The 57,671-nt window shown below is 39.5% G+C and carries 44 protein-coding genes (1 of these 44 cut by a window edge); 20 read left to right on the top strand and 24 right to left on the bottom strand.

Features of this window, described 5'->3' with window-relative positions:
• The first annotated feature begins 813 nt into the window (after positions 1–813).
• From ESY88_RS08820 to ESY88_RS08810, 3 genes are all read left to right on the top strand, one after another.
• Positions 814–1,950 (top strand): glycosyltransferase family 4 protein, encoded by a 1,137-nt coding sequence (locus ESY88_RS08820; protein ID WP_147086431.1) that lies wholly within the window; start codon positions 814–816, stop codon positions 1,948–1,950.
• 66 nt (positions 1,951–2,016) lie between these two features.
• Positions 2,017–2,784: a polysaccharide biosynthesis/export family protein gene (locus ESY88_RS08815; protein WP_147086432.1), complete on the top strand. Its 768-nt coding sequence runs from the start codon at positions 2,017–2,019 to the stop codon at positions 2,782–2,784.
• A 2-nt stretch (positions 2,785–2,786) separates the two neighbouring features.
• Entirely contained in the window at positions 2,787–5,123 is a 2,337-nt protein-coding gene (locus ESY88_RS08810) for a GumC family protein (RefSeq protein ID WP_147086433.1), read from the top strand.
• Between the two features lie 277 nt (positions 5,124–5,400).
• On the opposite strand, the gene ESY88_RS08805 is transcribed toward ESY88_RS08810, so the two are convergent.
• Both ESY88_RS08805 and rpe read right to left on the bottom strand, forming a co-directional pair.
• The gene (locus tag ESY88_RS08805) at positions 5,401–5,775 is read right to left on the bottom strand and encodes an endonuclease domain-containing protein (RefSeq protein ID WP_147086434.1); all 375 of its coding nucleotides are present in this window, start codon (positions 5,773–5,775) and stop codon (positions 5,401–5,403) included.
• A gap of 4,514 nt (positions 5,776–10,289) precedes the next feature.
• A complete protein-coding gene (gene rpe, locus ESY88_RS08800) occupies positions 10,290–10,952 on the bottom strand; it encodes a ribulose-phosphate 3-epimerase (RefSeq protein WP_147086435.1) in 663 nt (220 codons plus the stop codon).
• Between the two features lie 257 nt (positions 10,953–11,209).
• Between rpe and ESY88_RS20960 the strand changes: the two genes are divergently transcribed.
• Positions 11,210–11,401 carry a hypothetical protein gene (locus ESY88_RS20960; RefSeq protein ID WP_189702561.1) on the top strand — a complete coding sequence of 64 codons (192 nt, stop codon included), beginning with the start codon at positions 11,210–11,212 and terminating at the stop codon, positions 11,399–11,401.
• Between the two features lie 1,413 nt (positions 11,402–12,814).
• Positions 12,815–13,792 carry a Fic family protein gene (locus tag ESY88_RS08780; protein ID WP_147086512.1) on the top strand — a complete coding sequence of 326 codons (978 nt, stop codon included), beginning with the start codon at positions 12,815–12,817 and terminating at the stop codon, positions 13,790–13,792.
• 365 nt (positions 13,793–14,157) lie between these two features.
• Here the strand turns inward: ESY88_RS08780 and ESY88_RS08775 are convergent, their stop codons facing one another.
• The 8 genes from ESY88_RS08775 to rpsO all read right to left on the bottom strand — a co-directional run bounded on the left by ESY88_RS08775 (position 14,158) and on the right by rpsO (position 25,616).
• The gene (locus ESY88_RS08775; RefSeq protein ID WP_147086438.1) at positions 14,158–15,021 is read right to left on the bottom strand and encodes a sigma-70 family RNA polymerase sigma factor; all 864 of its coding nucleotides are present in this window, start codon (positions 15,019–15,021) and stop codon (positions 14,158–14,160) included.
• Positions 15,022–15,106: 85 nt separating this feature from the next.
• Positions 15,107–15,481 carry a hypothetical protein gene (locus ESY88_RS08770; RefSeq protein ID WP_147086439.1) on the bottom strand — a complete coding sequence of 125 codons (375 nt, stop codon included), beginning with the start codon at positions 15,479–15,481 and terminating at the stop codon, positions 15,107–15,109.
• A 1,256-nt stretch (positions 15,482–16,737) separates the two neighbouring features.
• Complete coding sequence (locus tag ESY88_RS08765; protein WP_147086440.1) at positions 16,738–17,937, bottom strand: glutamate-5-semialdehyde dehydrogenase; 1,200 nt, start codon at positions 17,935–17,937, stop codon at positions 16,738–16,740.
• A 224-nt stretch (positions 17,938–18,161) separates the two neighbouring features.
• Positions 18,162–18,932, bottom strand: a complete 771-nt coding sequence (gene proB / locus ESY88_RS08760) for a glutamate 5-kinase (protein WP_147086441.1) — start codon at positions 18,930–18,932, stop codon at positions 18,162–18,164.
• A gap of 1 nt (position 18,933) precedes the next feature.
• Entirely contained in the window at positions 18,934–19,737 is an 804-nt protein-coding gene (proC, locus tag ESY88_RS08755) for a pyrroline-5-carboxylate reductase (RefSeq protein ID WP_147086442.1), read from the bottom strand.
• 972 nt (positions 19,738–20,709) lie between these two features.
• Complete coding sequence (locus tag ESY88_RS08750; protein WP_147086443.1) at positions 20,710–22,155, bottom strand: glycosyltransferase; 1,446 nt, start codon at positions 22,153–22,155, stop codon at positions 20,710–20,712.
• Positions 22,156–22,791: 636 nt separating this feature from the next.
• Positions 22,792–25,065, bottom strand: coding sequence for a polyribonucleotide nucleotidyltransferase (locus tag ESY88_RS08745; RefSeq protein WP_147086444.1), 2,274 nt, complete (start codon positions 25,063–25,065; stop codon positions 22,792–22,794).
• Positions 25,066–25,346: 281 nt separating this feature from the next.
• On the bottom strand, positions 25,347–25,616 hold the full coding sequence (gene rpsO, locus ESY88_RS08740) for a 30S ribosomal protein S15 (protein ID WP_147086445.1): 270 nt from the start codon (positions 25,614–25,616) through the stop codon (positions 25,347–25,349).
• Between the two features lie 181 nt (positions 25,617–25,797).
• On the opposite strand from rpsO, the gene ESY88_RS08735 reads away from it, so the two are divergent.
• Positions 25,798–26,928, top strand: a complete 1,131-nt coding sequence (locus ESY88_RS08735) for a sensor histidine kinase (protein ID WP_147129030.1) — start codon at positions 25,798–25,800, stop codon at positions 26,926–26,928.
• A gap of 60 nt (positions 26,929–26,988) precedes the next feature.
• Here the strand turns inward: ESY88_RS08735 and accD are convergent, their stop codons facing one another.
• The 3 genes from accD to tamL form a co-directional block, all read right to left on the bottom strand.
• Positions 26,989–27,846, bottom strand: coding sequence for an acetyl-CoA carboxylase, carboxyltransferase subunit beta (gene accD / locus ESY88_RS08730; protein ID WP_147086447.1), 858 nt, complete (start codon positions 27,844–27,846; stop codon positions 26,989–26,991).
• A gap of 78 nt (positions 27,847–27,924) precedes the next feature.
• The gene (gene fbaA / locus ESY88_RS08725; RefSeq protein ID WP_147086448.1) at positions 27,925–28,992 is read right to left on the bottom strand and encodes a class II fructose-bisphosphate aldolase; all 1,068 of its coding nucleotides are present in this window, start codon (positions 28,990–28,992) and stop codon (positions 27,925–27,927) included.
• A 124-nt stretch (positions 28,993–29,116) separates the two neighbouring features.
• The gene (gene tamL, locus ESY88_RS08720) at positions 29,117–31,627 is read right to left on the bottom strand and encodes a translocation and assembly module lipoprotein TamL (RefSeq protein ID WP_317128678.1); all 2,511 of its coding nucleotides are present in this window, start codon (positions 31,625–31,627) and stop codon (positions 29,117–29,119) included.
• 524 nt (positions 31,628–32,151) lie between these two features.
• Between tamL and ESY88_RS08715 the strand changes: the two genes are divergently transcribed.
• The 3 genes from ESY88_RS08715 (at position 32,152) to ESY88_RS08705 (ending at position 35,814) form a co-directional block, all read left to right on the top strand.
• Positions 32,152–33,465 carry a M16 family metallopeptidase gene (locus ESY88_RS08715; protein ID WP_147086450.1) on the top strand — a complete coding sequence of 438 codons (1,314 nt, stop codon included), beginning with the start codon at positions 32,152–32,154 and terminating at the stop codon, positions 33,463–33,465.
• A 12-nt stretch (positions 33,466–33,477) separates the two neighbouring features.
• Entirely contained in the window at positions 33,478–34,863 is a 1,386-nt protein-coding gene (locus ESY88_RS08710; protein ID WP_189702560.1) for a M16 family metallopeptidase, read from the top strand.
• Between the two features lie 234 nt (positions 34,864–35,097).
• Positions 35,098–35,814, top strand: a complete 717-nt coding sequence (locus ESY88_RS08705; RefSeq protein ID WP_147086451.1) for a TrmH family RNA methyltransferase — start codon at positions 35,098–35,100, stop codon at positions 35,812–35,814.
• A gap of 195 nt (positions 35,815–36,009) precedes the next feature.
• Here ESY88_RS08705 and porT read toward each other — a convergent pair whose 3' ends face one another.
• Positions 36,010–36,723 carry a type IX secretion/gliding motility protein PorT/SprT gene (gene porT, locus ESY88_RS08695; protein WP_147086452.1) on the bottom strand — a complete coding sequence of 238 codons (714 nt, stop codon included), beginning with the start codon at positions 36,721–36,723 and terminating at the stop codon, positions 36,010–36,012.
• 33 nt (positions 36,724–36,756) lie between these two features.
• On the bottom strand, positions 36,757–37,488 hold the full coding sequence (gene ubiE / locus ESY88_RS08690; RefSeq protein WP_147086453.1) for a bifunctional demethylmenaquinone methyltransferase/2-methoxy-6-polyprenyl-1,4-benzoquinol methylase UbiE: 732 nt from the start codon (positions 37,486–37,488) through the stop codon (positions 36,757–36,759).
• 358 nt (positions 37,489–37,846) lie between these two features.
• On the opposite strand from ubiE, the gene trkA reads away from it, so the two are divergent.
• Both trkA and ESY88_RS08680 read left to right on the top strand, forming a co-directional pair.
• Positions 37,847–39,196 (top strand): Trk system potassium transporter TrkA, encoded by a 1,350-nt coding sequence (trkA, locus tag ESY88_RS08685; protein WP_147086454.1) that lies wholly within the window; start codon positions 37,847–37,849, stop codon positions 39,194–39,196.
• An 82-nt stretch (positions 39,197–39,278) separates the two neighbouring features.
• Positions 39,279–40,772: a TrkH family potassium uptake protein gene (locus ESY88_RS08680; protein ID WP_147086455.1), complete on the top strand. Its 1,494-nt coding sequence runs from the start codon at positions 39,279–39,281 to the stop codon at positions 40,770–40,772.
• A gap of 8 nt (positions 40,773–40,780) precedes the next feature.
• Here the strand turns inward: ESY88_RS08680 and ESY88_RS08675 are convergent, their stop codons facing one another.
• Positions 40,781–41,272, bottom strand: coding sequence for a response regulator transcription factor (locus tag ESY88_RS08675; protein WP_189702559.1), 492 nt, complete (start codon positions 41,270–41,272; stop codon positions 40,781–40,783).
• Positions 41,273–42,570: 1,298 nt separating this feature from the next.
• On the opposite strand from ESY88_RS08675, the gene ESY88_RS08670 reads away from it, so the two are divergent.
• The 6 genes from ESY88_RS08670 to ESY88_RS20955 all read left to right on the top strand — a co-directional run bounded on the left by ESY88_RS08670 (position 42,571) and on the right by ESY88_RS20955 (position 46,397).
• Positions 42,571–42,753 (top strand): hypothetical protein, encoded by a 183-nt coding sequence (locus ESY88_RS08670; RefSeq protein ID WP_147086457.1) that lies wholly within the window; start codon positions 42,571–42,573, stop codon positions 42,751–42,753.
• A 94-nt stretch (positions 42,754–42,847) separates the two neighbouring features.
• The gene (locus tag ESY88_RS08665; protein ID WP_147086458.1) at positions 42,848–43,474 is read left to right on the top strand and encodes a hypothetical protein; all 627 of its coding nucleotides are present in this window, start codon (positions 42,848–42,850) and stop codon (positions 43,472–43,474) included.
• Positions 43,475–44,014 carry a peroxiredoxin family protein gene (locus ESY88_RS08660; protein WP_147086459.1) on the top strand — a complete coding sequence of 180 codons (540 nt, stop codon included), beginning with the start codon at positions 43,475–43,477 and terminating at the stop codon, positions 44,012–44,014.
• Positions 44,015–44,018: 4 nt separating this feature from the next.
• Positions 44,019–45,293, top strand: coding sequence for a cysteine peptidase family C39 domain-containing protein (locus tag ESY88_RS21810; RefSeq protein WP_317128677.1), 1,275 nt, complete (start codon positions 44,019–44,021; stop codon positions 45,291–45,293).
• Positions 45,294–45,305: 12 nt separating this feature from the next.
• Positions 45,306–46,199: an ATP-binding cassette domain-containing protein gene (locus ESY88_RS21805; protein WP_317128676.1), complete on the top strand. Its 894-nt coding sequence runs from the start codon at positions 45,306–45,308 to the stop codon at positions 46,197–46,199.
• A 21-nt stretch (positions 46,200–46,220) separates the two neighbouring features.
• On the top strand, positions 46,221–46,397 hold the full coding sequence (locus ESY88_RS20955) for a hypothetical protein (protein WP_189702558.1): 177 nt from the start codon (positions 46,221–46,223) through the stop codon (positions 46,395–46,397).
• Between the two features lie 157 nt (positions 46,398–46,554).
• Here the strand turns inward: ESY88_RS20955 and ESY88_RS08650 are convergent, their stop codons facing one another.
• The 4 genes from ESY88_RS08650 to ESY88_RS08635 are packed head-to-tail and all read right to left on the bottom strand — an operon-like array spanning position 46,555 to position 49,862.
• Entirely contained in the window at positions 46,555–47,058 is a 504-nt protein-coding gene (locus ESY88_RS08650; protein WP_147086460.1) for a hypothetical protein, read from the bottom strand.
• A gap of 45 nt (positions 47,059–47,103) precedes the next feature.
• Positions 47,104–47,616 (bottom strand): hypothetical protein, encoded by a 513-nt coding sequence (locus tag ESY88_RS08645; RefSeq protein WP_147086461.1) that lies wholly within the window; start codon positions 47,614–47,616, stop codon positions 47,104–47,106.
• A 34-nt stretch (positions 47,617–47,650) separates the two neighbouring features.
• On the bottom strand, positions 47,651–48,640 hold the full coding sequence (locus tag ESY88_RS08640; RefSeq protein WP_223270774.1) for a YpdA family putative bacillithiol disulfide reductase: 990 nt from the start codon (positions 48,638–48,640) through the stop codon (positions 47,651–47,653).
• 4 nt (positions 48,641–48,644) lie between these two features.
• Positions 48,645–49,862 carry an MDR family MFS transporter gene (locus ESY88_RS08635; RefSeq protein ID WP_223270773.1) on the bottom strand — a complete coding sequence of 406 codons (1,218 nt, stop codon included), beginning with the start codon at positions 49,860–49,862 and terminating at the stop codon, positions 48,645–48,647.
• Positions 49,863–50,130: 268 nt separating this feature from the next.
• On the opposite strand from ESY88_RS08635, the gene ESY88_RS08630 reads away from it, so the two are divergent.
• A complete protein-coding gene (locus ESY88_RS08630; RefSeq protein ID WP_147086463.1) occupies positions 50,131–50,730 on the top strand; it encodes a DUF1684 domain-containing protein in 600 nt (199 codons plus the stop codon).
• Positions 50,731–50,797: 67 nt separating this feature from the next.
• On the opposite strand, the gene ESY88_RS08625 is transcribed toward ESY88_RS08630, so the two are convergent.
• Both ESY88_RS08625 and kdsA read right to left on the bottom strand, forming a co-directional pair.
• On the bottom strand, positions 50,798–51,265 hold the full coding sequence (locus ESY88_RS08625) for a GNAT family N-acetyltransferase (protein WP_147086464.1): 468 nt from the start codon (positions 51,263–51,265) through the stop codon (positions 50,798–50,800).
• Positions 51,266–51,796: 531 nt separating this feature from the next.
• The gene (gene kdsA, locus ESY88_RS08620; protein ID WP_147086465.1) at positions 51,797–52,615 is read right to left on the bottom strand and encodes a 3-deoxy-8-phosphooctulonate synthase; all 819 of its coding nucleotides are present in this window, start codon (positions 52,613–52,615) and stop codon (positions 51,797–51,799) included.
• A gap of 757 nt (positions 52,616–53,372) precedes the next feature.
• On the opposite strand from kdsA, the gene typA reads away from it, so the two are divergent.
• Positions 53,373–55,172, top strand: coding sequence for a translational GTPase TypA (gene typA, locus ESY88_RS08615; RefSeq protein WP_147086466.1), 1,800 nt, complete (start codon positions 53,373–53,375; stop codon positions 55,170–55,172).
• Positions 55,173–55,447: 275 nt separating this feature from the next.
• Here the strand turns inward: typA and ESY88_RS08610 are convergent, their stop codons facing one another.
• Positions 55,448–56,212: a class I SAM-dependent methyltransferase gene (locus ESY88_RS08610; protein ID WP_147086467.1), complete on the bottom strand. Its 765-nt coding sequence runs from the start codon at positions 56,210–56,212 to the stop codon at positions 55,448–55,450.
• A gap of 2 nt (positions 56,213–56,214) precedes the next feature.
• A complete protein-coding gene (locus ESY88_RS08605) occupies positions 56,215–56,814 on the bottom strand; it encodes a class I SAM-dependent methyltransferase (RefSeq protein WP_147086468.1) in 600 nt (199 codons plus the stop codon).
• Positions 56,815–57,359: 545 nt separating this feature from the next.
• Here ESY88_RS08605 and ESY88_RS08600 point away from each other — a divergent pair.
• Positions 57,360–57,671 carry the 5' end (the start) of a hypothetical protein gene (locus tag ESY88_RS08600; RefSeq protein ID WP_147086469.1) on the top strand. 1,452 nt of this gene lie beyond the right edge of the window, so only the first 312 of its 1,764 coding nucleotides appear in the window; its start codon is at positions 57,360–57,362; the stop codon falls past the right edge of the window.

Here is a 57,671-nt window from a genome sequence, read left to right as displayed (position 1 = left end):
CTAAAATAGAGCAATGAGTATACAGGAATAGATAATTTCAAATTAGTTACAATTTAGTCCTACGTCCTACGTCTTAAATCTTCCGTCTTCATCTTCTCCCGATAGCTATCGGGATCGACTTCATCTTCGCCTTCGTCTTTCTTCCGCGTAAATCCGCGAAATCTGCGGGCTAAACAAACAACCGCAACTAAATATTTCCCGCAGATCACGCAGATCGGCGCAGACCTCTCTTCAAGTTCAAGTTCTCCCGATAGCTATCGGGATCAAGTTCAAGTTCAAGTTCAACTTCAACTTCATCTTCAACCTCGTCAGACCTACAAGGAACCCTCGTGCCTCGGGAATACCTTGCAGGTCAAATTTTATTTTACCACGTATTTTTCAACTTCAACTTCTCCCGATATTTCCCGCAGCTCACGCAGATCGCCGCAGACTTCTCTTCGTCTTCTCTTCATCTTCCGTCTTCCGTCTTCAAGTTCTCCCGATAGCTATCGGGATCAAGTTCAAGTTCAAGTTCAATTTCAAGTTCAAATTCGTCTTCATCTTCATCTTCCGTCTTCAAGTTCAAGTTCAATTTCAAGTTCAACTTCATCTTCCTCTTCATCTTCATCTTCATCTTCATCTTCATCTTCATCTTCATCTTCCGTCTTCAAGTTCAATTTCAAGTTCAAGTTCAAGTTCAAGTTCAACTTCATCTTCCGTTCATGTCAATTATTTGAATTACAACCGATTTTTTCATATTAATCATACTTTCCTACTATATTTGTGCCGGTAATTCGAATCTTATTTATTGATTCCTAGTTCAACATACCTATAATGATACAGGAAATTCTCAATTATTTTAATCCATTGGAGCACTTGGAACTTTGGCTCATTTTGGCTTTCTTTTTAGCGTTTATGGTTTCGATGAGCACCTTTCCTGCCATCTTTAATATTGCCGAGGCCAAACACCTTATGGATGAACCTGGAGATCGCAGCATCCATTCCGTGAAAACACCTACTTTGGGCGGTGTTGGAATCTTCATCAGTTTAGTGGTTGTGATTACCATGCTGGGCGGGCTTTTGGATACCAAGATTTTACTGCTCATTTTGGGCAGTTTGACCATACTCTTCTTTTTAGGTCTAAAAGACGATTTGTTGATCCTCTCGCCAACCAAGAAATTGTTTGGCCAATTTTTGGCAGCAATGCTCTTGATCATTTTTACGGATACGCGCATTCTGGGGCTTTCGGGACTTTTCGGCGTGACCATTATGCCTTATTGGGTTTCAGTTGCTTTTACCTTATTTGTCTATCTTTTGGTCATCAATGCCTATAACCTTATTGACGGGGTGGATGGTTTGGCAGGCTGTTTAGCGCTTTTGGGTTCAGGCGCTTTTGCATTCATCGCCATTAAAATAGATGACGTAACAATGTCTACCGTAGCTGTAGGCACTGTAGGAGCCTTGATTCCCTTTTTGAGACTTAACTTTTCAAAGCATAAGAAGATCTTTATGGGCGATACAGGGTCCATGATTATTGGCTTTCTACTCGCTTTTTTTGCGGTGCGCTTTATTGGGAGCACGCAGTCCACTCCAGCTTCCGAATTTTCTAATTCAGCACCAATCATGGTGCTCGCCATTTTATTCTTTCCGTTGTTGGATACCTTTAGGATTTTTATGATTCGATTGGTGCTATTGAAAAAGAGTCCGTTTTCGGCAGATAACAATCATTTGCACCATCGCTTTCTAGGTTTGGGTTTTAGCCATGTGCAAACCACGATGTATATTGTGATCCTCAATCTCATGCTCGTCGCTTTTGCCTATGCCATGCGGGATTTTGACATTCACTACCAATTTATGGCTTTGGCGCTAGTAGGCATGCTACTCTACTCCGTGCTTTTTATTTACAATTGGCTCATGATCAAAGGTGGGCTGCCACAGTTGCTCAATGCTGTAAAAAACTACAAACTCTAAATTAGACCTTAACTTTTGCGAATCTCTATTTTGCGGTTATATTTGCAAGCATTCAAAACAGCCTTAATGAAATTCAACGTTTTAGTCATCATGCTCCTTGTAGGTACTCTATTGTCTTCCTGTGCCTCAAAAAAAGAAATCCTCTATTTACAGGATGCGAGTAAATTCGATAATTCTGAGCTGTCTTATGGCACGACGAAAATTCAACCCAACGATATTTTAAGGATTACGGTTGGCGCCTTGATAGAAGAAACGGCGATCCCTTTCAACAGATCTGCGGGTGGGCAAGGCGGTGGAGGTGGTATAGAATTGATACAGTTGGAGGGTTATTTGGTTACCAACGAAAACAGCATTAGCTTTCCACAGCTAGGGAGCATATCCACAAAGGATAAAACCGTATTGGAATTAGAGGAATATATAAAACAAATGTTGGAATCTAAAGGCTTGCTGAAGGCTCCTACAGTGAACGTACGCTTACTGAATGCTAAGGTAACCATACTTGGCGAAATTAATTCTCCAGGGGTTTATACCTTTACTGAACAAAATATCACTCTCTTGCAAGCCATAGGCTATGCCGGTGATTTAACCATCAACGGAAAACGGGAAGATATCAAGATCATTAGGGAGTTGGATGGCAACCGCCAAATCGGGACTGTAGATTTAACTTCGGGAGACTTTTTGAATAGCGACTTCTACCATGTGAAACCCAATGATGTCATTGTGGTCAATCCAAATGATCCAAGAGTCAAAAGTGCAGGCTTTATTGGCAATGTGGGAACGCTGCTCTCCGTGGTGTCCATTCTTTTCACAACGATAGTCTTAATCACGAGATAATTATGAATCAAGACCAAAAATCAATGACTGCTCAAAAGAATGATCAGGGTGAAGTCATCAAAAGTGAGATTATCAAATATTTAAGGTATTGGTACTGGTTCGCTATTTGTATAGTATTGGCTTTATTGGGCGCCTATCTCTATTTACGCTACACCCCGAACATTTATTCATCTACTGCCAAAATAAAGATTCTCGATAAAGGCAAGGGACTGGAGTTGCCCTCTTCTGCTTTTGTGTTCAATAGATCTAACATCAATCTCGAGAATGAAATCGAGATCATAAAATCCTACCGAATTATTGAACAAGCGGTCAAGCAATTGGATTTGACCATGGGCTTTTATGAGGTAGGCAATGTGTTGACTACTGAAATTAACCAGTTTCCTTTCAAATTTGTTAAAACAATTCCTAATGATAGTATCAGCAACTACAGGCAATATCGAATTGAAGTAAACAAAAATGGCTTCAATGTGTTTGAAGGTGCTTCTGAAAACGCTACCCTGATTGGGAATTACAATTCCTATAATGTTGCGCATGATTTGCCCTTTGAATTGCAATTTGAGAATGGGGAAGCGGCGAAGCCCTATCTTGGTCACTCATACTTGTTGCGATTGAGTCCGTTAGCCGGGGCTACAAGAAAGCTTAAAGGCGCATTGAATGTGAGTATGTTAGGCAAAGGCAGTGATCTCTTGAAATTGAGCCATTCCAGCCAAAGTTGGACCCGATCTGAACGCACTTTGAATGCGGTCATCGATGTATTCAATCGCGATGGGATTAATGATAGGCAACAGATTTCAAAGCGTACCATAGATTTTATTGACGAACGTTTTAAATCTTTGGCGATGGAATTGGATTCCATTGAAGTGGACATCAAGGATTTTAAAAGATCCAATAATTTTATCAATTTAGAGTCCGATGCCGAAGTGAGTTTGACACAGCAAACCATGGCTGAAGGTCAAGTCTTTGACGTGGAGAACCAATTGATCATTACCGACCTGTTGGAAGAAACGCTTGGGGCAGATAATGCTGAATCTGATTTACTTCCGGCCAATATAGGGATTGGAGATAATAATATCAATGGGCTAATAGACCAGTACAATGAGCTCGTCTTACAGCGCGACAATTTTGCGGTAAGTGGCGGGGAGAATAACCCCACTATAAAGATTCTTAATGATAAACTGAAAAACGTCAAGAGCAACATAAATGCCTCCATCGACTCTTATAAGGCACAGTTGAATGCTTCCAAACAACAGTTGGTCAAAAGAAATCAAAGATATGCTGGACAAGTCTCTAGTTTGCCTTTAAAGGAAAAGCTCATGCGTTCTCGCATCCGTCAGCAGGAAATCAAACAAACCTTGTATTTATTCCTGTTGCAGAAGCGTGAGGAAGCCGCCATAAATCTGGCCATTACCGAGCCCTCAATTAAAGTGGTGGAGTATGCCTTATCCTCTGGAGGTCCCATTTCGCCCAATTCGAGAAACATCTATTTAATGGCGCTCATTGCAGGGCTTGCCGTTCCATTTGCGGCCATTTATGGTTTTAATTTACTGAATACTAAGATCAAGGGGAAAAATGATGTGGTCAATAGCGTTGGAGACATCCCTATTTTGGCTGAATTGCCGCGTATCAAAGGCGATAAGCTGGTTTTTGATAATCCTACAGACCGCTCCGTACAATCGGAAGCCTTTAGAATTCTATCGGCCAATGTCAATTACATCTTACCTGCAACCGATTCCGATCAAGGCAAAGTAATTTACTGCACGTCCACCATCAAAGGGGAGGGGAAAACCTACGTGGGTATGAATCTCTCTTTGGCACTCTCCAGCATCAATAAAAAAGTGTTGCTCATTGGTGCCGATTTAAGAAATCCTCAGATCCATAGTTACGTGGCTCATGAAAAAAATGAAGTTGGCCTTTCCAATTTTCTTCATGATGACAGCTCAGATTGGAAAGCTGCAATCATTCATGGCTTTGAAAAGCATCCTAATCACGATATATTATTGTCTGGAAGCATTCCCCCAAACCCCACCCAATTATTAACCAACGGTCGTTTTGAACAATTGATTACTGAAGCCAGAGCCATTTATGATTATATCATAGTAGATACAGCACCAACCATACTCGTTACCGATACCTTATTGATTTCCCGTTTGGCCGACGCCACCATTTATTTGGTGCGCGCCGATTACACCGAAAAGAACCTATTGGAATTCTCAAAAGGCCTGAACAATGCCGGGAAGTTAAAGAACATGGCCTACGTCATCAACGGCGTGGGATCCAGTAAAGCCTACGGCTACTCTTACAATTATGGCTACGGCTATGGCTATGGTGGGAATGAGTGAGTTTTCAGTTGGCAGTTTTCAGTGCTCAGTCTCCAGTCTTCAGTCTTCAGTTAGCAGTTCGCAGTTATCAGTTTTCAGTTGCAGTATTCAGTGCTCAGTTGGCTGTTCGCAGTTCGCAGTCTTCAGTTTTCAGTTGCAGTATTAAGTGCTCAGTCTCCGGTCTTCAATGAGGCATAGTATCTCTAATTCATAAACTCCACGATTAAATAAGAATCCTACTAAACCCCCCCCAAACAATTCCCCTCCCGGGAGGAGCCAGGGGTGGGTATTCAGTGGGCTAGCAATGCGTTTTCATCTCCTTAATTGTTTCTTCAATATTTAGCAACACCCAGCTAAGATTATTCCTTACATCTAAATCGCTAAACCTTATTACAACCACTCCCAAATCCTCCAATCTTTTTTGACGAATAGCGTCTTTTTCTTGTTGTCCTTCTTCAAAATGTATGCTGCCATCCACTTCAATAGCCAAGTGTAAGTTTTTACAATAAAAATCCACAATATATTGGTCAATAGGGATTTGCCTACTGAATCTCACGCCGGTTTTTTTACCCTTTATTTCGCGCCATAATATGATTTCTCCCAAAGTCATGTTGTTGCGAAGCTTCTTTGCAAACGCCACTAGGTAAGAGTTATATTTTATTATTTTTCTCATAGTGCGACCCACCCCTTGATCCCCTCCCTGGAGGGGAGGCTTTCGTGGTTGTTTTCATAATAAGCTAAAATACAAATAATTAGGATTATCATTGACAAGAAACCCGCAGCAAGTATCTCGTCATCATATTCTTTGTCAATCATGAACATACGTGGACTTTCAATTATGTCTAAAGAATTCTATCAAAACCCCCAAACAATTCCCCTCCCGCGAGGGGCCAGGGGGTTGGCATTTGGAGGGTCTTTATCACAATCAAAAACGGATATAGAAAAACGGATTCAGATATCCTTAAAAACATTAAGCCTCATTTATTCGTGAAATAGATAGTGCCCAATCAGAATAGGCATAGAAAACACGTAAAGATTCGTGATAATTCGTGCAATTCGTGGCTACTTTTTTTGAATCGGAATACTTTCAAAACTTTAGTTGTAAGTTAAACACTATCCCAAGCGTAATCCCAATTCAAGAATTTAGCTCCCATTCGCATTTGAGTGACAGCCCATTAATTTTGAATAGCTAACCATTCAGTCGAATGGTATGAACCATCACGAATCTAGATCAGCGTAAATCAGTTATATCAGTGTCATCTGCGTTCTATTGACTACCACTCACGACACTGATTTGCTCTTTGTTCTTGATTTTTCACAGATCAACAGTGATCAAAATCAATAAAGGGATTCAGAAAAACGGATTCAAATGTCCTTAAAAACAGTAAGCCTCATTTATTCGTGAAATAGATAGTGTCCAATCAGAATAGGCATAGAAAACACATCAAGATTCGTGATAATTCGTGCAATTCGTGGCTATTTTTTTTGAATCGCAATACTTTCAAAACTCTAGTTGTAAGTTAAACACTAACCCAAGCGTAATCCCAATTCAAGAATTTAGCTCCCATTCGCATTTGAGTGACAGCCCATTAATTTTGAATAGCTAACCATTCAGTCGAATGGTATCAAACAATACAAATCTAAATCAGCGTAAATCAGTTATATCAGTGTCATCTGCGTTCTATTTATTAATCACTCATGACACTGATTTACTCTTTGTTCTTGATTCTTCACAGATCAACAGTGATCAAAATCAATAAACGGTTTCAGATATCCTTAAAAACAGTAAGCCTCCTTTATTCGTGAAATAGATAGTGTCCAATCAGAATAGGCATGGAAAACACATCAAGATTCGTGATAATTCGTGTAATTCGTGGCTATTTTTTTTGAATCGCAATACTTTCAAAACTCTAGTTGTAAGTTAAACACTAACCCAAGCGTAATCCCAATTCAAGAATTTAGCTCCCATTCGCATTTGAGTGACAGCCCATTAATTTTGAATAGCTAACCATTCAGTCGAATGGTGTCAAACAATACAAATCTAAATCAGCGTAAATCAGTGATATCAGTGTCATCAGCGTTCTATTCATCTACCAATCATCACACTGATTTGCTCTTTGTTCTTGATTTTTCACAGATCAACAGTGATCAAAATCAATAAACAGATTCAGAGAAACGGATTCAAATATCCTTAAAAACAGTAAGCCTCCTTTATTCGTGAAATAGATAGTGCCCAATCAGAATAGGCATAGAAAACACGTAAAGATTCGTGATAATTCGTGCAATTCGTGGCTATTTTTTTTTAATCGGAATACTTTCAAAACTTTAGTTGTAAGTTAACCACTAACCCAAGCGTAGTCCCAATTCAAGAATTTAGCTCCCATTCGCATTTGAGTGACAGCCCATTAATTTTGAATAGCTAACCATTCAGTCGAATGGTATGAACTATCACGAATCTAGATCAGCGTAAATCAGTTATATCAGTGTCATCTGCGTTCTATTTATTAATCACTCATGACACTGATTTGCTCTTTGTTCTTGATTTTTCACAGATCAACAGTGATCAAAATCAATAAACGGTTTCAAATGTCCTTAAAAACAGTAAGCCTCCTTTATTCGTGAAATAGATAGTGTCTAATCAGAATAGGCATAGAAAACACATCAAGATTCGTGATAATTCGTGCAATTCGTGGCTATTTTTTTTGAATCGCAATACTTTCAAAACTCTAGTTGTAAGTTAACCACTAACCCACCATCATCATTATTCAGTCGAATGGTATGAACCATCACGAATCTAAATCAGCGTAAATCAGTTATATCAGTGTCATCTGCGTTCTATTGACTACCACTCACGACACTGATTTGCTCTTTGTTCTTGATTTTTCACAGATCAACAGTGATCAAAATCAATAAACAGATTCAGATATCCTTAAAAACAGTAAGCCTCCTTTATTCGTGAAATAGATAGTGCCCAATCAGAGTAGGCATGGAAAACAGATAAAAAATTCGTGATAATTCGTGCAATTCGTGGCTTTTTTTTGAATCGCAATACTTTCAAAACTCTAGTTGTAAGTTAACCACTAACCCACCATCATCATTATTCAGTCGAATGGTATGAACCATCACGAATCAAAATCAGCGTAAATCAGTTATATCAGTGTCATCTGCGTTCTATTGACTACCACTCACGACACTGATTTGCTCTTTGTTCTTGATTTTTCACAGATCAACAGTGATCCAAATCAATAAAAGGATTCAGATATCCTTAAAAACAGTAAGCCTCCTTTATTCGTGAAATAGATAGTGTCTAATCAGAATAGGCATAGAAAACACATCAAGATTCGTGATAATTCGTGCAATTCGTGGCTATTTTTTTTGAATCGCAATACTTTCAAAACTCTAGTTGTAAGATAACCACTAACCCACCATCATCATTATTCAGTCGAATGGTATGAACCATCACGAATTTAAATCAGCGTAAATCAGTTGAATCCGTGTCATCAGCGTTCTATTTGTCTACCACTCACGACACTGATTTGCTCTTTGTTCTTGATTTTTCACAGATCAACAGTGATCAAAATCAATAAACAGATTCAGATATCCTTAAAAACATTAAGCCTCATTTATTCGTGAAATAGATAGTGCCCAATCAGAATAGGCATGAAAAACAGATAAAAAATTCGTGATAATTCGGGCAATTCGTGGCTACTTTTTTTGAATCGCAATACTTTCAAAACTCTAGTTGTAAGTTAAACACTAACCCAAGCGCAATCCCAATTCAAGAATTTAGCTCCCATTCGCATTTGAGCGACAGCTCCATAAATTTTAATTCCTAACCATTCAGTCGAATGGTATCAAACAATACAAATCTAAATCAGCGTAAATCAGTTGAATCCGTGTCATCAGCGTTCTATTCATCTACCACTCACGACACTGATTTACTCTTTGTTCTTGATTCTTTAAAGGTCAACAGTGATCAAAATCAATAAAGGGATTCAAATGTCCTTAAAAACAGTAAGCCTCCTTTATTCGTGAAATAGATAGTGCCCAATCAGAGTAGGCATAGAAAACACATCAAGATTCGTGATAATTCGTGCAATTCGTGGCTATTTTTTTTTAATCGGAATACTCTCAAAACTCAAGTTGTAAGTTAAACATGATCCCAAGCGTAATCCCAATTCAAGAATTTGGCTCCCATTCGCATTTGAGTGACAGCCCATTAATTTTGAATAGCTAACCATTCAGTCGAATGGTATCAAACAATACAAATCTAAATCAGCGTAAATCAGTTGAATCCGTGTCATCAGCGTTCTATTCATCTACCACTCACGACACTGATTTGCTCTTTGTTCTTGATTCCTTAGAGGTCAACAGTGATCAAAATCAATAAATAGATTCAGATGTCCTTAAAAACAGTAAGCCTCATTTATTCGTGAAATAGATAGTGCCCAATCAGAATAGGCATAGAAAACACGCAAAGATTCGTGATAATTCGTGTAATTCGTGGCTATTTTTTTTGAATCAGAATACTCTTAAAACTCAAGTTGTAAGTTAACCACTAACCCACCATCATCATTATTCAGCCGAATGGTATGAACCATCACGAATCTAAATCAGCGTAAATCAGTTGAATCTCTGTCATCTGCGTTCTATTGACTACCACTCACGACATTGATTTGCACTTTGTACTTGATTCCTTACAGTTCAACAGTGATCAAAATCAATAAACGGATTCAGAAAAACGGATTCAAATGTCCTTAAAAACAGTAAGCCTCCTTTATTCGTGAAATAGATAGTGCCCAATCAGAATAGGCATAGAAAACAGATAAAAAATTCGTGATAATTCGTGCAATTCGTGGCTACTTTTTTTGAATCGCAATACTATTAAAATTCTAGTTGTAAGTTAAACACTAACCCACCATCATCATTATTCAGTCGAATGGTATCAAACAATACGAATCAAAATCAGCGTAAATCAGTTGAATCCGTGTCATCAGCGTTCTATCAATCTCTGCCCAATATAATCTACTGAAAACCTAATTTACAATCAGTCACAATTTAGTCTTAGGTCTTATGTCCTGCAACGCAGTAGTCTTAAGTCTTCAACCGTAAGTTGATGTAAAAACTTAATTAAGAACACACCTGCTTTGCCCCATGAATTCAACGAGACCTAAACCCAATTTCAAATCAGGAATTAACCAAAGTCCTCAAACTCTTAATGGTTTCAGGTTGATTGGCACTCTTAAAAATATAACTTCCCGCGACAAACACATTGGCGCCCGCATCCACCAATTGTTTGGCATTTAGGTTGGTCACGCCGCCATCAATTTCGATTAAGGTGTCTAAACCTTGATCATCGATCATTTTACGGAGTTTTTTAATACGATTGTAGGTCATTTGCTCGAATTTTTGTCCGCCAAATCCAGGGTTGATCGACATCAATAAGACCATATAGCATTTAGGCAGAATATCCTCCAATACAGAAACTGGTGTGGTCAAATTCAACACGACTGCAGGCTTGCAACCGGCATCTTCAATCTGACAGAGAGTTCGGTGTAAGTGCACCGTAGATTCGTAGTGCACACTTATAATATCCGCACCCACGCGAGCGAATTCTTCAATATAGCGCTCTGGCTTTTCGATCATCAAATGTACGTCCAAAGGCTTTTTGGCATGTTTTTTAATGGCTTCAATCACTGGCATGCCGTAGGAAATATTAGGCACAAAGTGCCCATCCATCACATCAATATGAAACCAATCGGCATCGCTATTGTTTACCATTTCCACATCGCGTTGCAGATTGCCAAAATCGGCGGCAAGAATTGAGGGTGCTATTAATTTTTCAGGCATTTTGGGTATATTTTTGAGTTGCTACAAAGGTAATTAAAATGTGAAGATAATGGCGCTTTGACTGAAAGCTGTATGTTATTTTGAAAGACGGGAGACGAAGACGAAGACGAAGATGAAGATGAAGTTGAAGATGAAGGCGAAGATGAAGATGAAGATGAACTTGAACTTGAACTTGAACTTGAACTTGATCCCGATAGCTATCGGGAGAAGTTGAAGAGAAGTCTGCGAAGATCTGCGGGATCTGCGGGAAATATCGAGTGGCAGATGTCTGTTTGGCCCGCAGATATCGCGGATTTACACGGAAGAAAGACGGAGACGAAGATGAAGACGAAGACGAAGATGATCCCGTTAGCTATCGGGAGAAATTGAAGAGCAATCTGCGGCTATCTGCGAAATCTGCGGGAACTATAGTGGGAACCTTGGCTTATCCCGCAGATTTCGCGGATTAACGCAGAAAAAAGGGGGGAAAAGAGGGAGACGGGAGACGGGAGACGGGAGATGGGAGACGAAGACGAAGATGAAGACGAAGATGAAGATGAAGATGAAGATGAAGTTGAAGTTGAAGTTGAAGTTGAAAAATACGTGGTAAAATAAAATTTGACCTGCAAGGTATTCCCGAGGCACGAGGGTTCCTTGTAGGTCTGATGAAGACGAAGATGAAGATGATCCCGATAACTATCGGGAGAAGATGATCCCGTTAGCTATCGGGAGAAGTTGAAGAGCAATCTGCGGCTATCTGCGTGATCTGCGGGAACTATAGAGGGAACGTTGGCTTATCCCGCAGATTTCGCGGATTAACGCAGAAAAAAGGGGGAAAAAGAGGGAGACGGGAGACGGGAGATGAAGATGAAGATGAAGATGAAGTTGAAGTTGAAGTTGAAGTTGAAGTTGAAGTTGAAAAATACGTGGTAAAATAAAATTTGACCTGCAAGGTATTCCCGAGGCACGAGGGTTCCTTGTAGGTCTGACGAAGACGAAGATGAAGATGATCCCGATAACTATCGGGAGAAGATGATCCCGTTAGCTATCGGGAGAAGTTGAAGAGCAATCTGCGGCTATCTGAGTGATCTGCGGGAACTATAGAGGGAACGTTGGCTTATCCCGCAGATTTCGCGGATTAACGCAGAAAAAAGAGGGAAAAAGAGGGAGACGGAAGACGGGAGACGGGAGATGAAGACGAAGACGATCCAGATAACTATCGGGAGAAGATGAAGATGAAGATGAAGTTGAAGTTGAACTTGAAATTGAAATTGAAGAGCAATCTGCGGCTATCTGCGTGATCTGCGGGAACTATAGAGGGAAACTTGGCTTATCCCGCAGATTTCGCGGATTAACGCAGAAAAAAGGGGGAAAAAGAGGGAGACGGAAGACGGGAGACGGGAGACGGGAGACGAAGACGAAGATGAAGATGAAGATGAAGATGAAGATGAAGATGAAGATGAAGTTGAAGTTGAAGTTGAAGTTGAAAAATACGTGGTAAAATAAAATTTGACCTGCAAGGTATTCCCGAGGCACGAGGGTTCCTTGTAGGTCTGACGAAGACGAAGATGAAGATGAAGGCGAAGATGATCCCGTTAGCTATCGGGAGAAATTGAAGAGCAATCTGCGGCTATCTGCGTGATCTGCGGGAAATATAGAGGGAACGTTGGCTTATCCCGCAGATTTCGCGGATTAACGCAGAAAAAAGGGGGAAAAAGAGGGAGACGGGAGACGGGAGACGGGAGACGGGAGATGAAGACGAAGACTGGAGACTGAGGACTGAAAACTGACAGCAAACTGCCCCCATTTAAAAAATCCTGGTTTCAGTTAAAAATTCATAGCTAATGATTGTATATTTGATACTATCAAATGACACTATAAACATGAAGCCTCCGTACGAAATAACGCCTGAAATTTTAAAATGCATCACGTCTATTTCTGAGAAAGTCGGAGAAATTAATGCTAATTATTTGAATAGACCCTCTCCTAAATTAAGAAAACAGAACAAAATAAAAACGATTCACGCCTCCTTGAAAATTGAGGGCAATAGTCTCACTGAAGAACAGGTCACAGCTCTAATTGAAAATAAAAGAGTCATCGGGCCAGAAAAAGATATTCTCGAAGTCTTAAATGCAATCGAGATTTATGAAAATTTAGGACATTACAATCCCAACAATGAAAAATCATTCCTAAAAGCACATCAGAATTTAATGAAACTTCTAATTGAAGCTTCGGGAAGATACAGAAAGCAGAGCGTTGGCATCGTAAAAGGTTCAAAAGTTCAACATTTGGCGCCTCCATTTAAAAATGTATCTTTCCTAATGAAGGACCTTTTTGAATATTTAAAGGACTCAGAAGAAATTGTCCTAATCAAAAGTTGTGTTTTTCATTATGAAATGGAGTTCATTCATCCTTTTATGGATGGTAATGGAAGAATGGGAAGGCTCTGGCAAACATTGATTCTAATGCAAAAATATCCTGTTTTTGAGTTTCTTCCTTTTGAGACCATGATTAGCAATGACCAAGAAAAATATTACAGCGCGTTAGCCCTGAGTGATAAAGCCGGACAATCAACCAAATTTATTGAATACATGCTAAACGTCATTGACGCTTCATTAAATAAATTGTTAGATTTCAATAACCGAACTCTAAATGAGCAAGAGCGACTTGGATATTTCATATCCTTAAATAAAATTGAGTTTTCAAGAAAGGAGTATATGGATGTTTTCAAAAATATTTCATCTTCAACCGCGAGTAGAGATTTGAAAAAAGGATTGGAATCAAACCTATTTGAAAAAATGGGAGAAAAGAGCAAAACAAAATACAAACTAATAGGTGGGAAAAATATCACGATTAATTAGTTGCTAGATTTTTTTGGACTCGTAAAAATCCTTACCGTTTATTAACCCACGCTCGTTAAGTTTGCGGTTAACGGTTCTAAACTCAAGATTAAGAGTCTAACGCATGAAATCGAAATCGAAAGTGACATATCGGCTTTGCGTTCAGCATCTGAAATTTAAACCTGGGATTCTAAAAAAAAAATCGAAATTAAAAGTCCATTCCCTTGGGGAAGGGATTTAGGGATGGGCCACCAATATAGTCCCAAAGATAAACCCAGAGTAATCAGCTCTGGGTTCTTTCATCAATCAAAAAACGAACAGCCAATTACCCACCAAAGTGGGCATCTCTCTAAACTGAGAGTAAACCGTCGTTACAGTTACTAGGTCTAGCCTAAATAAGTTTTTAATATTTTACTTCTTGAAGTGTGTTTTAAGCGTCTAATGGCTTTTTCTTTAATCTGGCGAACACGTTCTCTGGTTAAATCAAAAGTCTCTCCAATTTCTTCCAAAGTCATTGGGTGCTGATTGCCCAAACCAAAATACAAACGAATCACATCGGCTTCTCTTGGGGTTAAGGTTTCCAAAGCACGCTCGATTTCTGTGCGAAGGGACTCGTGCATCAAATCCTTATCTGGATTTGGAGATTCTCCACTTCTCAATACATCGTACAAGTTGGAATCTTCTCCCTCTACCAAAGGCGCATCCATGGATACGTGACGCCCAGAATTTTTCATGGACTCCTTAACGTCGTTAATGGTCATGTCCAACTCCTTGGCAATTTCCTCGGCACTTGGCGGACGCTCATGACTTTGCTCTAAAAAAGCAAAGGTTTTGTTGATCTTGTTGATGGAGCCAATCTTGTTCAAAGGCAATCGCACAATACGCGATTGCTCGGCCAGGGCCTGCAAGATGGATTGACGAATCCACCATACTGCATAGGAGATGAATTTGAAACCACGGGTTTCATCAAAACGTTGTGCCGCTTTAATCAAACCAAGATTCCCTTCATTGATCAAATCTGGAAGTGTTAAGCCTTGATTCTGATATTGTTTAGCTACCGAAACCACAAAACGCAAATTCGCTTTGGTCAATTTTTCCAAAGCGCTTTGATCACCAGCCTTGATGCGTTGTGCCAATTCCACTTCCTCATCTGCGGTGATTAAATCTACTTTTCCAATTTCTTGTAAATACTTGTCTAACGACGCAGTTTCCCTATTCGTGACCTGCTTTGTAATTTTTAACTGTCTCATTCAATAATGTGTATTAGGGCATAAGTTTGTTGCATATGGTTATACGTAACAAGTCTTGAAAAAGTTACAAAAAATCAAAAGAAAATTAAATTTTAATTAATTTTTTATCGGTCAGATTAATGTCGTCCAACATTTCGTTGGTAAACTTGTAGTGCCCACGGGTAGTGATTAATCTGAATTTCTGGGAGCGCATTGAAGTCAGGGTGTTTAGGAACAACCATTTGGACTTCAATAATTTTGGTTCTTCACTCTTCAAACTGATGTCAAAGTAGTGCTTTCTCCCTTCCTTGGTGGCTACAATATCTGGGGTGATATTAATATCGCTACCTTTTTTGTGGTAGGATTTAGGGGTCTCATAGCCTTCCATGTCGGCCTTAATGTTTTCATAACCACGTTGCTCTAAATACGTGACAGAATCGCTCAAAATGTCGGAATATTTCTCTTTATCGGAATGTATCATAGCTAGTAATCTAATGAAAAAAATGACAAATGCAAATATTTGTGAGTATTTAACTTAACAAGGCTCAGGATGTAGCTCGGTAGATGATCTGTGTGGACTATATTTCTGAAATCGGACGCGACTAAGACTATATAACGACAGCCTTCAGCACAAGTTTCGCCTGGATGCTTATCACAAGTAAATCTAAAATCGAATCCCATATAAAGTCTAATGATTATAGAAGTAGCAATAGCGGCAGTTTTGCAACGTCATAAAAAAAAACCGCAATGGAGTTACGCCGCTTTCTATGGAATAAACGGGGTTTTGCAATGGATATAATATTTCATATAGAAAAGGAGAACATTATGAATGCAATACTTATAATTGGATGAACAATCTCACAAATTTGCTATAAGATAATTTCAAAGCAAAAACCCTAAAAACAAAGTCTGATTATCGTCAAATCCATGTCCATAGATAAGCCATGGATACTCCCTAGATAACTCCATGCAAAAAATAGGACCTATACAGCCTCTAAAATCAATTGCCCAATACGCCTTATGTATCAAAAAAAAAGTAAGAGTACTCAAGCTAAATCACGAATCTGAAAAAGAATATTTGAGTCTGAATACAATCGAAGTTAGCATTTCCAGATCCATTCCAGAACCGTACCAAGTGAACAGCACAAAGCCCCTCATCTAGTCACAATCAAGTCTATCCTCTAGCCTCTAGCTTCTACCCTCTAATATTCGAAAACTCAAATGAACAGCACACTGCTCCTCATTTAATCCCAATCAAGTCTATCCTCCAACCTCTAGCTTCTACCCTCTAACATTCGGAAATTCAAATCAACAGCATACTGCCCCTCATCTAGTCACAATCACGTCTATCCTCTATCCTCTATCCTCTAGCTTCTATCCTCTAACATTTGGAAATTCAAATCAACAGCATATTGCTACTCATTTAATCACAATCAAGTCTATCCTCTAAGCTCTAGCTTCTATCCTCTAACATTCGAAAACTCAAATGAACAGCCCACTGCTCCTCATTTAATCCCAATCAAGTCTATCCTCCAACCTCTAGCTTCTACCCTCTAACATTCGAAAATTCAAATGAACAGCATACTGCCCCTCATCTAGTCAAAATCAAGTCTATCCTCTAGCCTCTAGCTTCTATCCTCTAACATTCGAAAATTCAACTAAACAGCAAACTGCTACTCATTTAGTCAAAATCAAGTCTATCCTCTAATATTCCAAAGTTAAAATGAATACGTGCTACTAAACCCTCACATGCCCATCACCAAACACATAATATTTGTTGGTTACCAGTTGTTTCAAGCCCAACGGCCCTCTGTGGTGCAATTTATCGGTGCTTATGGCCAGCTCAGCGCCAACGCCCATTTGTCCGCCATCCGTAAAGCGGGTAGAGGCATTATGGTATACCGCAGCGCTATCCACTTGCTCCATGAATTTTTGTGCTAAATCTTTATTTTCGGTCATAATTACGGCCGAGTGTCCACCAGAATAGGTATTGATCATCTCAATAGATTGGTCAACGCCATCAACTTCTGCAATTAACAGTTTCATGGCAAGAAATTCTTCATACCAAATGGCTTCGGAAGTGATTTTATTTTCTTTCGGAAGAATATTTCCTATAGCATCATCAACCACCAATTCAACCTTCAGATGGCTCAAAACCGATTGTAGTTCCTTGACTTTTTCAGTATAATTAGGAATGTGCTTATCGATCAAGACCTTATCCAAGGCATTGCAGCCAGAGATTTTTTCAGTTTTGGCATTGATGATCACTTTCAAGGTTTTCTCCCAGTTGGCATCTTTGGCCACATATAAAAAGTTGTTGCCTCGCCCACTAATCAATACGGCGCAAGTGGCATTGTCCTTTACAAATTTGATGAGACGTTCGCCGCCTCTTGGCACGATAAGATCTATTTTTTCGGTTGGATTCTTCAGGAATTCCTGAGTTTCCTCTCGTTTGAGGTGTAAAAGTCTAATCCAATCTTTAGACAAACCATTTTCCTCTAAAGCCTGATGCCAGCATTTTTCAAGCACCAAATTACTTTGTAGCGCTTCTTTTCCACCTTTGAGCAAAATCTTGTTATTGGCCTTAAATGCCAAAACAGCTGCCTCAATGGTCACATCGGGTCGGGATTCATAAATGATCATGATGGTTCCGAAAGGCGCGGTTCTATTGGTTATTTTCAAGCCGCTGTCTAGGGTAAGGTCTGAAATTTCTTTGCCTACTGGATCTTCTTGGGACCTAACTTCTTTGATGGCGGTAATCATGCCTTCAATTTTGGCGTCATTAACCACCAAGCGATCGTATAAGGCTTGATCATCACGATCAAAAGCATCCAAATCTTTCTGGTTGGCTTTCAAAATGGATTCACGATTTTTATCGAGAATGGCGACCATGGAGTCTAATACGGTGTTCTTTATATTTGTATCTAAAAGTTTCATCTGTTTTTGTGTTTAATTCATTTAACTTCCGTTGGGCATTGAAATACGAATGGCGAACCTAAAATTCAAATAATTTTCTAATTTGAGTAGTGTTCATCCTGCTTCAAAATAGTTGGATCAATTCAAGACTCGTACTGCTCGCTTTATGATTGCAACCACTTATATTATCTTCAAGTTGCGAAGCTTGACGTATCTCAATGTGCAACAGTCTTTTTACAGGGATATCAATTGATAAATTTCGTCCCGATATCTTTATTGTCTATAATGTCCACAATCACATTGGGACGTTTGCCATTGGCGATATAGGTTGGGATATTTTTACTGGCAGTGCCTTTGGCAATCTTTAATTTCGAGGCCATGCCACCACGTCCTTCGCCTTCTTTCTTGTTGGAGGCCTTGACGTATTGTTCTACATCTTGATCGACCTTGACTTCATTGAGTTTTCTGGAATTCACATCATCTGGATGACCAGTGTAAAGCCCATCGGTATCTGATAGAATAATCAAGCGATCGGCATCCAATAGCTCGGCTACCAAACTGGCCAATTCGTCATTATCCGAAAACATGGACATGGTTAAAGACGTCGCATCATCTTCGTTTGCAATGGGGATAATGCCTTCACTAAGCAATCCCTCATAACAATTGATCATGTTCTCACGATGTTTCCCAGGATCAAAATCCCGTTTGGTTGCCAAAACCTGTGCGCAACGCATACCGTAATCGTGAAAAATGCTATAGTAATGGCGCATCATGCGCGGTTGACCTACTGCGGAATAGACTTGTCTGCGCGTAGAGGGGTCTTTGATGCTGGTTTCTCCTAAAACCTCTTTCCCCGCAATGGCAGACCCGGAAGAGACCAAGATTACCATAATGTCACGTTCATATAATACTGATATTTGGCGCACCAACTCTTTCAAGATGGGACCCATGATTCGATTATCCTTGTTAGTGAGTACATTCGTTCCCACTTTTACGACTACTCTGTTTGTTTCCATATTATTTTTTTCCAAGTTCTACAGCTCTGTCAAATGCGGCATAAGCTGCGTCCTTGATGAGTTCTTTGATGTTGTTGTCTTCCATGGAATCAATGGCTGCTTGAGTGGTACCGCCTTTGGATGCAACTTTGTCAATCCATGACTTTGGTGAGATGTCATTTTGATTGAAAAGTTCAATGGCGCCCTCAAAAGTATTGCTAACCAATACTTTGGAATCGTAATCTGAAAAGCCCATCTTCAATGCAGCTTCCAGCATGGATTGCATGAAGTAAAACACGTATGCCGGACCACTCCCGGATATCCCGGTACTGGCATCAATGAAATTCTCTGTATCCACGTGGATGGATGTTCCTGTGGTATCCAAAAGATTACGCACCATAATGAGTTCTACCTTGGAAACCGCTTTAGACGCAGTATAAGAGGTCACGCCTTTACCAACTTGTGCTGGTAAATTTGGCATGGTTCTAACTACTTTATCAATGTTCAATTGGTCTTGAATGGTTTGAAGGGTCACGCCTGCCATGAGACTCACGATCAATTGCTGGTCGTTGAGCATTGGTTTCATTTCCTCAAACAGTCCTTCACAATGGTAGGGTTTTACTGCTACAAAAATGATATCTGCTTTTGGCAAACAATCTTCAAGCGATTCAAAAACGTCGAAGATTCCTTCCGCTCTTAGGGATTTGATTTTTTTAGGATCGGTATCGTAAATTCTCAATTTATGTTTGCTAAGCAGTGGCGAAGTTGCCATGCCTTCCGCATAGGTCAATCCCATATTTCCTGCTCCTATTACTAATACTTTCATATCTTCTATTTTGTAAATGTTGATTATTGTTAATCAAGCCTTGTATTGCAAGTACTATACGGTACTACTAAGATATCAATTTAAAATGTATTATTTAGGTTTTGGCAATCTGAAGGCTAAAAATTAAGATTCTGTTAAGTATTTGTCTGAAAAATTACGGTATTGGAAATGTTGCGACGTGCCATTTCGCGCACGCATGTGACAGGATGTCTGTTTTTGTGATAATTTGTCGGCGGAAGCATTTGTCTAAACACTAAAAATTATTCAGAATCAGATACTTGCATTTTGGCGATACGATGAATTTGAGTCCCAATCCTGGTGCTGCTCTTATAAGGAAGGCTTCAGTTTTTTCTTCGGAAGGATTTAATGGTTTAGAGCCTAGCAGAGGTAAAGCGGAGCCATGCAGCAATGCGGTTTAATACCTAACATCCTTATCCAACAGAAGGATTTTCTGTTTTTTGGAACCAAAAAGACCTTTCAGACAATAGCGCGATGATGTTCGATGGGTTTTAAAATTTAAGAGGTTTATCCTGCGAAGCTTTCTGTGGTGAATCTAGAGTTGGTCATGTCAAGCATAAACGGCCCCCCGATTTTCGCAGTGAGCAATGGATTTCATGCTATGAGTTACAATACCTTCCGACTAAATATGAAGCTAAACTACGAGGAACTATCTGGCTGAGGTACATATCCCCGAACTTATGTATTGTTTCTAATCCTTCCGAAAGGATGTTGAGAGACTGAAAATTAACTGCAATACCTCATAAAAAACTAAAGACCCTTCCTCGAAATGAGAGAAAGGGTCTTTTCAATTGAATTATAATGACTTTAGTAGCACAATGATTTTTTATGCTTAATTAAGCATCCAGCAAACAGAGTCTAACATCTAACGTCTAGATTCTAGCATCTAGCATCTAGCATCTAGCGTCTAGACTCTAGCCTCTAGAAGCAAAGCGGTCTAGCCTCCATTTTTTTTTACTTCTTCTCTGCCAATCCCCGGGTCAACCAACCGCTTCTACTAGCCGTGGCAATGGCGTATGGGGTAATCCAGAACAAGCCAAATGTATATAGAATACTGTAGGAGTAGGCCCAAAAGGCTTCAGAAATCTCGTAATGTTTGGAGTAAAACACAACCGAAAACGTAGACAAGATCAAGATGCTCACTAAGGTTGAAGTAATAAACAGTATTGGGTGCATCAACACGAAGAACAACATGAAGACCATAAACGGATAACTCATCACAATTTTTGAGAACTGGCCAATAAATAACAGCCGGGTGCCCAATTTGCTGCCCTCCCTAAAATTGGTAAAGACGTATTTAGACATTTCAAGATTCTCACGTACATTGCTTCGTCCCCATCTAATGAACATTTTATAGAGTCCGCGGTACTGCTCCGGCACATTGGTATAAGCCACAGCATTGCGTTGAAATAAGACGTGTTTACCTTGCTTTAAAATCATGTTGGTCATGGCGCGATCTTCGCCAATGTCCGACGCTTGACCCATAAAGGTTTGGTTGATCCATTCTGGTAAGCATTTATAAACGGCGGTACTTCGGTAAGCCGCCAAAGCGCCTGGGGTACACAATACAGATTTGAGCGCACTTTCCGCAGAGCGTACAAATTCAAAACTCAATACAAAGCTCACATCCAACATTCTTGGTAATAAAGCCTTTTTATTGTTCAAAACCCTGATGTTACCAGCAACTGCACCGCAATCTTCATTGTCAACAAATGGGCTTACCAAGTTTCTCAATGTATCGGGTTTTACAATGGAGTCGCTATCTACGGTAACGAAGATCTCTCCGGTTCCCATATTGAAGCCACGGTAGAGTGCATGACGCTTCCCTTGATTTTTTGCTTGTTGCATGATTTGCAAACGGTCTCCCAAACGCTTCTTGGCCTCAAGCATCCAAGTCCATGTATCATCTAAGCTACCATCATCAATGGATAATATTTGGATTTTATCTTTAGGGTAATCACTTTTTGCCAAACTAACCAAGGTGTCATAAACCTGTCTGCTTTCATTATAAGCAGGGACAATGATGGTACAGGTTGGCAATTTTTCGTCGCTAACCGAATCTACTGCCTTATATTTGAAGTATTTATAAAACATGTACATAAAGAACAGGGCTTTATAGGCAAATAGGCCTGTGGCAACTGCCATAAAGCTATAGCCCCAAACGGAGTTCAAGCGCTCAAGATTAAATTGCTCAAAGTCACTTTGAAGGCTGAACACCAAAAACAGAGATCCCACCATCAATAGAAAGGTACACAACAATACGGTAATTCCCCAAGGTGTGGTGATTTTGTTGGACGCTTTGTTTTTCTGAAAAAAGGATTTTAAGGATTTGGGTTTGGAGGTTTGGCTGCTGTGATTTGTGTGTGAGGATTCGTTTGAAGGTGATATGTCGTTGTTCATGATCGTTTTTTAGATTTGTAATTATAGTTACGCACCAAGCTCGCATCTAGACTTTTTTTAAGTTTTATTTAGCAGTTTGTTTTTTACAATAGGACCTAATTTTTAGTCACTTTATAACCGGAATAAATACGGTAAACACTAATTGTCAATAGTTTAAACATATATAGAAGTTGGTTTTTAGAAATAGAGATTTTGCTTAATTTATGATTGTCGCAGAAAGCATTTGGAGCTAAACTCAGGGGGCAAGGTCTCAAAGCCCTTGAAGGTTTGAGTTAGGTCTGAGCCATTGTTGGGGTTGCCTGCTAACAATCCATACCAAGTGCCCGATTAGATGTTGCTGCTTTCATAATTTAGGTAAAAAGGCTGAGAATGGGATATGAGGATTGCCTTTGCGATCGCGAGGGGCAACATCGGCATTGGTATTGATAAGAATGGTTTTAGATAAAAAAACGGAATAGGTCTCGAAGACCTGTTCCGTTTACTAGGTGAGTCATGATTTTATTTCTTTAAAGTCATGTTATCACAGACCCGAAAACATCCTATTTATTGTGTTAGAAATCTATGCGAATAAAAAAACCTGTCAGGGTTTTAAAACCCTGACAGGTTTGGAATACTATGAACTAAAGAAATTAGAAATTAATCGTCTTTCTTATCTTCTCTTGGTTTTCTATCGTCTCTGCGATCGTCACGGCCTCTGTTGTCACGAGATCCGCGGTTATCACGTCCGCCGCTTCTGTTATTGTCACGACTGTCTCTGCTGTCTCTAGGAGGTCTTTCAACAAAGCCTTCTGGTTTTGGCATGATGGCCTTACGGGAAACTTTTTCCTTTCGGGTTCGCTTATCCAATCCAAAATACTTCACATCAAAGACATCGCCCATGTTCACAACGTCCGATACATTTTCGGTACGCTCCCAAGCGAGTTCGCTCACGTGCAATAAGACTTCGTTTCCTGGGGCATCCATATATTCCACGACGGCTCCAAAATCTAACATCTTGATCACTTTTACTTCGTAAACGCTACCAACTTGAGGCTTGAACAATACAGAATCAATTTTGGCCAAAACCTTATCAATTCCTTCTTGATCTGTACCCAAGATTTCAATAATACCTTCCTCAGTCACTGGATCTTCGTTGATCACAATAGTGGTTCCGGTTTCTTTCTGTAATTCTTGAATCACTTTTCCGCCAGGTCCAATCATTGCACCAATAAATTCGTTAGGAATTCTTCTGGTAACCATTTTAGGCGCATAAGCTTTCACATCTGCATTTGGTTGCGCGATGGTATCGGTCAATTTCTCAAGGATATGCAATCTTCCGTCACGCGCTTGTTTGAGGGCGTTCACTAAGATTTCATAAGATAATCCTTTGACCTTGATATCCATTTGGCAAGCGGTAATTCCATCGGCAGTACCTGTGACTTTAAAGTCCATATCCCCTAAATGATCTTCATCACCTAAAATATCAGATAACACTGCGTATTTTCCGGAGTCACCATCAGAAATCAATCCCATGGCAATACCAGAAACTGGTTTTTTCAACTGTACCCCAGCATCCATCAAAGCCATTGTACCTGCACAAACGGTTGCCATAGAAGAAGAACCGTTGGATTCCAATACTTCAGAAACAACTCTTACCGTGTAAGGACATTCGTCTGGCACCATACCTTTTAAAGCACGTTGCGCCAAATTACCATGACCTACCTCACGACGGGAAGTGCCACGAATTGGTCTGGCTTCACCTGTACAAAAAGGAGGGAAGTTATAATGTAAATAGAAACGCTCTTCACCTTCTTGCGACGGCATGTCTATCTGGTTGGCATCTCTTGAAGTTCCCAAGGTTACCGTTGCTAAAGCCTGAGTTTCGCCACGTGTAAAAATGGCAGACCCGTGAACCGATGGTAGATAATCTATCTCACACCAAATTGGTCTAATCTCGTCGGTCTTACGACCATCTAAACGCAAACCTTCGTTAAGCGTAAGGTCACGAACTGCAGCTTTTTCAGCCTTTCTATAGTAATCAGATACTAAGTCGCCATGCGCTTCTAATTCTTCTTCAGAGAATGATGCTTTTACTTCTTCTTTTATGTTGGCAAATGCCTCAGTGCGTTCTTTTTTAGAAGAACCAGCTTTTGCCACGGCATAGACTTTATCATAAGCCATGTCGTGCACCTGTTTCGCTAAATCTTCATTTGCAGGAGCACGGTCGTACTCACGTACTTCTTTTCTACCGAAAGCATCTGCTAATCGATGTTGTGCTTCAATCTGCAACTTGATAGCTTCATGTGCGAACTTAATGGCTTCTATCATGTCCTCTTCAGAAATCTCGTCCATTTCACCTTCTACCATCATCACAGAATCTGCAGAGGCACCAATCATCATTTCGATGTCAGACTCTAACAACTGTGCTCTGGTAGGATTGATCACGAATTCGCCGTTAACACGACCAACTCTGGCTTCGGAAATTGCGCACTCAAACGGAAAATCTGATAATTGGATCGCTGCGGAAGCGGCCAAACCTGCCATAGCTTCTGGCATCACATCATCGTCATGAGACATCAATTGAATCATTACCTGCGTTTCTGCAGTGTAATCTTTCGGGAATAACGGACGTAAAACGCGATCTACTAAGCGCATGGTCAATACTTCACCATCACTTGGTCTTGCTTCTCTTTTGAAAAACCCACCAGGATAACGTCCTGCTGCTGCAAATTTTTCGCGATAATCAACTGTTAATGGTAAGAATGGTAAATCTTTTTGTTCGTAGTTAGAAACTACGGTACAAAGCAACATACATTTTCCTGATTGCACCACAACGCTACCATGAGCTTGTTTTGCCAGTTTTCCGGTTTCGATGGAAATCTCTCTCCCATCGCCAAGGTCAATGACCTCTCTAAATGTTTTTGGAATCATAACTATTTTTTAATTCTTGTTTCTATTGGCCATTGAGCTTTTCGAAATGCGCAATAAAAACTGTTAAACAATGGTCGCCGCCATACTGGACGGGCAGGTTGTGTTGTTGTAGTTGTTGTGTGGCATATCATGCCTTGACCAATGAAAAACTAATATACCTGTGCCTAAAATAAGTTGTGCACAGGCTATGCTTAATTAGTGACGACATTTAAACTCTATCGCGGGAGTTGACCCGTATATAATAAAAAACCACGCTTTAAGGCGTGGTTTTTTATTATTGACTATTTTCTCAATCCTAACTCCTTAACGATGGCACGATATCTCAAGACATCTTTTTTAGTGAGGTAGTCTAGCAATGATCTGCGCTTTCCTACTAATTTTACCAAAGAACGCTCTGTATTGTAATCTTTACGATTGGTTTTTAAGTGTCCTGTCAAGTGGTTGATGCGGTAGGTGAAAAGGGCAATTTGTCCTTCTGCAGAACCTGTGTCCTTAACGTCCTTACCGTGTTTTTTGAAAATGTTCTCTTTTTCTTGTTGATCTAAATACATGCTAATATTATTGTAAATGATTTTTATGTATTACCCAATTCTTGTTGGGTAGGTAATGAAAGTCGTTCTTTCAAGCTGCAAATATAGTGTTTAATTTGAAATTTAAAGGGCATGGAATCATTTCTTTTGAGTCAAGATTTATACCGAAAAAGATGACAAAGCTTCTGATTAAAAAGTAGTTTTGAAAATCATTTGTTATCTTAACAGCACTATGCCAGAAGAAATTAGCCACGTAAAGGAAAAACTTTTTGAAAATATATTCAACTATGCCAAGGGGGGTATTGCCATAGTGAGCCCTAAAGGGAAATGGCTAAAAGTAAATGCGAGTATCGTTGATCTCTTAGGGTATAGCAAAAATGAGATTTATAGCATGACCTTTCAAGACATCACGCATCGTGATGATTTAGAGTCGGATATGGAATATTTTAACCAAATCCTATCTGGGGAGATCGATAGTTACCAAATTCAAAAACGCTTCTTCCATAAAAACGGGGCCATTGTTTGGGGACATATAAATGTTTCTGTTTTTAAGGATGAAGTAGGGGAACCGCGTTATTTTATTTCACAGATAACCGATATTACTGCTCAAAAGGAAGCTGCTCTGCACCATAATCTTTTAATGGATATCATACAGGATAAAAATAAAACACTCAATGATTTTGCCCATATAGCGACCCATGATATTAGGACGCATGTGGGTAATTTGGATTCAATAACCGGTTTTATTGAAGAAGATTGCAAACCCATAGTAGCACATGAAAGTTTTTTAATGTGGAAGGAATCCGTAAAGAACCTGCAGGAAACGCTTTCGCATTTAGACGATATTAGAACCGTCCAATCCTCTCAAAAAAAGGATTTGAAGGCACTTCCTCTCCATGATTATATCAACCATGCCATCTATAATGTGGCTGGTATTGCCCGAAAACAAGATGTGGTTATTAGTAATAATGTCGATACAAGCTTAAAAGTACGCGCCATTGCCGCTTATTTAGACAGCATCATACTCAATTTTTTGAGCAATGCGATCAAATATAAGTCCCAAGACCGATTGCCAAAGATTGAAATTAGTTCGCGTTATGAAGATTCATACGCCATTATAGATATTAAAGACAATGGTATAGGAATTGACCTCGATAAACACGGCCATCAACTATTTACTTTGAATGCTACCTTTAGCGATCATGAGGATTCCCGAGGCATTGGTTTGTTCATCACAAAAAACCATATTGAAAGTATCGGCGGAAAGATAGAAGTGGAGAGCGAACTTGGGAAAGGCACCTGCTTCTCTGTGTATCTAAAAAATGCTGAATGAAAAATGTCTCCGGAATACATAAAAAAAGCGAACTGTATTTAGTTCGCTTTTTCATTAATTCTATTTTCTTACCGGTTGATTCGTAATCAAATCGAGATACAAATTGACCTTGTCCTTTAAATGTTTACGGTGGGTAATGAAATCCAAAAACCCGTGTTCCAATAAAAACTCCGAGGTTTGAAAACCATCTGGTAAATCCTGTCCTGTGGTATCCTTGACCACACGTGGGCCAGCAAAACCAATCAAGGCGCCAGGTTCACTAATATTGATGTCACCCAGCATCGCAAAGGAGGCGGTGGTGCCACCAGTGGTTGGATCGGTACATAAGGAGATGTAAGGTATCCCAGCATCTGCCAATTGGGCCAATTTTACTGAAGTTTTTGCAAGTTGCATCAAAGACAGCGCGGCTTCCATCATACGTGCACCTCCAGATTTGGAAATGATCATAAACGGAATCTCATTTTTTAAAGCATAATCTGCTGCCCTTGTGATTTTCTCCCCTACAACGCTTCCCATGGAGCCACCAATAAAAGCGAAATCCATACAAGCCACCACCAAATCCCTGCCTTTGGATTTGCCAACTGCGGTGCGCACGGCGTCCTTTAGCTTGGTTTTTTCCTGGGCAGCTTTAAGCCGGTCTGGATATTTTTTGGTGTCCTCAAAGTTGAGCGGATCCTTGGAGGTTAAATTAGCATCAAACTCCTTGAATTTATTCTCATCAAATAGCATCTCGAAATACTCGTTGCTCCCAATTCTTACGTGATAGTCATCTTCTGGACTCACATAAAAGTTGGCCTCTAGTTCATCGGTGTCAATGATCTTGCCTGTTGGAGATTTGTACCATAGCCCTTTTGGGGTGTCCTTTTTCTCTGAGGTGGTGGTAGTGATTCCTTTTTCTTTTCTTTTAAACCAAGACATATATTCTGAATTACGATTTTTAGATTTACGATTTTAGATTTATAAAACCCATAATGAAAAAACTAAAAAACCTGTGTATTATAAAGTATTAACGTTATTAAGGTCTTCGAAAGCTTTTTTGAGACGCTCAACAAAGGCATCCTCACCTTTACGCAACCAGACTCTTGGATCGTAATATTTTTTATTTGGCACATCATCGCCATCTGGATTGCCAATCTGGGTCTGTAAAAAGTCTTTTTTATCTTGAATGTAATCGCGCACACCAGATAGGAAAGCATATTGCATATCGGTATCAATATTCATCTTGATCACACCATAACCAATGGCTTCCTTGATTTCTTCTACTGTAGAACCAGAACCGCCATGAAACACAAAGTCGATATGATTGTGTGGCAAATTGTGTTTTTTAGAGAGAAACTCTTGAGAATTTTTAAGGATTTTAGGGGTCAATTTCACGTTGCCTGGCTTGTAAACCCCGTGCACATTACCAAAAGCTGCTGCAATGGTAAATTGGTCACTTATCTTGCTCAACTCCTCATAGGCATAAGCCACCTCTTCGGGTTGGGTGTATAATTTTGAATCGTCAACATCGGTATTATCAACGCCATCTTCCTCGCCACCTGTGATGCCAAGTTCAATTTCCAAAGTCATGCCCATTTTGCTCATTCGGGACAGATACTCTTTGCAAATCGCGATGTTTTCTTCAATGGGCTCTTCAGAAAGATCTAACATGTGTGAGCTATAAAGCGGTTTGCCGGTTTCCTTGAAATGCTGTTCGCTTGCATCGAGTAAACCGTCAATCCATGGCAACAATTTTTTGGCGCAGTGATCGGTATGTAAAATCACGGGCACGCCATAGGCATCTGCCATTAAATGCACATGTTTTGCACCAGCAATGGCGCCTGCAATGGCAGACTTCTGCTGGTCATTGCTCAAACTCTTACCTGCGTTAAACTGCGCACCACCATTGGAAAACTGAATGATTACTGGTGCATTCAAGGATTTTGCGGTCTCTAAAACGGCATTAATGGTATTGGATCCTATAACATTGACTGCTGGTAAAGCATAATTATTTTTCTTGGCGTGTTCAAAAATCGCTTGAACTTCCTTTCCTGTGGCAACTCCTGCTTTTATACTGTGGCTCATAATCTGTTTTTGTTGAAATTAGAATTCAAAAATACGTAAAATTTGAGTATTATCTTAGGCTTTTAAGAGTTTCAAAGCTTATTTTAGATCGCAAACCTTATTGTGATTTTTTAAGATTGAAGGATTAGAATGGGTAGTTTATCCCAATATTATAGACGGCATTCTTAAAATTGTAATCCTTGAACCATCTGCTGCCCAGCGCTCTTGAAGGATCATAAGTCTTGAAACCAACATCAAAGCGCAGCACAAAAAAACTAAAATCATAACGTACGCCAAATCCAGAGCCAATGGCCATATCCTTGAGAGAACCGAAACTATCAAAGGTTCTGGCATCTTCGTTGACATCGTCAAAAACATTCCAGATATTGCCCGCATCTACAAAAGCAGCCCCATAAAAACGTCCTAGAATATTGAAACGCTGTTCGGCACTCAATGTGATTTTCATATTGGCCTCGTTAAACTCATCGGTAGATTGAGAACTGCCTGGCCCCAGATTGTAAGCGCTCCAAGCTCTAATATCATTGGGGCCACCTCCAAAAAAACTTCTTGGGAACGGAATGTTGGTGGAGTTGCCATAGGGGATGGCAATACCAAAGAAACTGCGAATCGCAAATTCACTTTTATTGCCAAGATCCCAGTGTTTCACATAATCCAACTCCAACTTTGTGAATTGGGAAAAGGGCACGCCAAACACTGTGGATTGACCGTTGTTGTTTGCACTAAGATCAAACACACCAGATAGACTTGCCAAGAGATTCCCTGCCAGTTCCACGCGTCCTCTCAATATTGAAAAATTCCTATCGTAGAGGTTTTCCCGCCTGTCCTTAATGTAATTAAAACTAGAGGAGATGATGAGGTTATCTTCCGTAAGGCGGTCTTTACGTTGTTTAATGTTGTTGACGTTGATAAAATCTGGGTTGGTAGGTTGTAAGGAGGTATTGTTATTGATCACTTCAGAAATAAAAATATCGGCGCCTTCGGGATAACCCAATTCCAGATCGTCGGGTATGTAATTGGCACGCCTTGCAATGGTATTGAGCGACTCATAGGAGTTATTGTAAACCCTGAAATAATTGCCCACATTGAGGTTTTTCACAAACTGTATGTTGAACAGATCCAGATTATTGGTCACTTCATTTGAAGGATACCAATTGTAATTCAGGGTTCCCGTAAAACTCTGTTTATCCAACCCAATATTGGTTTGGCTTGTTGCACTAAGATTGACGCGCGTGCCTGGCGACATGAATTTAGGGATGATCTCCTCGGTATTGAAAGGCAAAAAGAATCTGGGGATGATCAACCGAATGTTCGCGCCAAGCTCGTTAATGTCAAAAAATTGATTGGAGTTATTATTGGCATCCACAGATGAGCCAATGGCGCCTAATGCCGAAATCTCTAAAGTTTCTGCCCCTCTAAAGATGTTTCTAATGGACAGCCCACCACTAAAGGCAAAACCTACTGTTTGAATGTTGCTCTGTGATACTTCAAAGCTGGAGTTGAGTTCAAATTTTTTCCGTGGTATCAAATACACATTTGCGGTTAGGGAAGAATCTTGCTCGTTTTCTATATATTCGATATTTGGATACCTAAAAGCCCTCAGCTCACTAAGATATCTATAGGTTCTACTGCGGTCTAAATCTCTAAACAGTGCATCTTTAGTAATGAAAATTGCATCGGTAATGGCTTTTGGCCTAAATTTCAACTTATCGTAACTATACAGATTGTAATTTTTAAATTGAACGGAGTCGCTTATGGGCAAGGCTCGATTTTCATAGGAGTAGTCGGTAAAAATATTGACTTCCTTGACCTTGTAGGTCTTGAAGGGTCTGCGAATAATGGAATCCACTGTTCTAATGGCACGATTGGCAATGATGAGTTCTGTATGAACCTTGTTATTGGTGTTGATGGTGTCCAGATCAAAAGAGATGTAATCTTGGGCAAAATGATAGTAGCCAGAATTGCGCAGGCGTTCTGTCAATCGGTCCCGTTCTTTGCTATAATTGACAGCATCATATTGCTGTCCTTTTTTGATTAAGGAGTTGCCCGATAAGCTAGCATTGTATAGAGAATCAATGCTAGGGGTGGCGATATAGGAGCTTATGGAATCCAGAACGTAGGGAACGCCCTTGGTGACTTTGTAGGTCACCCTTGCTTTTTGGCTACTGTCTTTATCAACTTCAAATGCGCTGCTGGCATTGAACCACCCTTTGCTAAAATAGTATTTACGAAGCTGCGTGCTTGTTTTTTCGGCACGCTTCTCATCGTAGATCACTGGGGCTTCGCCGGTTTTTTTGAGCCAATTGTTGAAATTCTTGCGGGATTGCAGCTCTTTTAAGAATTGTTTCTCGGAAAGCACTTTGGTTTTCCAGGCCACTTTTTTAGGATGGTCCAGCACCTTGGCTTGTATGATGGAATCGATATTGGGACGCGCCAAATTATAAATATGAAGGCGTAAAGGTGCGCCCAATAATGGCAAACGCCCGTTTGGCTTTTGGTAAAGGAGGCTATTTGTTGTCTCGTTACTTGTTTTTTTACCGTCAACCAAAATCGTGTTGTCCACCAGTAAATGTTGCTCTTTGCCCACACGCTTCATCACATCGCAAGAACTGAGCAGCGCGACGAGGGCAATAATCAAAAATTTATTTAAAATATGGGACTTCAATCCAGAAAAAGTTAGCATTGATAAAAACGTTCAAAAATACAGTTTTATTCTGCGCTTATCCTAACAAAATATGAGGGACTCGATTTGACTTTTGGTTTTACCCATGAATTTCGAAAGTTGCATTTTAATTCTTTTGGCGATCAGCTTCCGTAGATTGTGGTTTAATCAGCAAAAAACGACTTGATTTGAGTATAATCGCCGCAAGATGTTCGGTAGGGATCATTTCAGTTCAAAACCAGTCATGCTATACGTGCCCAGACAATTAAGTGCTTTTTTCAGCCCAGTATTTTAGCAGTATTCACGATTTATAAGATTTGTTAGTTCGTTCATGATTCTGAATCATTGATTCTATGGGCACAGCGATCTTGATTTTTTAACAGACATCCAAAGTGAAAATGGATGCCGTTGAAAAAATGGCTACAAATAAAATTGAGTTTGTGTCTATATTCCGTAAATTTATCTGCTTGAACAACAGGCATAACACATTGCTTAGCTATATGAAAAAACTATTTTTTTTGCTCCTTCTGGGTATTTCGCAACTGGGCAATACACAAATGAAGGCCGACGATGTTCAAACTTTCGTCTTAGAAAACGGGATGAAATTTTTGGTTGTTGAGGATTTTTCCATTCCCAATGCGAATATGTATTTATTCTACAAAGTAGGCAGTCGCAACGAATATCAGGGAATTACAGGGCTTTCGCATTTTTTCGAGCACATGATGTTTAATGGCGCGAAAAAATATGGGCCAAAAATGTTCGATCAAACTATGGAATTCAATGGCGGTGCCAACAATGCTTACACTACCGAAAATGTAACGGTCTATACCAATTGGTTTCCGGCCTCGGCAGCCGAAGTGATTTTTGATCTGGAAAGCGACCGAATCGCCAGCTTGAGCATAGCCCCTTCCATGGTTGAAAGTGAGCGCGGCGTTGTGCTTAGCGAGCGTAGAACAGGGCTTGAGAATTCTCCTTGGAGACAATTGTTTCAGTCAGTACAGGCTACAGCTTTCCAAGAACATCCCTATCACTGGCCAGTCATTGGCTATGAAGATGATATGAAAAATTGGACCCAAGGTGATTTGGAGCGTTATTTCAAGACCTATTACGCCCCAAATAATTGTGTTGTGGTAGTTTCAGGAGCACTAAAATTTGAGGAGGTAAAAGCTTTGGCGCAAGAATATCTCGAACCAATCCCTGCGCAACCAGATCCACCTAAAGTGCATATTGTTGAACCTCCGCAAACGGGAGAACGCAGAATCACAGAGCAGAAAGAGGTTGCCACACCTTACCTTCTGATCTCATACCACACACCTGATTCTAAAAGTGAAGATTACTATGCCCTGAGCATGTTGAGTTCAATTTTGGGCAATGGGCAGTCTTCTCGATTATATTCCGAATTGGTGGATAAAAAACAATTGGCGACCCAAGTGTTTTCTTCTTTTGGTGAAAGCTTCGACCCTAGCTTGTTTTCCGTAGGAGCAATTACAAACAAAAATGTGGATGAGGCAGATCTGGAGAAAGCCATTTATGCTGAAATAGATAAGATAAAAACAGCTGGTATAACCGAAAAGGAGCTCCAAAAAATCAAGAACCAAAAACTAATGGAGTTTTACAGCCAGGTAGAGACTATAAATGGTAAATCCAATACACTCGGCACTTATGAACTCTTTTTTGGGGATTATAGAAAAATGTTCAATGCCCCAGAAAATTATAACAAAGTAAACAGAAAGGATATTCAAGCAGTTGCTGAAAAATATTTTTCAAAAAGCAACAGAACTGTTGGGGTTTTAAAATCAGACGTTGAAAATTAAGGGATGGAATCAATGAAAAAAATAATAGCTATGGCGTTGCTTCTGTTGGGAGCTCCGGTCATTGTGGTTGCACAATCATTTCAATTGCCAGATTATACGAGCTTTACCTTAGAAAACGGTTTGGTGGTGAATTTAATGGAACAACACGATGTGCCTGTTATTGGGCTTACTGCAATTCTTCCCGCGGGTGCCATTTATGATGCCGAGAAAGCAGGATTGGCTGCTCTTACTGCCGATGCGCTTAAATTGGGAACCAAGAATTACAGTAAAACTCAACTGGACGAAGCGCTGGATTTTGTGGGTGCCAGTGTGTACACCTCAGCTCGTAAAGAGTACGCCTCGCTAAATGCAAAATTTGCGGCAAAGGACAAGGATGAGGTTTTGAACATTATCAAAGACATTTTGATCTACCCCACGTTTGACGCTTCAGCATTTGACACAGAAAAAAACCGTGCGCTCGTAGCCATCGAGCAGCAAAAGGAAAGCCCCAGAAGGATCATTGATTCCTATTTTGACGTTTTGCTCTATGGAGACCACGTTTATGGAAATATTCCGCAAGGCACCGCAGCTACTGTGGGAGCATTGAACGCTTCAGACGCTGAGGAGTTTTATAAAAACAATTATTCGCCAAATGGGGCTTCCTTAAACATTGTGGGCGATTTTTCAAGCATGGAGATGAAAACCATGATTAGCAACTTGTTTTCAGCTTGGAAAAAATCTTCAAACCAGAACGAAAACTTGGCTTCAAAACCGCTCTCCATACCTACGGTTTCAAACGTTTTGCTGGTAAATAAAGAAGATGCAAAGGAAACCACATTCTATATTGGTGCTTTAGGAGTTGGCCGAAACAACCCAGATTTTGTGGATATTTCAATAATAAACACCCTGTTTGGTGGCAGATTTACGTCCATGTTAAATGATGAACTTAGAGTTAATTCTGGCTTGACCTATGGTGCCCGCAGCAGATTTGAGTCTTTAAAATATGGCGGTTCTTTTGCGATCTCAACATTTACGGCAAACGAGACCACCGAAGCGGCTTTGGATAAGGCCTTGGAGGTTTTGAATGCGCTGCACAGCAAAGGTCTTGATGAAAAATCCTTAACTTCTGCCAAGAATTATGTGAAAGGCCAATTTCCACCAAGATATGAAACCGTAATGGATCTGTCTGGCCTGCTTGGAGATATGTTTTGGTATGATCTGGACAAAACCTACATCAATACTTTTGAAAAAAAGGTTGACGAACTGGATCTGAAAAAAGCCAATGAAATTATCGAAACTTATTTCCCAAAGGATACCCTTCAAATTGTTTTGATCGGAAAAGCTTCCGAAATAAAAGAGATTGCTGAAAAATATGGAAACCTAAACCAAATTGAAATCAATAGCTATCCCAAAGAATAATATGCCAACCAGAAGTTCATTTCAGACTCCACTTTCAAAATCCTCTTTAAGAGCACATGCGGTATTTTATGCTGGCGAACTAAACGTTACTAGCTTGGCCATTTGTTTGATTTGACATGAAGTTTAGTGTTTTCTGCCCTACAAAAGCTTTTACAATTCTTATTTTTGGGGTATCTGATTTCCGCGTCTTTAATTTTAAAATCAGGTATTTAATATTCCATTGAATTCATTTTTATGCTCAGCAAAAACACCATTAAATTAATAGCCAGTCTCTCACAGAAAAAATTCAGAACCCAGCATCAGCTTTTCATAGTGGAAGGCGTCAAAGGCATTCAGGAGTTTTTGGATTCCAGTTTTGAGCTGTACCAATTATTTGCTACGGAAGCGAATTTTTCCGCGGAAACGATTCTTATTTCAGAAAAAGAACTGCAAAAAATCAGCAATTTGAAATCGCCAAACACCGCTTTGGCCATCTTTAAAATTCCGAAGCAGAAAACAGCGGAAGCAAATGGGTTGATTTTAGTTTTAGACGAAATACGCGACCCAGGGAATTTGGGCACCATCATTAGACTTTGCGATTGGTTTGGCGTTAAGACTTTGGTGTGCAGCGAGGGCACGGTGGATTGTTATAATCCAAAAGTGGTGCAGGCAACGATGGGTTCCCTGGCAAGAGTCCATATTAGTTATACCAATCTCTCCAATTATTTAAAAACCGCAAATAGTGCTGTTTTCGGCACTTTTATGGAGGGAAACAACATTTATACTGAAGAATTGCCTAAGGAAGGCATCATCGTCATGGGCAACGAGGCCAACGGAATCTCTTTGGAAGTGGAGCAGCTCATCCACAAAAAACTGAGCATTCCCAGATTCGGAAACCTTCAAACCACGGAAAGTTTAAATGTTGCCACAGCCGCTGCCGTTGTTTTGAGTGCGTTTAGAAGAGGGTTTTAGTTTTTAGTGTACAGTCTCGGTCTTCAGTCTTCAGTCTGCAGTTTCCAGTCTTCAGTCTCCGGTCTTCAGTCTTCCGTCTCCAGTCTTCGGTCTCCGGTCTTCCGTCTTCCGTCTTCCGTCTCCAGTCTTCCGTCTCCAGTCTTCGGTCTCCGGTCTTCAGTCTTCAGTCTTCCGTCTCCGGTCTTCCTCCTCAGCCTATTGAAAGGTAAAATTAATAAAAACACCTCGCGTTTTCATAGTCGTTACATTACCGGTCCAGGGGCTGTTGGGATCTTTATCTGGCACCAACTCATCATTGATCGCGAAGATGCCTCTAATGGAGGGTGTGAACTTAAACCATTGGTTGTAAAAATCGACGCCAAATCCAAGTTCATAAAAAAGCACGTTCTTTTTGGTTCTAAATTCTCCCGCGCTATTATCATCCGGATTTTTCTCGTTGCTGGAAAGATTCAAGGAAGTGGAAATCCCACCCAAAAGAAAAGGCTTGAAATTATTGATGCGTTTGGTGGATACCTTCAGCAACAAGGGAAAATGCACATAGGTGGATTTGACTTCGCGAAGCAAATCGGCATCGGTAAACGTTTGTCCTATAAAATAGTTGGGATCGTATTGCAAATTTCGCTGGGTTATGAAAAGCCCAGGTTCAAAACGTAAATTCAAATGCTCAGAAATCCTAAGGTCTGAAATCAAGCCCACGCTAAAGCCGGTGGTGGTTTCTACCAGAATATCTGGTAGGTCTTCTTCATAATTAAATTGATAATCATACTGGTTGAGTCCTAGAAAGAAGCCCCAAGAGAGGATTTGTTTATCGAAATTCTCAAGATTTCTGATTTTTTCCTTACTGAATAATTGTGCAGAAGCCGTTTGGCCTGCCATACATAAAAAGATGAGCAAAAATATGTTCTTCATAGATCTCACAATAGGTGTCTGTAAATTAATGCCTTAGGATTTTGATGCGGTATAAATTGTGGCAACACCAAAAGTTTGAGGCTTGGCTGCCACGTTAATAAACCCAATTTTACGCAAAATATTGTTTAAAGCCTCACCATATGGAAAAACCGATGCCGATTCGCACAAATAGGAATAAGCCGATTGGTCTTTAGAGAATGCTTTGCCTATGGCTGGCAAAATGTATTTGGTGTAGAAGGTATAGCCTTGCTTAAAAGGCACCTTTGTGGGGACTGAGGTTTCCAAGATCACGAAAACGCCGTTGGGCTTTAGAACACGTAGAATTTCAGCAAGACCTTTTTCCAAGGTTTCAAAATTACGTACGCCAAAAGCTACGGTAATGGCATCAAAACTGGAGTCTTCAAAAGGTAGGTTTTCAGAATCGCCAATGACCATTTCAATTTTATTGCCAAGCTGTTTTTTTGCGATTTTTTGGCGGCCCACTTCCAACATGCCATCGCTAATATCCAAGCCAACAATTTTTTTGGCGTTTGTCTTGGCGAGATTAATGGCCAAGTCGCCAGTGCCAGTGGCGATATCCAATATAGTTTCAGGTGCGGCATTGGTAACAATCGCCACTACTTTTTTTCGCCATTTAACGTCAATTCCGAAGGAAATCACACGATTGAGACCGTCGTATTCCTTTGAAATGTTGTCAAACATCTGGGTTACCTGCTGCTTTTTGTTGAGCTTACTGTCTTTATATGGGGTCACTTTAGAAGCCATCTGTTTTTTTAGCAAATATACTCAAATCAAATAGCTTTAAATAATCAGTATGGTCTGGCAAGATTATTTGAGCTTGCCTTTTATCTCACTTTTCATAGTTGCCATGATTTCGTTCATTATTTGGCTTGCTTTGTTCGCTTTAGTAAATCATGAATATTCAAACGCAGCATAATTTAGTGTAGTGATAGTCAATGTGTTGAAATAAGTGCTTTCCCGTAGGCTTTCGGGCTAATTACTTTCAACACAGCTAAGTCCCGCCCCTTCCTCCATGGGTGAAAAAATTCCAGATTCAATTTCAAACGCCGGCTGTCCGGTTTAATTATAGTATATTTGTGCGTTTTTTTGAATATAACAGCCCATGAAAATTATTATTGCAGGAGCAGGAGAGGTAGGATTTCACTTGGCTAAGTTATTGTCATACGAGTCACAGGAAATCACATTGATCGACATTGATAGGGAGCAGTTGTCTTATGCGAGAGATCACTTAGACATTAAGGTCATCAAGGGTGATGTGACGTCTATCAAAATTTTAAAAGAAGCTAAAATCAATACTTCGGAATTGTTTATCGCGGTCACCTCCTCTGAAACCACAAACATCACGGCATGTGTGCTTGCCAAACAATTAGGTGCCAAACGAACCATTGCAAGAATTTCAAACGAAGAATTTATCAATGACAAGGAGGAAGTGGGTTTCTCGAAATTTGGTATTGATGAATTGATTTCGCCAGAAAGCCTAGCAGCTGCTGAAATTGAATTGTTGTTGAACCAATACGGTTTCAATGATACCTATGAGTTTGAGAAAGGCGTGCTTAGTATGTTGAGTTTGCGTTTGTCCCGAACTGCCAGTTTTGTGGGTAAAACCGTAATGGAAGCTGCCGCAGTGTTTCCCGAATTGCATTTCGTGCCCATCGCCATCCAACGTTTTGGAACCCAATACACCATCATCCCAAGAGGGGATACTGAATTCAAAGAAGGCGATAAAGTGGTTTTTGTGACTTCGGAAGGCGGGGATGAAGAATTATTTGAATTGTCGGGTCGTGTGAAAACGGAAGTGAAAAACGTCATGATTTTGGGCGCCAGTAAAATTGGTTTCCAAACTGCCAAAGATTTGTGTCAAAGTAAATTTAAGGTCAAACTGATTGAAAACAATAAAGAGATTGCTTTTGAAAGTGCCGATGAATTGCCAAATGCACTCGTGATTCATGGAGACGGTCGCAATGTGGAGCTGCTGGAAGAAGAGAACATTTCAGATATGGATGCATTCATCTCGGTAACCGGGAACTCAGAGACGAATATCATGTCTTGTTTGGTGGCCAAATCAAAAGGTGTGAAAAAGACCATCGCCTTGGTTGAAAATATGGACTACTACCAATTATCACAGTCCATTGGCATCGATACCTTGATCAATAAGAAGCTATTGGCAGCCAATAATATTTTTCGCTACATCAGGAAAGGAGAAGTTGTGGCCATGACCAAGCTCAATAATATGAATGCAGAGCTCTTGGAGTTTCAAGTGAATAGCAAATCCAAGATAACCAAAAAAGTCATCAGGGATCTCGATTTTCCACGGTCGGCCATCATTGGTGGCGTCATCAGAAATGATGTTGGGATCATCCCTTTGGGAGATTTCCAAATTGAGGTAGGCGATAAGGTAGTGGTTTGCTGCCTGCCGAGGTCTATATCCAAAATTGAAAAATACTTTTTTTAGCGATTTCTTAATCGATTTTACATAAATGAACCGATTGCGATCCAAAGGATCGTACTTTGCTTAAACGCAATTCTAACGACGCATGAAACTCAATTTTAGGATCATTTTCCATTTTTTCGGATTATTACTGCTCTTCAATGGTGGCTTTATGTTGCTTTCCACAGTGATCAGTTTGATATATGAAGATGGAGTGACCTCAAAATTATTTCAGTCTGGTGCCATCATTTCAGCATTAGGTGGTGTTCTCATGTATCTTACAAGAGATCACCGCAAAGAGCTCAACAAGCGTGAGGGCTACATTGTGGTCGCTTTTGGATGGATCGTGATGTCGCTTTCGGGCACATTGCCCTACATCATGACCGATGCCATACCCGGTTTTACCGACGCTTTTTTCGAGACCATGTCTGGTTATACTACAACAGGAGCCACCATTTTAAATGATATTGAAGCAGTGCCAAAAGGCGTTTTGTTTTGGAGAAGCATGACACATTGGATTGGCGGGATGGGAATTATTGTACTCGCCATTGCTATCTTGCCCTTGTTGGGTATTGGCGGTATGCAATTATTTGCTGCGGAAGCACCGGGGCCTAATGCCGATAAACTGCACCCGAGAATTACCGATACTGCAAAACGATTGTGGTTTATCTATTTTGGATATACAGCCGCTGAGACGATTTTGCTTCAAGTTGCCGGGATGTCGTTTTTTGATGCCATCAACCATTCGCTTTGTACCTTGAGCACAGGAGGTTTCTCTACAAAAAATGCCAGTGTGGCCTATTGGAATGGACAACCCTTGATTCAATACATCATTATTTTCTTTATGTTCTTAGCGGGAACTAACTTTGTGTTGAGCTATTTTGTGTTTAAGGGGCGCATCCAAAAAGCGATAATGGATGAAGAATTCAAATGGTATCTTACATTTATTGCGATGTTTACCATTGTGGCTTCACTGATTATTTATTTCAATGCCGATTTCTCAATCTCTTCCATAGAGCATCCCATGGTGTATGGCAAAGCTGAAGCTTCTTTTAGACATGCAATGTTTCAAATTGTATCAGTAGTCACCACCACAGGCTTTATCACTGCCGATTATACCTTATGGACGCCTTTTTTATTGGTTTTATTCTTTGGCATCATGTTTTTGGGAGGATCTGCGGGAAGTACTTCTGGTGGTGTAAAGGTGGTGCGTCACATGATCATGATCAAAAACGGCTTTTTAGAGTTTAGACGTGCCTTGCACCCTAACGCCATTCTGCCTGTGCGTTACAATGAGCGAGCCATAAGCGGTGACATTGTATTTAATGTGCTTGGATTTTTCATATTGTACATGCTATCGTTCATAATTGGCGCATTGGTGTTTTCGATGTTTAAAATTGATTTTCAGTCGGCCGTTGGTTTATCTGCTTCCAGTTTGGGCAATGTTGGTCCTGCTTTGGGCAATTTTGGCCCTGTAAACAATTATGCCGCATTACCCATGTTGGGCAAATGGTGGGCCTCTTTTTTAATGCTCATTGGCCGCTTGGAACTCTTCACGGTCTTGATCTTATTTTCGCCTTTCTTTTGGAAGGATCGGTAGGTGCCAAGCTAAATAATATGTCTTTTTTTCGCTTCTTTTATTAGATTGCTGTCTGAGTCTTTAGTGATGCCAAATAGGTCTCTTAATTTGACCTTGCGCTCTTCAATACTGCGAAGCGATAGGTGGACTAATGCTGGCAAGTCTTTTGTTTTTTCGCCCATGGATAAATGGTACACTATCTTTCTGTCCATCTCGTCAGTGATATACCTATCAACAATCTGGTCTGTTTCATGATTTTTTATAATTTGGCTATAATGGCTACCGCCAGCTAGAATGGTCTTTACCACATTGCTTAAATTTGAAGGTTCAAAATCAGATTTATTAATAAAGCCGTCCGGCTTTATGGTTTTTATGATGCTCCGAATTCTTTCTGAATCTGAAATAAAGGTAAAAATCAAAATTTTAGTTTCTGGACTTTTTTCCCTTAACCATAGCCCAATGTCATCGCCAGAAAGAAATTTTTTATCCTTTGAGACTGGCAAACTTAAATCTAAAAACACCAAATCTTGTTTGAAACGTTGAAGCTGTTTGATGGCCTCATCGCAACCGGCAGCGAATTAGAAATTAAAAGTCAAGCTGCTGTTAGATGATAGATTGTCCCTATAAGCTTCGGCAACTATTTTGTGGTCTTCAATGATTAGTGTTTGGATAACTTTATTGGCTAGAGGCAACTTTAAATTCATTTTATCGGGTTTAACTAGTTTGGGTACTCAAATATAGGCTTCCTTTTCCATATTATAAATTACGCTATCAAAAACTGTGGTTTTACCACATTGGTTATTTGATTAGTTGCGCTAGTTTTGAGTGTCAAATAATTTGATAGCACAATTAGGACGATTGTGTGTTAACTTAGTTTAAATTTATAATTTTATGAAAACTTTGGAATTAAATCAAATGGCGGCGTTAACTGGTGGTTTATTAGAGAGCGATTGTCCAGCTTAAATGGGTATTCATGCTGTAGTTGGCGGTTTGTTTGGAGGGCCTTGGGGCTATGCTATAGGCGCTGCTTATGGATGGTATATGAGCCCTCAATGTGATTAGTAAAAAAGCCATGACCTAAGCGAAGAGGATATTTGCGTTTTTTGTAACCTCTTCTCTTTAAATTTTGAAATAATAAATACTCTATGAAAAACATTAATGAGATAGTTAAGACGACTCTTAAATCTTATAGTCATTTAAGAATAGTTGAAAGGAATAATAGGATTGTGGTGTGCAAATTATTTTTATTTAGAATTAATATTTTCAAGATATCTGCAAAAAAAATAAATATTAATTCTACATGGATTAGTGGTCTGTTAGGCAGGGTTTTTTTTAAAAAAGATACGGAACTCATGCAAATTCTAACTACTAAGTTAATTCAGGATTTAAATAGCAATGGTGTTTGCGTGAACAACATAATTAAAAATCAATGCTAAATTCTTCTCACACATATTTGAAGTAGCTTTATTCGAAGAGTTTTTTTTGAAAACAGCAGTTACTTGACATTATGAAAAACTACGTATTGTTGTTCTTGATAACAGTCACATTTTTTTAAGTTTATTGTCTAAGTTGCTTTTGAAAACGGATGAATTACTTAACCTTTTTAACTGAGTAACACACAAATGAACAAATAGAAATTTTTTAGGGTATTCAAAAGAATACTTCCTTTTTTATAAAATAAAATAAAATAAACTACACTATGAAAAACTGTGGTTTTACCACATTGGATATTTGATTGATTGCCATAATTTTGAGTATCAAATAATTTGATGGCGCAATTAGGGTTTTGTGTGATAAACTTAATTTAAATGTATTATTTATGAAAACTTTAGAATTAAATCAAATGGAAATGACCGTTGGAGGTTGGGATTGGCAATGGGATGCGCCTTTAACAGACTCAGACTGGGGTTGTGCAGCTTTAGGATTAGCCGCTGGTATTGCATCAGGACTGAATCCGTTGGTTGGAAGGCTTACAACTCTTGGTTGTATGTTAACACAATAATTTTTTTATAATGAATAAAGGCTATTTGATTGCTATAATTGTTATAATTATAGCTCTAGGATATAGATATTCCAAACGAAATGAAAAAAAATGAATGAAAAATTTACAGTCATTTTTGCTCTTGATAATTATTCAATCTTTTTTAGTATTTTTTTCTAAGGAACTATTAGAAACTAACCAAGTTTTCGTTAGTTCATTGTCTGAAAAAATATCTTATGATCAAATAAATGAAATATTAGCTTTTAAAGAAAAATGGGGATGGATTGTTTATATATTTATCCCCATTTTATTGTTTATTAAGATTGTAATAATCACAACAGTTATAAACATTGGCTGTTTCCTCTTCGGTAAAAACATTTCGTATAGCCAAATTTTTAATATTACTATAAAGTCAGAATTTATATTTTTGCTGGTTATAGTGTTTAAGACGGCTTGGTTTTATTTCTTTGAACAAGATTATAATTTAAATGATCTACAATTTTTCTATCCTTTATCCGCTCTTAATATAGTCGGTTATGAAGGCATAGATCCTTGGTGGATTTACCCTCTTCAAGTGTTCAATTTATTTGAGCTGGCATACTGGTTTATTTTGGCTTATTTAATAGGCAAAGCCATAAATAGTGATACAGATAAGGGCATCAATATAGTAGCCAGTAGCAACGGTGTAGCCTTATTGATTTGGGTGGTTGGTGTCATGTTCTTTACCTTAAATGTAAGTTAGATGACACGTAAAAAAATCTTATTGTTCATTACACTATTCGTCGTTTTGGGGACTTTATCGTACCTATCCTACAGTGTTATAGTCAAAGCAAAAGAGAAAAAATTGACTGCCAATAGACTTCAAATCATCCCAGAGTTTCAATTCGAAGATTTAAAATCTTCAACATTTACCAATGCAAGCCTGCAAGAAAATAAGGCTGCAATCTTCGTTTATTTCAACACCCAATGCGATTACTGCCAACACGAGGCTCAAAGCATAAGCGAGAGATTAGACGAGCTTACAAACGTTCAATTTATATTTGTCTCAACAGAAGACATAGAAACGATAAAACAATTTTCAGAAAATCACAATTTAAACCACCAACCAAACATCACATTTGTTCATGATAACACTGATATTTTTAGTACTAAATTTGGTGCTACCGCTATGCCTTATCTTTTAATTTATGATAAAGATCAACAACTCATCAAAAAACACAAAGGGCAATTAAATGCCAACGGTATTTTGAAAGCACTAATTCCTGCGAAGGCTGGCATCTGAATTCATGAAAAAGACGATACCTTCCCAAAAACAATTGCAAAAAAGCTTCGTCTTGCAGCAAGACCAAAGTGATTGTGGGGTGGCTTGTTTGCTGTCACTCATAAACTATTACAAAGGCAACAATTCTTTAGAAAAACTTAGGGAATTGAGCGGCACTACAAAACAGGGCACAACGCTCTTGGGTTTGCATCAGGCAGCCAATAATCTAGGGTTTACAGCACAAGGCAATGAGGCTGACATTCAAGCTTTGATTGACCATAAAGAGCCTTTGATTTTACACGTTCTTATTGATGACAGATTACAACATTATGTCGCCTGTTACGGTTTTGAGAACGGTAAATTTGTTATTGGTGATCCTGCAAAAGGGATTAGCAAGTATTCAAAAACAGAACTGGAGCAGGTATGGCAATCTAAAACCTGCTTGACCTTAAGCCCAAACAAAGATTTTTTAAAAGCAGAAACCGAGGCTGAAGATAAAAAGCAGTGGTTTTTAAAGCTTCTAAAAGAAGATCATCGATTAATCGGTTTTACGGTATTATTGGGATTGGGCATCGCTATATTGGGAATGGCCATGGCGATCTTTTCTCAAAAATTGATAGATGACATCTTGCCTAGCAAAGATTTTAACAAATTGATTACCGGGATTGTCTTGGTCGCTTTTTTATTGTTGATTCGGGTCTTGTTTACGGCATTAAGGGATTATTTCTTGATACGCCAATCTAAAGACTTCAACAACCGCATTATCGACAGTTTTTACACTTCCTTGTTACATTTGCCTAAACCTTTTTTCGATACGCGTAAGATTGGCGAACTGGTGGCGCGCCTAAATGATACCCAGCGGGTACAGCGTGTGATAAGCACCGTAATTGGTACTGTGGCCATAAATGCCTTAGTAACTATAGTTTCTTTAGGCTTTCTGTTTTACTATTCCTGGCAAACCGGAGTGATTGCTTCGGTAAGTCTGCCTTTTTATTTTTTACTCATTTACAGTTTCAATAAGCGCATCATCTTTGCTCAAAAGGAAGTGATGCAAGGTTATGCCTTGAGTGAAAGTAACTACATAACCTCAATGCAAGGGATTGCCACCATAAAAAACAATAACAGGCAATCGATATTTCAAAAAATCAATCAACTCATTTACGGGAGTTTTCAAGAAAAGGCGTTTAATTTAGGCCAAATAAATGTGCGTTTATCGGTGTTTTCAGGCGTGTTTAGCGTGCTTTTTTTGATGGGCATCTTAATCTATACATCAATACAGGTTTATGGTGAAACCATGTAATTGGGGGAGCTCATGGCTATTTTAGGTGTGGCAGGTTCCTTATTGCCTTCTGTGGCAAGTTTAGCTTTGATAACCATCCCTATTAATGAGGCTAAAGTAACTTTTAATAGAATGTATGAATTTGCGTCCATTGAAAAAGAGAATGAAGGGCGAAACTCCTTAACAAAGTTTGAATCATTGGACATAAAAAAGCTGTCGTTTAGATTTGCAGGACGAAGCCAATTATTTAAAAATATCAACATATCGGTTTCAAAACATGACTGCATCGCCATTGTTGGGGAGAGCGGAAGTGGTAAAAGTACCTTAGGACAAATATTGCAAAAATTCTACCCTTTTGAGAACGGTGAAATCATCATCAACAAAGGAAGCAGCCTTAAAGCTATAAAAACTAGGGATTGGCGGGAGATTATTGGAGTAGTACCTCAAGATGTGACCATTTTTGCGGGTAATGTGGTATCAAACATCTTGTTGGGAAAAGAAGATAAACCTGCGCATATTGAGCAATTTGTTAAAGCGTATGGCTTTGAAGGTTTTGTGAATAGTTTACCGCAAGGTTATGCTACCATTTTAGGAGAGGAAGGGATTAATTTATCTGGGGGTCAAAAACAGATTATTGCTTTAATGCGTGTTTTGTATAAAAAACCACAGCTACTCTTATTAGATGAATTTACCTCTGCCATGGATCGAAATACAGAGCATTTTGTTTTAGAACTACTTAATAGCCTCAAAAAGGAAATTACCATCATCTTTATTTCGCACAGACTGCACTCTCTTAAACGCATTGCAGATAGAATCTACATTATTGAAGATGGTCGAACCTTAATAAATGGTTCCCATCCTGAACTTATGGAAACTGATAATTTCTACAGTCAGTTTTGGAAAAATTTGGAGTTGACCATTTCTTAAATTTAAAGCTTAATCTAAATAATGAAAAATTTTAAGAGAATAGCCTTTGTGATCCTGCTTATGATCCAGATAGGAGTATTGGTGTGGAGCATAGTTGACAAAAGTTTTTCAGAATCTGGAAGTGCCACTTGGCTTATGGGCACAAGCCTCGGCATAACCGTAATTGGATTTGTCAAATCAGAAAAATCCCGCAGCTAAAACGGCTCCTGATTATTCGGTTCAAGCTGAATCTGAAGACCTAGAGCTGTTGCAATTTAAGTGATGGAGCTTTACGTTTTTTCAATGCGTGACTGACCTATAAAATAGTTGTTTTAATAGGCGCTTTCGAAGAGTAGCGTCTATTGAAGTTTCCCAATCACAAATCCTCAAAAAAATCATCGATGTCAAAAGGCAGGTCATCGTCGGGATCATAATCGTCGTATTTAACGCCGGGCGGGTTGAAAAGTCCCCAGCGGTCTATCTCATAATCCCAAGGGTCGAAGGTCGTGACCCATTCTGCAAAAAGGATCCTGAAATCGTCAATCTCATTTCTCAGTAAATCAAAATATTCAATATCTTTATAGCCAGAGAGTTCGATATGGTCTAAATCTGTCAATATCTCGATCGCCGCATTTTTTATAAAGCAGGCAGATTCCATTTTTTCATTATAAGGAATATCCTCACCATGAACCAAGGCGATTTTTTGCGGTATGAGATCGGAATTCTCACCTAAATACGTGAGCGAATCATCAATCATTTGGCCTTCTTGTTCGGTCTCATACTCCAATTGGGAATCCATGATGACATCCACCACTGAATCCACTAAATTTTGAATATCCTTGGCCTTTTTATAAAGTGGCACATGTTCTAATTCTTCCATAGTTTAAATCTTGCAATAGGTTTTGAGAAACGTAGGGTATTGGGATTATAGGCCGTCAAAAAAATCATCGGGATTAAAGGGTATATCGTCATCGGGATCGTGGTCGTCGTAATTGATGCCAGGCGGATTGAACAAGCCCCAACGATCAATGATATAGTGCCATTGGTCAAAGGTTTTTACCCACTCGGCAAATAAAATTCGAAACTCTTCCACTTCCTGTCTCAAAAGGTCCAAATACTCAATGTCTTTAAAGCCGTGCATTTCAATGCCGCGAGCATCTGTGATAAGTTCTCGGGCCGCTTTTCTAATAATGGCGGCGTTTTCCATGCGTATGTCGTAAAGCATGTCCTCACTTGCAGCCCCAGCGATTTTCGCGGGAATGGTCATTGCATTCTGCCGCATATAACTCAAATTGCTCTTGATCATCTCGGCTTCAATGGCACGCTCAAAATCAATATCTGTTTTATCAACCGCTTCAGTAATGTGATCCACTAAATCTGACAGCTGCATTGCTTTTTTAAAGATGGGTAAATTTTCCCATTTTTCAAATGGTCTCATGGTCTTTGATTTTACTGAAAACTACTATCAACGATTATGCTTTAATTTGTAATGTGGATGGGCTTTTTTCAAGAGCTTCAGCAATCAATTTGGCATGGATTCTTGAGTTTTCTATAAACCATTTGTGGGTTTCCATCCCGCCACAAATCACGCCAGCCAAATAGAGTCCGTCAACATTGGTCTCCATGGTTTCGTCATTATAGGTTGGGATGTGTTTTTTATCTTCGGAAAAAGTGACCCCAGCTTGTTTTAGAAAATCGAAATTTGGGCGGTACCCCGTTAATGCGATGACGTAATCATTCGGAATGGTTTTCAATCCTTCCGGCGTTTTCACAGTGATTTGATGTGGTTCTATTGTATGGATTTCAGAATTGAAGAAGGCTTTGATGCTGCCTTCCTCAATTCGGTTTATAACATCTGGTCTAACCCAATATTTTACGCGCTCGCCAATTTCATGGCCTCTTACAATCATGGTCACGTTTCCGCCTTTGCGGTAAATCTCCAAAGAAGCATCTACTGAGGAGTTGCTCGCGCCAACCACGGCAACATTTTGTAAAGTAAAGGGGTGTGCTTCCTTATAATAGTGCATCACTTTTGGCAATTGCTCGCCTTTCACATTCAAATAATTGGGGATATCGTAAAAACCGGTGGCGATGATGACTTTATGGGCACGATATTCAGCCTTGTCAGTTTTAAGCAGAAAAGTCTCCTCGTGTTTTTTGATGCTTTCTACTTTTTCGTATAGATTGATATTTAAAGTGTTTGCGGTTGTGACCCTTCGGTAATATTCCAAAGCCTCATTTCTGCTGGGTTTTGGGTTATTGCTGATGAAAGGGATGCGATCGATTTCCAATTTTTCCGAAGTGGAAAAAAACGTCATGTTCAAGGGATAATTGAATAAGGAATTGGTTAGAGATCCTTTTTCCAAAACCAGATAATCCCAGCCATGTTTCTTGCATTCTAAGGCACAAGCGATGCCTATGGGGCCGGCACCTATAATGATGATTTGTTTTTCTATTTGCACTTGTTCAAGCGGTTTTTGTATTCATTTGTTTTTTCAGGAAAAGGAGCAGCACCACGCATAAAGCCGATAATACTGCCATCACATACCAAGTGTTTTCAAACTTGATGCGATCTATTAACTGTAATCCTGCATTGTGGCCAAAAATATGCGCCACCGAAAAGGAAATACTATACAACGCCATGTATTCCCCCTGCTTTCCCTTTTTTGCACGGTTGAGCGCGAAGGCATTAGAAAACGGAAACGTGATCATCTCGCCAATGCTCATCAACAGCATTCCAAAGATAAGCATCCCAACCCAAGGGCTTATATTTAATACCAAAAAACTTGCTCCCACCAAGACCGCCCCAAAAAGCATCAATCCCGTATGGGTGTATTTGGTGGTTTCCAACCATTTGATCAAGGGCATTTCAAATAAGAAGATTACAAAACCATTCAAACCCAAAAGCAATCCGATCTCAAATTCGCTCAGCCCAATTTCGTTGTCGTAGTAAATGGGAACGGTTGAAAAATACTGAAGAAATACAATGCCAAACAGCACCATTGCCACTAGGAAAATGAGAAATGACCGGTCTTTGTAAGCACTTTCTGGTATTGCGCTTTTGTAGTTATCTGTCACTTTTGCTTTCTTGGGATTCAACGTTTTAAGTAGCACAACTGTAGCCAAGATGCAAGTGATGCCATCTACCCAAAACAAGCCGCCATAACTAAGGCCAGTGATGATAAGCCCTCCAACTGCTGGGCCGGCAGAGAAGCCCAAATTGATCGCCAACCGAATCAAGGTCAATGAGCGGGTCTTATTTTCTGGTTTGCTATAGGCATTCAAAGCCACGAACATGGCTGGCCTAAACATGTCTGCAGCCAACATGACTACAAATATTCCGAAGCAAAACGCATATAAAGTGTTTAGAAACTGTAAGCCTATAAAGAGAAATCCTGTAAGAAATAGGCTGTAAACCATGACTTTGTAATAGCCAATCCGGTCGGTAAGCTTGCCGCCAAGCCATGAGCCCGCGACAGACCCCAAACCAAATGCGCTCATGATCCAGCCCACATTCTCTAAAGTGAAATGTAGGTTTTTGGTAAGGTATAAAGACAAAAATGGGATAACCATGGTGCCAGCTCGGTTGATAAAAGTAATAAGCGCCAACCACCAAACTTCAACAGATAATCCTGTGAAAGCCTTATAATAGGGGATGAGTAATTTTTTCTGGATAAAATTCAACAATAACATCTTGACTGGTCATTAAGGATTGGTTTAATGGGTGTTGGTATAAAAAAAGTCCGACATTTTTAGTCGGACTTGCGGATGAGTGCTTTATGAAAATTATTCAATTAGGTCATTGCATACAAGATTTCCGATAGCTAAAGTTAGCGGTTGGTCTTGATTTGTATGAAATAAAAACTGAATTCATGATTGGTCTCAATTTGTGCTTCAAAGCTATGAAAAAAGAGAATAAGTTGTATTTTTGAAGTTGAAAAAATTTAAGGAGATGAAATATTTAGTATTGGTGTTAATTGCCTTTGCGAATTTGAGTTGTGCCCAAGATAAAAAGCCATTAGCTGGAGACACTCAATTTCAGAGGGAGTTGAATGCAGAGTTCAAAGATGCTTCAAAATCGCCTTTAAAGAAAAGAGACCTTAAGAATTTTGAAGGCTTGGACTTTTTTAAGTTTGATGCTGCTTATGTGGTTGAGGCCCGAGTGGAATTGAAACCCAATTCAGAATGGTTTAAAATGCAAACCACAACAAGCCGATTGTCTAACAAGCGCATTTTTGCAGAATTTCATTTTAAACTGAAAGGCAAGAACTATATGTTGAATGTATATCAAGATCAGGATTTGATGCAGGAGGAAGGCTTTGAGGACTATTTGTTACTTCCGTTTATAGATGACACCAATGGTTTGACTAGCTATGGTGGCGGCCGTTATATTGATTTGACAATTCCTGAAGGGAATACGGTTAGCCTAGATTTTAATACAGCTTATAATCCCTATTGCGCTTATAACGAAAAATATTCTTGCCCAATAGTCCCACGGAATAATTATCTGGATCTGGAGCTTAAAGCTGGGGTTAAGGCGTTTGTTAAGTAGTCTTTTGAAAAGTACAAAGTGTTAAGTACAAAGTATCAAGACAACTCCACAACAAACAACTCACAACTCACAACTTCCTATACATGATATAATAATCCAGCACCTGATCTTTTATGGATCTTTTCTGTTTTTTTTCAACTTCATAATAATGCGAGTCGAAGAATGGGAGGGAAGATAAGCTGGATTCTGCTTGGATGCTTTCAAAATCATACATTGTGACATGGGACTCTATAATGCGCAGTAGTTTTGAGCCTACGGTTTTGCGCTGATAATTCTTGTGAACGTACATGCCTTCCAAATAATTACCGTTTTTGAGCCATGCAAAACCTAAAATTTGGCCATCGTTTTCAGCCACAAGGAAATAGGTGGCTTTGATGCGTTTTTGCCATTTTTTCAAATTATCGGCAGCAGCGGCCCAAGCCTCTACTTGTTCTTCAGAATAATGCTTGCGATTTACGGTGCTAATCGTGTCCCTGAAAATCGCAGTGATTTCTGGCAGATCCTCTAAGGTGGCTTCTCTGTAGTCTATATCCATGGGATGAAGTTGAAATTGAAATTGAAATTGAATTTGAAATTGAATTTGAAACTGAAACTGAAACTGAAACTGAAACTTAAATTGAAAGGCTCTAGTTTAATCTCGCGTTGCTATTGTTAATAAAATTGAATTTATAAATCTTTTAGGTTGGCTCAAACCTAGAAAATCCGATTATTCCCTTTAGGGCCAGGGAAAAAATAATTGGATATTCGTCATGTTCCTTTTGCCCCGTCTAAAGGGAGCCAAAACTCCGAAGATCGGATATTTCAACCATAAGAGCCATTTTAAACTAGAGCCAATTGAATTTGAAACTTAAAGTCTCTGTATAACTATTTGCGGTTTTTCAGAAACGCCTCGTGAAATTTTATTCGTTTAAACAGCCAACAGCCAACAGCCAACAGCCAACAGCCAACAGCCAACAGCCAACAGCCAACAGCCAACAGCCAACAGCCAACAGCCAACAGCCAACAGCCAACAGCCAACAGCCAACAGCCAACAGCCAACCTAGTACTACCCTCTAACGGCTACTCGCTATAAACTATTAACCGTCTTCCTAATCGCCACCAAATTACTAAGCAGGCGCTCCAAATTATCCAAATGCAACATATTGGCGCCATCGCTCTTGGCGTTTGCTGGGTCAAAGTGCGTTTCAATAAAGAGTCCGTCCACATTATTCACAACACCGGCTCTGGCAATGGTTTCGATCATTTCTGGTCTTCCGCCAGTAACGCCAACACTTTGATTGGGTTGTTGCAGGGAATGGGTCACATCTAAAATTGTGGGTGCATAAGCTCGCATGGTTGGGATGCCTCTAAAATCGACAATCATATCCTGATACCCGAACATGGTGCCACGATCGGTAATCCAAGCCTTGTGGTTGCCAGTATCCTTCACTTTCTGTACGGCGTGCTTCATCGCTTCTGGGCTCATGAACTGGCCTTTTTTGAGGTTGACCACCTTTCCTGTTTCGGCGGCAGCGACCACCAAATCGGTTTGGCGCACCAAAAACGCCGGGATTTGCAACACATCCACATATTCCGCAGCCATTTTAGCATCACCGATTTCATGGATGTCGGTCACGGTTGGGATATCAAAAGTTTCTGAGACTTTTCTAAGGATTTTTAGTGCCTTTTCATCGCCAATACCTGTAAAACTATCAATCCTGCTGCGGTTTGCTTTTTTGAAACTGCCCTTAAAGATATAAGGGATTTCAAGTTGGTTTGTAATTTTGAGAACCTTTTCTGCGATACGCAAAGCCATGTCTTCGCCTTCAATGGCGCAAGGGCCGCAGAGTAAAAAAAAGTTGTTAGAATTGGTATGTTTGAGTTTTGGTACTTCGGAAAGTGTCATGATCAAAAGATTTTAAGTCGCAAAGTTACGTAATTCTAGAGTTGTAGGGGTTGTTGTTTTAGGCTTGATTTCAAGTTCAGACGGTATTGTTAATGAAGAAGCAAAACTGAAACAGAATAGTGAGCCAAGAATCAAGAACTATCCCGAAAGCTATCGAAAGAACTATAACCAACTGATGCTCAATTTAATTATTTATTGGTCCCACATAGAGTTAAAACTATGCACTTTAGTGCATTTCGCTTTAGCTCCTAAAAATGTTTTGCCACGAATTTCACAAACCTGCCTGCCCGTTAGGCAGGTTTTCACGAAACCGTTTGTTATCTAGAAACGCACGCAATGCGATACTATTCATTTCACGAATTCAACAGGCTTTCAGTCTGTTTCAAAAAAACCTATGGAGTTGAAGTCCATAGGAGTGGTTTATTTGACTTTTTGGTAGTGACGTTCTACCGGAAAAATTTTAGGTAAACCAAAGTTTAATGTTCAAGGAGATATGAGAATTAAATTTAGACCGAAAAACTTTTAGAATCTAGGATTAGAAGTTCTATTTACTAATGATGTGCCAATGCATCGTTGACTTTTCCCATTAAAAAAAGCATCAGTTCCATGTGATAAGCTTCTGGTAAAATACCTAATGGACTCGTATCGAAATCCTTTCAGAAGAAAAAATAGCACGAACGACCAAAAAAAAGAGTCAGATTTGAAAATAAAAACAGATTTTAATGTACCTTTGCACGCCTAAAAAAAGGGCTTTATTATGACTAAGATCAAAAACATTGCTATTATAGCGCACGTTGACCACGGTAAAACCACCTTGGTAGATAAAATTATGTACCACTGCCATTTGTTTCGCGATAACGAGAATACTGGCGATTTAATCTTGGACAACAATGATCTGGAGCGTGAACGAGGCATTACCATTACGTCTAAAAACGTATCGGTAATCTATAAGGATACAAAAATCAATATCATAGATACTCCTGGTCACGCCGATTTTGGAGGTGAAGTGGAACGTGTACTCAACATGGCAGATGGCGTGTTGTTGCTTGTAGATGCTTTTGAAGGCCCAATGCCACAAACTCGTTTTGTGTTGCAGAAGGCTTTGGATTTGGGCTTGAAGCCTTGCGTGGTCATCAATAAAGTGGATAAGGAAAACTGTACGCCAGAAGAGGTGCATGAGAAGGTATTTGATCTCATGTTCGAACTTGGTGCAGAAGAATGGCAATTGGATTTTCCTACCGTTTATGGTTCAGCCAAAAATAACTGGATGAGTGACGATTGGAAAAATGAAACGGAAAACATCGAACCATTGTTAGATATGGTTATAGAGCACATTCCTACTCCTGTTTTTAAAGAAGGTACAACGCAAATGTTAATCACTTCTTTAGATTTTTCTTCTTTTACTGGTCGTATAGCGATTGGTCGCGTACAAAGAGGAAATGTTGTAGAGGGACAACAAATTTCTTTAGTCAAAAGAGATGGCTCTGTTACAAAAAGCAGAATCAAGGAAGTCTTTATTTTTGAAGGTTTAGGCCGTAAGAAAGTACAAAGCGTTGAAACTGGCGATATCTGTGCAATCATAGGGATTGAAGGTTTTGAGATTGGTGATACCATTTGTGATTTAGATAATCCTGAAGGTTTAAAAGCCATTGCAATTGATGAACCTACAATGAGCATGTTATTTACCATTAACGATTCGCCTTTCTTTGGAAAAGACGGAAAGTTTGTAACATCTCGTCATATCAAAGACCGTTTAGAAAAAGAATTAGAAAAAAACTTAGCACTTCGTTTAGGTGAAACTGGCAGTGCCGATAAATTCATGGTTTATGGCCGTGGGGTATTACACTTGTCCGTTTTAATTGAAACGATGCGTCGTGAAGGCTACGAATTACAAATCGGGCAACCACAAGTAATCATTAAGGAAATTGATGGTGTAAAATGTGAGCCAATTGAAGAGTTGACTATTGATCTTCCAGAAAGTGTATCTGGTAGAGCTGTAGAATTTGTAACCATGCGTAGAGGTGAAATGCTAAGTATGGTGGCTAAAGGCGAGCGTATGGTTTGCGAATTCCTAATTCCTTCACGTGGTATTATTGGTTTACGTAACCAATTGTTAACCGCAACTGCAGGTGAAGCAATCATGGCACACCGTTTTAAAGAATATCAACCTATAAAAGGTGCTATTCCTGGACGTATTTCAGGATCTTTGGTTTCTATGGAAAACGGGGTAGCTATCCCTTACTCTATTGATAAATTACAAGATAGAGGTAAGTTCTTTGTTGAGCCTGGAGAAAATATTTACGAAGGTCAAGTTATTGGTGAGAACTCTCGTCAAGATGATATGGCTGTAAATATTACAAAAGCTAAGAAACAAAGTAACGTGCGTTCGTCTGGAGCAGATGACAAGGCGAAGATTGTACCAGCAATCAAGTTTTCTTTGGAAGAAGCTTTAGAATACATCCAAAAAGATGAGTACGTTGAGGTCACACCAAAACACATTAGATTGCGTAAAATCTATTTGACTGAAGTGGATCGTAAACGCTTCAAGAACTCGTAATTAATTGAGTGACTTATAAATTTATAAAAGAGAATCCAGATATGGGTTCTCTTTTTTTTTAGTGAAACCCAAAACTTAAAAACGAACCGCATTAGGTTTGGTGGTTGAACTCATCCCGCTTTTTGGCAGCATCGTGGGTTTGAGCGGCCATCTGGCAAGCTGGCACCTCGGAACTTGCTTAGGTAGAAGGAAGCTTCGGAAGGTGTTTTCTTTAATTGAAACAGTCAGTTTCTTAACAGGATTGGTGGGTTTGATATGAAAGATTTGCGGAAGATTTATCGGGTTGAATCCTTTTCAGCTTTAGCCAAAATGCAATAGGTGCTCACTCCAAACGGAAACCGAACATACTTCAAAATGCGGTTTTCAAAATTCAAAAGTCCTAAGAAGATTGGGTTTAACGACGGAAGTGTTTCCAAGTCGCCAGAACTGTTGGATTTGGAGGTCTCGTTTTTTGTTGCCTTTAATTTGCCCAACTTACGCGCTATATAAATGGGAATAAATAGCAAGGCATTCCAATAGCCAGATTTTAGTTGTTCAAAGCCATTATTGGTCACTAAATTAAGTAATTGTTTTTCGGTATATCTTCTATAATGCATGTTGATCACATCGTGCTGGCTCCATAAGGCTTGAAATGCTGGAACAAAAATATATAGCTTTCCATCAGCCTTTAAAAGATGTCGCCAGTTGCGTACTGCTTTTTCATCGTTTTGAAGATGCTCCAAACAGTCTGAAGCAATCAATACATCAAATTTCAAATCTAATTTAATAGTATCGGCAGACATTACAGCGCAATTTTGCAGTCCGTTTTGTTTACAATTGGCAATGGCTTTTTTGCTAATGTCTATGCCGTAAAGATTGTTCGGATTAAAACCTTGGTTTTTCAAATCCGTCAATAATAATCCAGAAGAACAGCCAATATCAAGAATATTAGCAGTTTTTGGGACATCCTTCAACAGCTGCAATATGTAATTACGTCTTGCCTTAAACCAAAAATGGCTGCGCTCCAAATCGTGATAATGGGTTTCATAAGCTTTGTCCATGATTAGTTACAGGATAAAATAATTAGGATGTTTGGAATTTTGAAGTAGGTTTCTTCAATCGAAGAACTCACATGTTCGAAGTCATTATTAATAAGCAGCTCATAATCTTTCTTAGTTTTCACGTGTTCATCTATGTCTTTTTTCAGAAAATATTCTAAAATCTCGTTTTGGTTAGAAATAAAGCAGTTATCCATCGTAATAAAGCGACCGCCAGGTTCTAAGACCTTCCCCACAGTTTCAAATAAATCTAAACATTGGGTGTCGCTTACATCATGCAAGACTCTCGCGACTATGATAACCTCAACATGTTCCATCTTCGGCAAGTTCATAACCATCAACACCCGAACAAATGAATTGGCCTTTATCGTCGGTGGTTTTTTTCGCTTGGGTGATATATTTGGAATCGTGTAATCCACTTCTGGTGCACAACCAAGCCAATCTGCCGGTGCGCAGCCAATGTCTAAAAGCTTTTGACCAGGTTTGATGTGGACATGTTGCTCAATAAGTAAGCGACGCGCGCGATGCCCACCCACTAATTTTTGATAGGTGGTGTAAACAAAGGGGTGGCACAAGATGTGTCTCGGGTCAAATTTGGAACTCATGTGCTGTTGTGAATGGCGTGAGGCCAAAATTAATAGAATATACTTTAAATAGGAGTTAATCTGTGACTTTTGTCGGGTTATGACCTAAGACCGCTACGCGCATGATGTAAGAATCAAGACTAGTTTTTTTTACCTAATAACCTTTTAGTGGTTCATTGATAATGAGAACCATTTCACTGGTCCCGAATTGAGTTGAAACTATGCGCTTCAGTGCATTTCGCTTCAGCTTCTAAAAATTTTTGAGCCACGAATTTCACGAATTCATTTACTCCCTGAAAATCGAGGTGCAAATTACTTACTATGCATTTCACGAATTCAACAGACTTTTAATCTGTTTCAAAAAACCTATGGCATTTTAGTCCATAGGAGTGGTTTAGTTTATGTAAAATAGTCGAAACAATCCCTCTGGTTTTGAATAAGGAAATTTACCCTACATAAACATTGTTGTTAAATTTGAAATCTGACAACAATGTTTATATTTGAATTTTACAGTATTGGCTGTTTTTAAGCAGAACTAACAGATTCAAACCTACCCTTAAATGCGGATGACAAGTAATTTATATTTGACCAACAACAAATTCAAAATAACCCTGGGTATCATCATTTTGATTCAAATCCTTTTGGCGTTTCAAGGTTTTGACATGGTGGATGATGGTTTTGTGCTGACTTTTTATCAGCAAATATTCAACCACCCAGAAACTGTGGAATATAATTTTATGTACTGGTTTTCTGGGATTGTTGGCGGACTTTGGTATCAACTCTACCCAGAGGGTGGTGTTTTTTGGTTTCGTATGTTGGGCCTTATTGTGAACACGTCAACGTTCATTTTAAGTTACCAGCTGCTCAAAAAGCATGTG

Origin of the sequence: Subsaximicrobium wynnwilliamsii, from assembly GCF_007997225.1 — a bacterium.
Lineage (GTDB): Bacteria > Bacteroidota > Bacteroidia > Flavobacteriales > Flavobacteriaceae > Psychroserpens > Psychroserpens wynnwilliamsii.
The sequence above is the reverse complement of the archived record's forward strand: the minus strand, read 5'-3'. Positions and strand labels throughout refer to the sequence as shown.

Coding starts and splice junctions, on each gene's coding strand:
- ESY88_RS08820 (WP_147086431.1), top strand. CDS start 814: ATGATACAGGAAATTCTCAATTATTTTAATCCATTGGAGCACTTGGAA.
- ESY88_RS08815 (WP_147086432.1), top strand. CDS start 2,017: ATGAAATTCAACGTTTTAGTCATCATGCTCCTTGTAGGTACTCTATTG.
- ESY88_RS08810 (WP_147086433.1), top strand. CDS start 2,787: ATGAATCAAGACCAAAAATCAATGACTGCTCAAAAGAATGATCAGGGT.
- ESY88_RS08805 (WP_147086434.1), bottom strand. CDS start 5,775: ATGAGAAAAATAATAAAATATAACTCTTACCTAGTGGCGTTTGCAAAG.
- rpe (WP_147086435.1), bottom strand. CDS start 10,952: ATGCCTGAAAAATTAATAGCACCCTCAATTCTTGCCGCCGATTTTGGC.
- ESY88_RS08780 (WP_147086512.1), top strand. CDS start 12,815: ATGAAGCCTCCGTACGAAATAACGCCTGAAATTTTAAAATGCATCACG.
- ESY88_RS08775 (WP_147086438.1), bottom strand. CDS start 15,021: ATGAGACAGTTAAAAATTACAAAGCAGGTCACGAATAGGGAAACTGCG.
- ESY88_RS08770 (WP_147086439.1), bottom strand. CDS start 15,481: ATGATACATTCCGATAAAGAGAAATATTCCGACATTTTGAGCGATTCT.
- ESY88_RS08765 (WP_147086440.1), bottom strand. CDS start 17,937: ATGAAACTTTTAGATACAAATATAAAGAACACCGTATTAGACTCCATG.
- proB (WP_147086441.1), bottom strand. CDS start 18,932: ATGGAAACAAACAGAGTAGTCGTAAAAGTGGGAACGAATGTACTCACT.
- proC (WP_147086442.1), bottom strand. CDS start 19,737: ATGAAAGTATTAGTAATAGGAGCAGGAAATATGGGATTGACCTATGCG.
- ESY88_RS08750 (WP_147086443.1), bottom strand. CDS start 22,155: ATGAACAACGACATATCACCTTCAAACGAATCCTCACACACAAATCAC.
- ESY88_RS08745 (WP_147086444.1), bottom strand. CDS start 25,065: ATGATTCCAAAAACATTTAGAGAGGTCATTGACCTTGGCGATGGGAGA.
- rpsO (WP_147086445.1), bottom strand. CDS start 25,616: ATGTATTTAGATCAACAAGAAAAAGAGAACATTTTCAAAAAACACGGT.
- accD (WP_147086447.1), bottom strand. CDS start 27,846: ATGTCTTGGTTTAAAAGAAAAGAAAAAGGAATCACTACCACCACCTCA.
- fbaA (WP_147086448.1), bottom strand. CDS start 28,992: ATGAGCCACAGTATAAAAGCAGGAGTTGCCACAGGAAAGGAAGTTCAA.
- ESY88_RS08715 (WP_147086450.1), top strand. CDS start 32,152: ATGAAAAAACTATTTTTTTTGCTCCTTCTGGGTATTTCGCAACTGGGC.
- ESY88_RS08710 (WP_189702560.1), top strand. CDS start 33,478: ATGAAAAAAATAATAGCTATGGCGTTGCTTCTGTTGGGAGCTCCGGTC.
- ESY88_RS08705 (WP_147086451.1), top strand. CDS start 35,098: ATGCTCAGCAAAAACACCATTAAATTAATAGCCAGTCTCTCACAGAAA.
- porT (WP_147086452.1), bottom strand. CDS start 36,723: ATGAAGAACATATTTTTGCTCATCTTTTTATGTATGGCAGGCCAAACG.
- ubiE (WP_147086453.1), bottom strand. CDS start 37,488: ATGGCTTCTAAAGTGACCCCATATAAAGACAGTAAGCTCAACAAAAAG.
- trkA (WP_147086454.1), top strand. CDS start 37,847: ATGAAAATTATTATTGCAGGAGCAGGAGAGGTAGGATTTCACTTGGCT.
- ESY88_RS08680 (WP_147086455.1), top strand. CDS start 39,279: ATGAAACTCAATTTTAGGATCATTTTCCATTTTTTCGGATTATTACTG.
- ESY88_RS08670 (WP_147086457.1), top strand. CDS start 42,571: ATGAAAACTTTAGAATTAAATCAAATGGAAATGACCGTTGGAGGTTGG.
- ESY88_RS08665 (WP_147086458.1), top strand. CDS start 42,848: ATGAAAAATTTACAGTCATTTTTGCTCTTGATAATTATTCAATCTTTT.
- ESY88_RS08660 (WP_147086459.1), top strand. CDS start 43,475: ATGACACGTAAAAAAATCTTATTGTTCATTACACTATTCGTCGTTTTG.
- ESY88_RS21810 (WP_317128677.1), top strand. CDS start 44,019: ATGAAAAAGACGATACCTTCCCAAAAACAATTGCAAAAAAGCTTCGTC.
- ESY88_RS21805 (WP_317128676.1), top strand. CDS start 45,306: ATGGCTATTTTAGGTGTGGCAGGTTCCTTATTGCCTTCTGTGGCAAGT.
- ESY88_RS20955 (WP_189702558.1), top strand. CDS start 46,221: ATGAAAAATTTTAAGAGAATAGCCTTTGTGATCCTGCTTATGATCCAG.
- ESY88_RS08650 (WP_147086460.1), bottom strand. CDS start 47,058: ATGGAAGAATTAGAACATGTGCCACTTTATAAAAAGGCCAAGGATATT.
- ESY88_RS08645 (WP_147086461.1), bottom strand. CDS start 47,616: ATGAGACCATTTGAAAAATGGGAAAATTTACCCATCTTTAAAAAAGCA.
- ESY88_RS08630 (WP_147086463.1), top strand. CDS start 50,131: ATGAAATATTTAGTATTGGTGTTAATTGCCTTTGCGAATTTGAGTTGT.
- ESY88_RS08625 (WP_147086464.1), bottom strand. CDS start 51,265: ATGGATATAGACTACAGAGAAGCCACCTTAGAGGATCTGCCAGAAATC.
- kdsA (WP_147086465.1), bottom strand. CDS start 52,615: ATGACACTTTCCGAAGTACCAAAACTCAAACATACCAATTCTAACAAC.
- typA (WP_147086466.1), top strand. CDS start 53,373: ATGACTAAGATCAAAAACATTGCTATTATAGCGCACGTTGACCACGGT.
- ESY88_RS08610 (WP_147086467.1), bottom strand. CDS start 56,212: ATGGACAAAGCTTATGAAACCCATTATCACGATTTGGAGCGCAGCCAT.
- ESY88_RS08605 (WP_147086468.1), bottom strand. CDS start 56,814: ATGAGTTCCAAATTTGACCCGAGACACATCTTGTGCCACCCCTTTGTT.